Genomic DNA, 49,136 nt, shown 5'->3' with positions numbered 1-49,136 from the left:
ATTAAGTGGGCTGGGACTCTTTCTCATACAAACATGCGATCAACAGCATATACTTCTTCTGGTCTAGCATGGGAAATTTTCGGTACTCCAGTAAGTTTGAAGATCGTGTAAATCTTCGAGCAACCGATTTAGTTCATCGACCATAGCATCCTCCCATGATTAAGGCCTGCCAGCCAATTGATAAGCTGGTGCGGTACTTTTACGATACTTCCCCAACCAAAGCAGCATACCCCCAGCATAACGCGTGTATCGTTGCAAAAATGCGAAATAACTCGTTTGGATCGACCGGAACGGCGAGAATATTCAGCTTGGGATAATCCCAATTTGTCAAGCCAGTCCGGGAGCAAGCATCTCCCTCGGGAGTATGCCACTGAAACCCGGGTCTCCTTCCATCAATAATGAAGTTCGTGTTTTACCTTCCAGCCAACACTTCCTCGCTCCAATCGAAAACCATCGGCGGCCCCTTCTCTTTAGGATTCCATCCTTGTTCGATGGCTTGAGAAATCATCGTTGCCACTTCCTTCGGCGTAACAATCTTCAAGTTCAAGCTGTCCACGTATGGAAACTCCAACCAATAATCATTGATATCCGATTCGATATTTACTTGAAGCCTCCGCCCTTTTTCCTGCCCGTGTTCCGCAATTAAGGCAAGATGTCCTTTTGAAGCTGCGGAGATAACCCAGCGATATGGTTCGTTTCCTACAACGATTTTCCGGGACCCTTTGTTTCTTAACGTCACCTGTTCACCCCCGCTCATCTAACCCTAATTTATCAATAAGAAAATCACCTTGTTCAATTTTCATCGTTTGCTTCTCTTGGGCAAAGTCCCATCCCTGCTCAATGGCATATTTAATCAAGCTGGCGCACGTATGCGGCCGATGCAGGTTGATGTACCAGGTGCCCTTCCACGAAAAGCGAACTTCAAAAAAGGAAGTTTTCGAAGAATACACTCTAAAGCCGACATCTTCATTACGCGGAAATGGATTAATCACACAATGAAACAAACAACCGTTTACCGTAATCTTTTTCGTGTCTTTGCCAAACGATTTCACGAATCCCTCACCCCGATCACACAAAAAGGCCGCTCTCCCGGCAGCCTTTGTGCGTTTCAACCTCTAAATTAAAAACTGCATATCTTTCATCTATGCAAGGGTCATTCAGAAAACGGCTAAAAATCAGTCAATAATATGAATTCCCGGTATTACCATTAATAGCGAACGCACTTCACTCAAAGGCAAGCCGCTTTCCTTGGCCAGCACACTGGCATCACCAAACGTAGCGACACATTCCCGATCCTCATCCGTAAAAACATCCAAATTCAGGCCGATCTTTTTCGGCCATGATCGTGAGTTCACAAAATCCCGTGCTTCCGCCGGATTAGATAAGCAAAAGCATGGCCATTTGGGAATATGAATCCCCTTCATGTCACAATTTAACAAACGGCACCCGTGCATTCGCGCAGATGAAAAATCACACTCGGATACAGATGATCTGTTTATGTCATCCCAGTCGCCAAAATCGCAGCCCAGATAATTGCCCGTAAACCTGACACGCGAGAAATGTGCGCCATGAAAGTGAAAGTCCTTCAAAGCTCGCTTCTGATGGAAAATCCCTCCGTGCATCCTCAGTCCGACAAAAGTCAAGCCTTTCGTATCAGCCTCCGAAATTACGGTGCAATCGTGCATCTCCAGGTTCGGACCCAAAAAACTTACCTGATTTCGCTCAAGCTGAATCGTTTGGCTTGAAAGCACTTGATTCTTCATTTTCTCACCTTTGCCCCCAATACCTCTAAATTAATACAACCGCTTCGTGTAGCTCTCCTGCAGCATTTGATCTACCTCATCCGCCGTAATCTCCATTCTGCCCTTGACATGGGCGGCGAGGATCTGCGCAGGGGACGGCCGATCGCCCTCCGGCAGCCAGGAGTCCGGCTTCCACAGCCCGGACCGCTTGAACGCTTTGGCACAGTGCATGTAGCACTCCTCCACCTCGACGCCGATGCCGACCAGCGGCTCCCGTCCGTTGACGGCGGTCAGCTTGAGCAACTCCGGGTCGCGGGTGACACAGGCTTTCCCGTTTACCCGGAACGTTTCTTCCAAACCGGGGATGATGAAAATCAGACCGATATGCGGATTGGCGATAATGTTATGAATGGTGTCCATCCGGCGGTTGCCGGGGCGCTCCGGGATGAACAAATGCCGGTCGTCCAGCACATGCACGAACCCTGGCGCATCGCCGCGCGGCGAAACATCGCAATGTCCCTCGGCGTCAGCCGTCGCGACGGCGACAAACGGCGCTTTGGCAATAAACGCTTTGGCGTGAGGATCAAGCGCGTGGATGACTTTGTCCTTCACCAGCTTGCTCGGTGCTCCTCCCAAGACCGGAAGCAAGGCTTCCAGCTGCTCTTCCGTCGTGATCCGCTCCCGAAATACTTGCTCCATACCGATCACCCTCGTTTCCAGAAATGTAAGCTCATTGTAACACGTTCCGGCAAACGAGGGCGACCCTTCCGATGACACTCAGCCAGTCGTAAACCCGACCCTGGACGATTTTTGATCGGAATGCCACAACTGGGTGCGGCCTTTGCCAAGCTCCGCATTCATCTCGCGCACAAGCTGCTCCACATCGACGGTATGCTCGTAATGCTTGCGCAGCGCCGCCAACACATACAGCTCGCCGAGCTGCGCGAAGGTGAATCCTTCCGTCGCTCTCGCCGCCACCGCGACCGCTTCGTCGTCGAGAAGCTCGTGCAGCCGCTTCAACAGCAGATAGCTGCGGCGCTGCTCTTCATCTGGCAGCTTGATTTCGTAGGCCCGGTCGAAACGGCCCGCACGGTTCATCAGCGCCGGGTCGATTTTCTCCGGATAGTTCGTCGTCCCGATCAGGAAAATGCCTTCCTTCGAAGTCGCCCCATCAAGCGTGTTCAGAAAATAAGACCGCGCCGACTCCGGCATGGAATCGATATCTTCGATCACGAGCACCATCGGGGCCATGCGGACAGCCGCTTCGAACACCTCCTGGATCGAGTCGCTGGTTGTGTACTCGGTAATGTGCCAATAAGCGACCGGCGCGTCCACACTGCCCGCGATCGATTTGACCAAGGTCGTTTTACCGTTGCCCGGCTTGCCGTACAGCAGAATGCCCCGCTTGTAGGGGAGACCGTACGTTTGGAAAAAGTGCCGGTCCTGCGCGAAAAACTCGTCGATAGAACGGTAAATTTCCGTTTTCACACCTTCGTTCATCACCACTTCGTCACGCTTTACGCCCCGCGTCAACGATTCGCGCTCACGGTCCAGCCCGTCGCGGGTATCCTTGAATACGGTCACCTGCTCCCGGTCGTACTGCCGCTGCCGACGGGACATGTCCTTCAAGAATTCGGCCAGGCCCGCGTCGGATTCGGCCCATATGAAATCCTCGCAGGAAATGCCATGCTGCCGGAACATCGGTACCCGCGCCATGGCCACCCGGAATCGCGGGTAGACGAACACGTTGTTGCGCAGCGACGGGAACATGCGCGGGCCTTCCCCTTCCATCGCGTCTCCGAACGTGAACGTGCGAGCCTCCACCGTATCGAAGACGGCACAAAGCCGCTCGACCTCGGGATTGTCCGCCTGGATGTCGCGCTCCAATTGATCCCAAAGATCCTGCCCGTAATCTTCTTGGACATATAGCTGAAAACGGGCCCGGTACTGCCCCTCCAATCGGGCTTGGATCGACTGAATGACGAAGGCGTAATCGCCGTATTCGACGATATCGAGACCTGGTATGCCGTCGCCGGAAGCGGTAATGATCGGCTGCGGATGATTTGCTTTTTCATTTATTTTAATAACAGAACTCATAGTAGAACTATTTCCTCGTTTCCTATTTTTGGATTAATTCGATATTAAACACCCTTGATGCTCGCCAGCGGTTTGCATTTGGCGACGACGGATGCTAGCCCGGCTCCGACCACGCTCTCGATGATCTGATCGACGTCCTTGTACGCCTGCGGCGATTCGTCGATGATCGACTCCAGCATGCGCTGGTTGACGACGATTTCGTCCGCCGTTCCGACGCGCAGCGACGATTCGAATTGATCGACGGTCACCAGCCGTTTCGTCGCGCTGCGCGAGCGAATCCGGCCGGCGCCGTGGCAGATCGAGTAATAGTTGCACTCCCCGCCGGGCTGACCGACCATCAAATACGACGAGGTGCCCATGGACCCGGGGATCAAGGCCGGGTGGCCGGTCGCCAGATACGGCTCCGGATTGTCCGGATGCTGCGCCGGCAGCGCCCGCGTCGCCCCTTTGCGGTGCACGAATAAAGGCGTGCCGCCATGCGTTTCTTCCCATGCGTAGTTGTGCATCAGATCGTACAGCGTCGTCATTTCGAACTTCGAGCCGCAGACGTCCCGGAACGCTTCCCGGATGGCGTATGCGATCAGGTGCCGGTTCGTGACGGCATAATTCAGCGCGGAATACATCAGATGGACGTAAGCCTCGGCCGCCTCGCTGTCCAGCGGGGCAAAGATCAGCCGCGGATCGGCCGTTCCCGTCCCTGTGCGGCGCATCCATTTGCCGATCTCGGAGCCGCCGTACTGGCTGACCGCGCCGCCCCAAGCCCGCGAGCCGGAGTGGATCATGACGATAATCTGACCGTCGCGCAGCCCCCATTTTTCGGCAATGGCCCGGTTATCCTCGTGAATCTCAATTGCCTGGATTTCGGCAAAATGGTTCCCGCTCCCGAGTGTCCCAAGCTGCCGGTGGGACCGGTGCCAGTACATCTCGGGCAGGCGATCCAAGTGCGATTCGTCAAAAGCAAACTTGCTGTGCTCGACATGCGTGAGCGACGTCGCTTTCTTCGGCGTGTAGCCGTCTGGGATATACTTTTTGGGGAGACCGTGCAGCCCTTTGCGCAGCACGTGCTCCAGCCGGATGTCCGAGAAGTGCCCGCGGGCATGCTCTTCGGCCGGAAGCAGCTTCTCGATCGCCTTGACCAGCTTGCGCCGCAGCTTCACCTCCTGCAGATCGTCCCGGTGCAGATTCGTCAGGTGAACGCGCATCCCGCAGCCGATATCGCTGCCGACAATCGACGGGGAGACATAGCCGTTCGCGGCCTCCCACACCGCCGTTGTGCCGATGCACGTACCGACGCCTACGTGCACATCCGGCGTATAGCTCATGTAGAGCCGGTTCGGAATTTGCAGATTGTTGTTGGCCATGTCGAACACTTTGTAATCCAGCGCTTCGAACAGCTGGTTCCCGGCAAAAACGTGCAGATCGCCCGCCGGCAGTTGGACCTTGCGGTAATATTTTTCGTTTGGTTGATCGTTGTAAGTAAACATATATGATGACAAACTTCCTTCCTGTTTCTCGGATTCCGGTAAAAATGAATGCAAAAAGACCGTAAGCCATAAGCCTACGGTCGTCATGTCGCGCGTCTATGCGTACGATGGCATGGAGCAGCTCGCAGCTCACTGCGCCGCTCTTCATGCCGTTTATGTCGATGCAAACGAAGGACCCTGCCGGAACGTACATGAAACGAACGTGCCGGGGGTTGCTCTCGCTTACGTCGGGCCCGTAGAGGCCGATGGAACGAATTCCGGTATGCGATTGTCGCTCAAACAGTCGGACAACAAAACACCATGGCGGATCATGTGGATCGGCCTCCTTTCTCCATTCAAGATACGGTTATCATAAACGCGGGAGGGAAACTTTGTCAACCATAATATAAAAACTATTTATTAGTTATATTTGTTTTTTCTATTGCACTGCTAAATGAGACAGGAGAGTTTGCGGTTACATGAGGGAGCTTTTGCGGCTGTTTGCGACTGTTTGGGGATGTTTGGGGCTACTCGGAGCTGCTTGCTCCCGTTCCCGGCTCTTCAACCCATGGTGAAAGTAGGTTAAACCCCCGCCTCTCCCATGCGTCTCCGTAATAGAGGAACTCTGATGCGTTATGAAGGTTAGGAGAGCTGGCAGCAGGAATATAGAGGAACACACGTTCGTTATTCATGTCGAATTTTATCACCTTTGCCAGTTTCGGCGGACATAACGCATCGCAGTTCCTTTATCGTGTTGACTCCAGCCAATACAGCCAAATAAGGCATCCACGTTCCTCTATCGCGGCGAGCCGCTAGGGCAGCACGCATCTTGGGCCAACGCAGAAAAAAGCGCTCTCGCAACGGATAGCCGTTACAAAAGCGCGTCCCCAGCACGGATCGTATACGGGCGGCAACTGCTCCCACCGATCATCTATCGGATACAGGCAGCGCCTGAATTGACCTGCCGCCATGAATCCCGCTTCGCACGGGCCGCCGCATCAGATACGGGTACAGCAAAATCAAGCCGCCGACATACAGCAGAAAAGCGAAGTACGCAGGAAGCAGATGAACGAAATCGGTGTAGCCGATTTGAAAATGCACGCTTAGTCCCGCCAGAAAGCCGGGAAAGCCGCCCAGCAGCAGCGTCCACCAGACCCAGCGCTGGCCTTGCCCGATGCCCCACAAAGCGATGATCAGCACCGCGAGGGCGTTCGAGAACAGAGCGCCGCCGAAGCCTGCCCGGTCGTGCGCGATCAGCGGGACCAAGCGGTCGTTGATGTCCGCGAGCATCTCCGCCGAAGCGCATAAATAAGCAAGGTCCGTCGGGACGAAGACGAAGGTGATTCCGACGCCTGCAATCACGACGCCGCCGACGGCAAGCGCGAAGCCGAGCGTGACGAACAGAAGCTGGCCCCATTGGGCGCGCCGCCAGATCCGGTCGTTCGCCAGATTCGGCGGATCGTACGAAGGCCGGTCGGCCCGCGCCCGCATGGAGAGAATGAACATCGGCAGCAGCACCGCCGCCGCCAGCGCATGCAGCGGGTCAAAATACCCGTACCCGAGGTACAGGAAAAAGCTGCTGAAGCCGACCAGACCGGAGGTCATCAAGGCCGTTTTCGTCCAGTGCAGTCCTTTTCTCAGCCCGTGCCGGGCCAATTGGTAATACAGGATGCCGATGGAGATCATCGTTCCCGCCAGCGTCACCCGGTCGTGCGACATAAAGCCGAGCAGCCAGCGGTTCGCCTGTCCGAGCATCGTCTGATCCATGCCGAGAAACAGCACATCGTACGGCAGCACGACCGTCGTCGCCGCGATCATCCAGGCCAAAATGCCGCCGATAACCATGCCGATACCTAGCAGGCACATCCAGCCCCAGTCCCGCCAAAAGGACGCTTCCGGCGGACTTTCCGTCTCCCGCACCTTCTCGTAGATCAGCGCCTCGTTGATCCGCTTCGGCAGCCCCGGCCCGGAGTAGACCAGCCCGCTGTGAAGCTGCAAGCAATCCGCCCCCGCTTCCACCGCAAGAAGCGCGTCCCGGGGCTCGTGGATGCCCCCGGCCAAAACGATCGTCAGCTCCGGCCCGGTAAGCTGCCGAAGCTGCTTCACCCGTTCCACGCCCGGCGCAAGCGCCTCCCGCCCGATGACGAAGCCCTCGGGCGTCCGCACGGCATCGCCCACGACGATGCCCTCCCAATCCGCCGCGTCCACCCGGCTGAAGAGCGCTTGCAGCCGTTCCGCCGGATCGTCCGGCGCCACGTACAGCAGCAGCGGCTTCCCCGGTGCTGCCTCCCGGGACGCCTGCCGGACCGCGTTCAGATACGCTGCCGTCGCTTCCGGCGGCCAGCCCGTATCGACGCTGTCGATGTAGAACGCGGCGGCCCATGGGGCGAGCCGCTCCATCATCAGCCGCAGCTCCGCCTGCGCCTGTTCCGGCGATGCGCCGGGCATCGGCCGCAACCGGAACATCAGCGGCAGCCGGTGCCCCTGCTTGCGCCGCATGCGCCCGGCGAGCTTTTCCAGCCCTTCGTTCACGTCGACGTTCGGATAGAGCAGCGATTCGCCGGACACCTCTCTCCGAATCGGGCGGTCGTCCGTTACTTCCCGGACCGTCACCGGGCCGATCTCGATAAAGCCAAACCCGAATTGAGCCAGCGCCCGATGCGCCGTGCCATGAACGTCCAGTCCGCCGCTGAGACCGACGGGATATTTCAGGCGCAGCCCCCCGCACGCTTCGCTTTCCAGGATCGGATGCGACTCCATATGCCCAAGCGTCTTGATAACCAGCGTCCCCCCTGGCAGTCTGCTAAGCAGTCCCATAGCTCCCAGCGTGAAATCCCTCGCCGTCTCGGCGGGCAGTCCGAACAACAACGGGCGAAACAACGTCTGATACGACCAATCCGGCATCCTCTCACTCCCGTACTCCGTCATCCATATGCTGCCATTGTATCATGCGCCGGGGTTGTTTTGTCCATAGCGGCCAAGTGCTTTCATTGCTTCCTTACCATTTATATCGTAATATAAGATATAATCTATAAATGCGATATAAGGAGCGTTCATTCTGCAATGATCAATGAAATCGCCCAATTAAATCAATTATGGACGGATATCTATTACCATTTGCGCTATAACCATAAAGAAAAGATCACCCACCAAAGCATTCGCATTATGCAGGTCATTCAAAAAGAAATCGAGGCCGGCATCAAAGACATTGCCGAAGCGATGGAACTATCACATAACACGGCATCCGAACATATCAAACGCCTGTTGGAAAAACAATACGTATGTAAAGCGCGCAGTAAAGCCGACGAGCGCAAAGTCGTTCTTAAATTAACCGAGACGGGAAATGAAGTGCTGCACCGTCACTCCAGCCTCGATGAAGAAAAGCTCGAACTTCTGTTTGCGGAAATGACGGAGGCAGAGCGGCAATCCGTTATCGATGCATTTACTTTATTGAAGGAGAAAGCGGAGCATGTACGCTATCGTTAAAGTGCTCGTATCGGCGGTCATTATCGGGATCATTACGGAAGTGGCGCGCAGATTTCCCGCCTAAGGCGGAATCATAGCGGCATTGCCCATCGTTAGCCTTTTGAGCATCGTGTGGCTCTATATGCAGGGCGAACCGACGGAGACGTTAAGCAAATTTGTTTTTGGCGTCGTATCCGGACTTCCTGCAACCGTGGTTCTGCTGGTCATTGTGGGCATCTCTTTGCAGCATTCTCTTCATCTGTTTGTCTCGTTAGCTTTAGGGGCGGGAGGCTGGCTTCTCACTTTATATGCCCAAGACATGATCGTCAAACATTGGGCTTAAATGCTGTCAGCCGCGCCCCTCTCCCGCCACCAAGCGCTGCCGGAACTCGGTCGGCGTCTGCATGAATTTTTTGCGGAACACCTGCGTAAAATGCCGCATGTCCTGATAGCCGATCCGCTCGGCCACGTCGGCGAGCCTAAGCTGTGGGTCCTGCAGCAATTCTTTGGCCCGTTCCATCCGCAGGTGGATCACGTATTCCTTGTACCCCTGGCCGGTCTTTTGCTTGAAGAGCTGACTGAAATAGACCGGATTCAAATACACGACGGACGCCACCTTCTCCAAGGACAGGTCGCTGTGGAAATGCATGCGGATATACTGCAGCGCCACCTCGACGGGGCTATCTCCGCAGGGCTCGCGCCCGGCCGAAACCGCCGGCGCCGCCGTCCGGGAGCGCAGCTGTCTTACCTGCTCCGGCACCGACCGGATATCCGTCACCAGCCCGCTGTGAACGATCTGGAATTGCACCTTCACATAGCGCTTCAAGTGGGTATGAAGCTCCTCATGGAACGCTTCGACCGCCGTTCCCGGACGCAGCGCCACAAGCCCGAGCAAATGATGGCTGTCCAGACTGGCGGCGAATCCGTCGCCCCGCATCTCGATCAGCTCGGATAGCACGTTGTCGACGATAAAATGCTCCAGATGCGCTTTCCCCGGACTGCCCAGCGCGACCAAGACCAAATGAAATTCGGGGTAGCTTCGCTGAAGAGCCGACATGTCGAAGCGGCCGATGTCGAGTCCCGCCGCCCAACGCTGGAATACCGCCTCGCGCAAATATTTCAGACTTTGCTTCAAAAGCTGGCTTTCCGCCGAGACGGCATGCTCTAGGTGCAGCTCCTCTTGCAGCGTATGAATCAGCTCGATCAGCCGCTCTTTGCCGATCGGCTTCAGCAGGTAATCGCGGGCTCCGAGCCGGACCGCTTCCTGCGCATAAGCAAATTCGGAGTGCGCGGAGATGACGACCCATTTCACCTGCGGATGCCTGCGCCGGGTAAGCCGCATCAACTCCAGTCCGGTCATCCCCGGCATCAAAATATCCGTGAGCACGACGTCGATCCGGCAGGAAGCCAGCGTCTCCACCGCTTCCTCCGGCGAGGCGGCCAAATGAACTTCCGCGTCCGGAAACGCGCCCCGTATCGTGCGTTTGACCCCTTCCCGAATCACCTTTTCGTCATCCACAATGAGCAGCTTCATGCTTCCGTCCCCCCTTCCCCGGGCAGCGGCATCGAGATCGTCACCGTCGTTCCGATCCCCGGCGAGCTATCGATGTGCAGCCCGTAGGCTTCTCCGAACATCAGCCCCAGCCGGCGGTGCACGTTCTGCAGACCGATCCCGCCGCGCCGCGCTTCCACGGCCTTCTCCGCCGCAGCTTCTTCTCCCATCGGCACGACGTTCGTTCCGAGCGAACGCCGCAGCCGATCGAGCACATGCGGCTCCATGCCGCTTCCGTTATCTTCCACATACAGCCGGAGCTGACGGTCATCCGCCTTCGCGTAGACACGCAGCACGCCGGGACGGTCCAGCCGCTCAAGTCCGTGCTTGACCGCGTTCTCGATCACCGGCTGTAACGTCATCTTCGGCAGCCGGATGTGCTCCCACGCCGGAGCGACGTCCATTTCGACGGAGACCCTGCCTTCGAGCCGCGCTTCGATGATCGTCAGATAATCCCGGATCTGCTCCAGCTCGTCGCGCAGCCGAACCTCGGAGGACCCTTCCCAATGGCTGCTGTAGCGAAACATATGTGAAAGCGATAACACAACTTTGCCGAGTCGTTCGTTCCCTTTTTCGTCGAGCATCCAATAGATCATATCGAGCGTGTTATATAGAAAATGCGGGTTCACCTGCGATTGCAGCGCCAGCAGCTGGGCATTTTTTTCGCTGATGGACACCGCTTTGACTCTTTCGATCAATTCGTCCATCCGGTTGACCATCTGGTTGAAGGACGCTACCAGAATGTTGATTTCTTCATACGATTTGACGTGCAGCAGACCGCGGAAATTGCCCCGCTCCACCTGCCTCATCTGCTGAATGAGCCGCTTGAGCGGAGACGAGATCGTCCGCGACACGAACGTCGCCAGCGCCGTCGAGACGACGACGAGCACGGAGATGACCAGCAGCAAAAAGCGCTTCATCTGATCCTGCTCCACGTTCAGATCGGTATCCGGCGTCGAGCTGACGACCTGCCAATCCGCCGTGGACGGCTTGGAGGCGACGATCAGACGCCCCGCCTGCGGATCGACCCGGACCTCGCCTTCGCCAAGCGTATCGCTCCAATAGTCCGCGACGGAAAGCTCCTTCGGCGTCTGTGCGAACACGGCCATCACCTGCTTCGCCTTCGACAGGATATAGACCTCGCTCCGCGGGCTCAAGCTCAGATTGGCAAGCCCCGACAAAATCGGTTTCGGGTCCGTCTCGATAAGCACGATGCCGATCGGCCGGTGCTCATGCAGATCGTAGAGCGGCCGCCCGAAGGCGAACACGGACCTTTTCTCCGCTTGATCGATGATCGAGTGCTCCTTGACGCCGAACCACACCATTTCGCCGGACGATTCGCGTATGCTCCGGTACCACGAGGAATTCGCGAAGCCGGGGTCGATGACGCTCATCGAGTTGCCGTAGCTGTAGATCACGCCCGAATTCGCCACGACATGAATGCCGATCGTATCCTCCCGCGAGTAATAGATCGCCCCGATCAGATTCGTGATCGTCCGTTCGTTGATCATGCGCAGCGCGGAATCCTGCGTCGGCGGCGCCTGCAGCAGCCGCTGCAAATCCGGGTTGCCGTTCAGCGACTTGGTCAGGCTGTCGTACCCTTTGAGCAGCAGGTCGAACAAGTCCATCGTTTGCGAAAAATTTTTTTGCGCGATCTCCCCGATCTTCTGGTGCAGTTGATCTGTTGTCCGCTTGTAATACAGCGCGCTGACGATGAGCAGCAGCCCGAGCATGCAAAACAGGAACAGCAGAAACAGACGGGTATGAATGGAATGAAGACCTCGCTTCAACCGGAAACTCCCCTTTCCGTATCCTCACTGTTCCTATCATATCACGCGGGCTCGGAGGGCGAATATGGGGTTTATCCTCCGCCTGCTTCCGTACCCTACCCCTTCACCGCTCCGGACACCATGCCTTTCGTAATCCGTTCCGACAGCGCAAAATAAATGATGATCACCGGCAGCGCCCCAAGCACGAGAAGCGCCCCGATTGCGCCGTAATTGACCGAATATTGCCCGATGAAGCTGTTGACGCCGAAAGGCAGCGTCTTGAGCTTCTCCGACGAAATGAACGTCGCCGCCAAAATGTACTCGTTCCAGATCGAGATAAAGGTCAGGATGCACACCGTCATGATCGGCGGAACGGAGACCGGCATAATGATGCTGCGGAACGTCCGGTACACGCTGGCCCCGTCCATGATGGCGGACTCTTCGATTTCGTATGGGATCGATTTCATGAACCCGCTCAAGACGAACACCGCAATCGGAGTCGAGAACGTAATGTAGGGCAAGATCAAAGCCAAATGCGTATTGAGAATGCCGATGTTTTTGAAAATGATCATGAGCGGCAACAGCGTGGCCTGAAGCGGAATCATGATGCCGATCAGAAACACCGTCATGACCAGCGTGCCGTAGCGCCAGCGAAATCGCGTGATCGCATAAGCGACCATCGCGCTTAGGACAATAACCGATGCCACCGTTACCGAAGTAACGAGCAGGCTGTTGAACAAATATTGCAGGTAATGCCCTCCCTCGTAGGCATCCTTGTAGTTCTGCCACCGCAGCTCGCGGGGCAAGGAAAAGAAGCTGCCGTCCAATATTTCTTCGTTCGTTTTGAACGAATACAGCACCAGCCAGACGAGCGGATACAATTGCGTGACGAACAGGACGGACAGGAACGGCAGCACCGCCGCCTTTTTCCACTTGATCGTCTTGCTCCGCAGGCGTACGGAAGTTCGCTGTACGGCTGCATTCGGGGATGAATTTATCGACATCGGAACGTCCCTCCTGCCCTTAAGATAGCTTGCTCTCGATCCGCCGGAATACGACATTCAGCAGCAGCGTAGCAGCCAGACATTCGATAACCAGAAATACCGCCATTGCGCTGCCGTAGCCGTACCGCATCGACAGGAACGACATGTTGTACATGTGGGTGGACGTCACGTCCGTCGCATGGGCCGGACCGCCCCCGGTCATGACCATGATCATATCGAACGCTTGCAGCGAGCCGATGATCGCGAGCACCAGCGAAATTTTAAAAATCGGGATGACCATTGGGAACGTAATGTAGCGGTCCGCCGTAAAGCCCTCCGCCCCGTCGATCCGCGCCGCTTCGTAGATTTCGGACGGAATGTTCTGGATACCCGTGAACTGGATCAGTACATGGTAACCGAGATACTGCCACAGCGCGACGAAATACAGCGCGATCATCGCCGTATTCGGATCGGTCAGCCACGGCTTGGCCCACGAATCCAAGCCGACCATCATCAGCAGTTGGTTCAGCATGCCTCCGAGCGAAGCGGGATTGTAAACCGTTTTCCATAATTGCCCTACGACGACAACGGATAAAATGACCGGCAGAAAGTAGCTGGAGACGAGAAAATTAGGCTTGCGCACATAACGGCTGATCAGGATAGCGACGAACAGCGCGATCGGAATCTCCGCCATGGAAAATAAAGCGAACATCAGCGTGCGGCCTACGGACGGCCAAAACACCGCATCCTTCGTAAACAGCTCCTTGAAATTGTCCAGCCCGATAAACCGTGCTTCGCCGATGCCGTTCCAATCCAGCATGGCGCTGTAGAACGACACAAGGATCGGCACGAACACCAGACCGATATAGAGCAGCAAGCAGGGAAGAACGAAGACGGCGATCGTCCGCGGGGAAACCTTCATGGCATGCACGGCTCAAGGGCACCTCCTTTGGGAAAATGTGACGGGTAGTGTGGAGCATGAGATAGTTGAAGCGAAACCTATTGGTTTCGTTTTCTTGTCCGGCAAGGGAACGCGCGCCTCTCCGGCGCGCGCTGCGGCAATATCCTTGCTTTCGAATCTGGTGGTCGTATCGTCGTTATTTGTTGTTCGTTTCGAAGGCGGTCTGATGCTCCTTGGCGACATCCTTCGGATCTTTTTTCTGGACGAACAAATTCTGGATGCTGGTCAAATGCGCCTGCGCCGTTCCCGGATTCATCGTATTATCAAAGGCGAGATCGCCGCCCTGTATGTTCTTGAACATCTCAAGGACATCCATCGCAAGCTGCGAATAGCCGGCCCCCTTGAAGTCGCCTTCCACCTTTTGCCCGAGCCCTACGGCGTTCTTCATCTCGAAGGAAACCTTCGGGAAGTTGACCATGAAGTAATTGAGGAATTCCTTCGTCTCCTTCAGATGCTTGCTCGTTGCCGATACGGCGAAGGCGCTGCCGGGAGCGATCATGTACTGATCCGGGTTACCCTTGCCCCCCACGGTCGGGAACTTGAAGACGCCGACTTTGCCCTTGACCGACGAATCGTCGATCGCGCCGGTGACCCAGCTTCCCATAAAATACATCGCGCTTTTGCCCGTCTTGAACAGGTTCTCTCCCGCATTGTAGTCGAACGAGGTCGCCCCTTCCTGGAAGGCGCCTGCCTGCACCAGGTCCTGGAACTTGCTTACCGCCTCGGTAAACGCCGGATCGCCGAACGTCTTCTTTTTGTCCAGCACGTCCTTTAGGAAGCCGGGACCGTTATTCGTGCGAAGCAGCATGTTCATGAACAGGAACGACCCGGTCCAGCTGTCCTTTTCCCCGATGGCGATCGGCGTAATGCCTTTGGCTTTCAGCTTCTTGACGACTTCGATCATCTCTTCGAACGTCTTCGGCACTTCTACGCCCGCCTGGCTGAACAGTTCTTTGTTGTAGAAGACGAGCGAAATATTGTTGCCGTCCGGAAGCGCATACACATTATTGTTAAACGAATAGTAGTCGAGGATGCCTTTTTGGAACGTGTCCTTCAGCCCGTTCTGGTCAAGCATATCGTTCAGCGGCGCGAGCAGGCCCGCATCGACGAACGGTTTCATCTGGGCGGCGGGGTTCACAATCGTGATGTCTGGCACTTCTTTGGCTGCGGCTTGTGTTTTGAGCTTCAGCTTTTGCTGGTCGGTATTGAGGGAATCCAGCTCGATCTTAATATTCGGATGCGCTGCGGTGTAATCCGCGACGATCTTTTTCATGATTTTATGATTCGGTGCGGTCGGGTCCGGATAAATGTTCTGGAAGGTAATCGTCACCGCGCCCGACTTGTCCTTCTCCTTCGCCGCCTCTCCACTTGACCCTGCGCCGCCGCTGCCTGCCGCCGGTTTATTTGCATCCGTTCCGCACGCGGCGAGACTTACGGCCAGCGACCCTGCCAAGGCGACCTGCGCCCACTTCATCGCTTTTGCCATCATTCGTTTCCCCCTCTAGTTTAATAAGCTCATTATGGCGGATACGGTCCGATCGAACAATGCATGAACTTCAGGAATGAGGTTTGATTTTTTCAGGTGGTCGGGGGGGGGGGGGCGGGGACGAGGCGGGAGAGGCGAGGGTATGGCGGGACTTGGGGAAGGATGTGGGAGATGGATAGACGAGTACTTCAGGTGGGCGGAGACGGGTGAAAGTAGCCGGGATGCGGGCGGGATATGAGTGAGGCGTAAGTGAGATGCAGACGGGCTGGATACAAGTGAACCGTAGGCATGGCATAAACAAGCGGGATGCGGCTGGTAACAAAAACGGGTAGGCGGGCATGACGGGACTTCAGATGGTATATAGGCGAAATATGTCTCCATCACGCGATGCAGCGCTGCAAGGCGGAGGGTTAGACCCCACGCGGGGACGCAAGCGAGACGAAACGCCATTCCCCAAATAGAGGAACGTTCGTTCCTCTAAGCTATTCAATTTAGCCGGTCTGCGAAAATTAGCGGAACTGTAGTGTTGCTATCGGGCCGAAATTCGCAGCAACGAAAGTTTTTCGACAAGGATAAAGCATCCTGCTTCCTCTATGGGCCGGTGGCGTGCCAAATCCTCGAATTAGCGCATCAGAGTTCCTCTATGTTGTACCGCCGCCGTCGAAAACGAACGTTGTTACCTAGCCCTTTGGCTCCGCCTTTCCGCGGAATGCCAAACTTCGCTGCTGCAACTGCAAGAATCCCCCCGGCGAAAAATAAAAAAGCGGCCGGGCGAAAACATCCTCTGCCCGACCACTACCTTCAACCGTCGTATAACCTACTTCTTCGCATCCTTCCCCGCCCTCGCGGCGAGCTCCTGCAAATTCCGTCCCTGCAGCGCGCCTTCGATCAGCTCGGGGAGCAGATCCGGCGTGCAGCCGAAGCAAGGGATGCCAAGCTGCGCAAGCGACTTGGCGACTTGCTCGTCATACGACGGAACGCCGCCGTCCGATAGAGCCAGCAAGCAAAGCGCCTGCACACCTGCCGCCCGCATTTCCCCCATCCGGCGGATCAGCGCGGAGCGATTTCCGCCCTCGTACAGGTCGGAGATCAAAATAAACAGCGTCTTCTTCGGCTCGGTGATGAACTGCTCGCAGTAGGCGACCGACTTGTTGATGTCCGTCCCGCCTCCGAGCTGAATGCCGAACAGCATATCGACGGGATCGTCCGCACACTGCTCCGTCAAATCGACGACCTCCGTATCGAACACGACGACACGGGTGTCAAGCGCCGGCAAGCTGGCGAAGATCGAGCCGACCACGGAGGCGTAAATGACGGAGTCAGCCATCGATCCGCTCTGGTCGATATCCAAAATGACCGTCCATTCTTTGCTTCGGCGCGCACGATCGAAGAAGTAGAACCGCTCCGGGATCAGCCGCTTCGTTTCCGTATCGTAATGCTTCAGGTTGGCGCGGATGGTCTTTTTCCAATCCATTCCGGATAAGGATGGGAGCGGCGAATGCTTCCGGCGGTTCAAAGCGCCGGTGACGGCCTGACGGATGTCATGCTCCAGCTTCTTGGAAATTTCCTCCACCACGGCTTTGACGAGCTGCCGCGCCGTGTCCTTCGTCTTCTCGGGAATTTTGCCGCGCAGCGCCATGAGCGTCGCGACCATGCGGATATCCGGCTTTACCTGCGCCAGCGTTTCCGGTTCGAACAGCAGCTGCGTCAGCCCTTTGCGCTCGATGGCGTCGGCTTGAATAACCGAGACGATGTCCGAAGGGAAAAAGCTGCGGATATCCGCGAGCCATTTCGCCACTTTGGGCGAAGAGGGACCCCGCCCCGCAGAGCGCGGTCCTGAGGAGGCGTCGGCTTCCAGCCCCGTACCCCCGGTGCCGTCGTAGATGGCCGCCAGCGCTTCGTCCAAAATTTTCGCCTCGCCGTCCAGCAACCCGTCACCTTGCGCGTATTCTGCGAGCTTTTCTTCGGACGCATCTCCCAGAATCAGTCTCCATCGTTGCAACGCTTTATTTTGATCCGTCATCGTCTACAAATCTCCGAAATCAAAATCGTTAAGTTCATCCAGCTTCCCTCTTTCGTCTTCGCTTAGCGGCTCCTGCAGCTGCTCCGCGGCCCCCTGTCCGTCGAGGCCCCATAGTACGCCCAACGTCTCCGCAATCGACGCTTTCTCCCTCGGCTCGAACGAGCCGAACGCCCTGCGCAAAAAGACCAGCGAGCGCAGGAACGCTTCGTCCTCCAAGGACGCGATATATTCGTCGAGCTGCTGCCACAGCCCCGAGCGCGACAGCAGCGCATACCGGTTGCGCATCGACACGCCTTCGAACCAGCCCGCCCCAAGCTCCGCCGGAATTCCCGGCGACAGCCGCCGCGATACTTCCTGCGAGCACTGGTCGGGGGAGATCAAATTCCGCTCCAGCAATATGGCAAAAGCAAACCCAGACAGCTTCGCGTTCCGGTCGTCCCGGGAAGCCAGCGCCCACAGCTCGGCAAGCCACCGCTCGTCATCCACCTCTTCCGGGTGCTCCTGCGAGATGCGATGCATCTCGTTCATGCCGGTGATCATGGCGCCTGCCGCCTCATCGCTGCATACGGCTGCGTCCACGAGGAGCAGCGTCCCCCGCAAAAACAACTGCTGAAGCAGCGGCACAAAGGACGAAGTATCCACCTTGCGAATATCTCCGTAGCGGATCAATACCGATAATTCGTTGGCCGCGGCGGCAATCTGCGCGAAGTCTCCGGCATCGACGGCCAGCCGCTGCAAGGTGAGCCTCGCTTCTTCCATCGCCTCGGGAAGTCCGCACTGGCAGGCCAAGCGGATGATCCGGGAAGCTTCTGAGAGATCCGCACACCCTTCAAGCCGCTCGTGCAGCACAAACGCGGCGGCAAGCTCCACCGTCTCCCCTTTGAGCGTCGATTCCACCGCTTGTATCTCCGCCTCGGGGGTCCACTGAAGCACCCAGTGCTCCGCCCAGGTCGCTGTGTCCTGCCGAACCTGCTGCTGCCGCGCGAAATCGATGCCGAGCAGCGCAAGCCGGTGCAGAAAGACGGACCGGTGCAGATCGAGAAACGCCGCCTCTTCGCTCTTGACCCGCCGGTTCTCACGCAAGTCCAGCTCCAGATCGGCAGCGACGGCGGATTTATACTTCTCCAGCTTCAGACGCTTCAGGTGCCGGTTCAGATCGTCTTGAATCGGCGTCTGGCTGACCCCTTCGGGCAGCCCGCCGATCGCCGTGCCGATGTCCGCCCGAGCCAGTGCCTCGGCCACGGAAGCCAAGTCCCCGAACCCGAGACAGACGACGGCCGCATCCCGCAAGTCCCCCCAGGTCGGCATGCTTCCCCCGCGCAGCGAGGCGAGCGATTCGGCCAGCCGTACCCCCTCGATGACGGAAGCGGTGGAACGATGCGTCCCGCTCTCCCTCAAGGACGAGGCCACTTGTGACAGGTAAAGCGACGGCAGCCTCGCAGCATCCTGCCGGTTCAAGCAATCCCACAGCCGCTCGAAATACGCCGGGGCCTGATTGCCCGCGCCGTAGCCGGACTGAACGGACAGCTTGTAGTACGAATACGGCATCAGCGTCAGCTTGGTGGACGAACGAGGCAGCTTGCGCAGCTCCTCGTCCGACATCGCTGGCAGCGCCAAGTCCATTCCCGAGACGTGATGCGCCCCGGTCACGACCACGATGCGGTCCGATGGCCCAACGGTATCGAGCGCCTGCCGAATCTGCCGCCGCATGTAAGCTTCACGTACCGCGTTGTAAGACGCTTCCCGCGGGTCATGCGCCCGCTCTTCCTGCTCCAGCAGCTCGCGCATTTCCGCGGAGAACCGTTCGATGGCGTGACGATACGCTTCCTTGCTCGGGCTATGCTCGAAATACCGCTCCCAGTAGCTATCGTAATCCGTCTCCCCGGCCAGCTCGGCAACCCGCTCGTACAGCTCGTTCTGCCGCCGGTAAAAGGCTCTCCGTTCGGCCAGCGCATCCTGTCGGCCCGTTTGACCGCCCTCGCCATCGAAGTGATCCGCGCGCGCATCCTCCGGGTCCGCTTCCTCCAGACCCGCGCTTGCGCGTCTTGCCGCTTGCAGCGTCACCGCCGCATCGGAAGGGAGATCGATGAACTCGGCGCGGACCCCGTTTTCCGCCGCCCATAGAAACGCCTGGTATTCGGGAGAATACGAAGCCAAAGGGAATACCAGCGTACGGACCGGAAGCTGATCGGTATAAGCAAGAATCGCAACGGGCGGAACGACGCCGCGGGAAGCGATCTGCCCGATCAAGTCCCCCGCGTCCGAAGGCCCTTCCACCAGCACGACCTGCGGGCGGATTTCGTCCAGAAACGCCCGCAGATGATAAGCGCCCGCCGGCGACAAATGGCGGATGCCGAACACATGGACTCTCCCGTCACCACTGCTCAATCGTTCATCTCCCGGCATGCGTTGTACAAACTCCGCCATTCCGATCCCCGCTTTTTCATCACATTTTCCAAATATTCTTTCCAGGCAATACGGTCCTTCTCCTCATCTTTCACAATCGCGCCTTGCAGGGCGGCAGCCAAATCCTCGTCTTGGATTTGTCCGCTTCCGAAGCTGGCGGCCAGCGCCATGCTGTTCGTCAAAAGCGAGATCGCTTCCGCCGTCGAGATGACGCCGCTCGGCGATTTCAGCTTCTCCTTGCTGTCCAGCGTTGCCCCGGCGCGCAGCTCCCGGAAAATGGTAACGATCTTGCGCACCGCCTCTTCCTCCGGCAATGCCGCCTGCAGCTCGTAGTTGGCGGCAATTTCGCCGACGCGTTTGCGCACGATCTCGACTTCCGTTTCCAGACCGGATGGCGACGGCAGTACGAGAATGTTGAACCGGCGCTTGAGCGCGGCGGACATTTCGTTGACGCCCCGGTCCCGCGTGTTCGCCGTTGCGATGATCGAGAAGCCTCTGGCCGCCGATACTTCGCGTCCCAGCTCGGGGATGGAGATTGTTTTTTCCGACAAAATGGAAATCAGCGCATCCTGCACCTCGGAGGCGCAGCGGGAAATTTCCTCGAAACGGGCAATGCCGCCGCCCTCCATCGCCCGGTAAATCGGGCTCTTGATCAGCGCTTCGTCCGACGGGCCGTGCGCCAGCAGCATTGCATAGTTCCACGAATACCGGACATGCTCCTCGCTCGTTCCGGCCGTTCCCTGAATGACCTTGGACGAGTCGCCGTGAATCGCGGCCGTCAAATTCTCGGACAGCCACGATTTCGCCGTTCCCGGCTCGCCGATCAGCAGCAGCGCCCGGTCCGTCAGCAGCGTCGCGACGGCAATCTCTACCAGCCGCGTGTTGCCGATATATTTGGGCGTGATGTCCATGCCTCCCGCCTGGCCCCCGGTAATAAACGTAAGCACGGACCGCGGCGACAGCTGCCAGCCCGCCGGTTTCGGGTCTTGATCCGCTTCCTTCAACGCTTCCAATTCTTTGGCGTACAGCCGCTCCGCAGGCAACCTCAATACATTTTGCTTTTGATCCATTCGATCCATCCCGCTCCTTTGCCCATTTCCGCTTCATCGCTCGTTTTCGTTTTAAGCCGCTCCGCCACTTCAAGCACCTGCTGCTTTACGCTCTCGTAGGACAGCAGGTCCGCGAACTTCTCCAGCCTTTCGGCATAACTACCGGGAAGCAGCGACATCAGCGTCAACTTGTCCCGGTCCAAATAATAAAACTGTCTGCCTCCCGAGGCTTCGAGCGCCTGCATCAGCAGCTCCGGGGTTTCTTCATGCCCAATCTTGAACAAGGCGAAGAACAGCGAAATCGTTCTCGGCTTCATCTGCTGCGGCGCCACCTGCACCTTTTTCAGCAAGTAGTCGGCGACTTTCGTGTCCCGCTCCTGAACGAACCGGCACACCAGCTCTTCTTCGTTGATGTCCACGAACAAATGCATCCAGCGGGGGTCCCACGAAATCGCGGACGACTCCTCCGCCTCGCGATACACGGTCAGAGCCAGACGCTCGGTCAACTCGTACAGCGTGCGCAGCAGCTCTTTGGCCTGGGCCTGCTGCTTGTTCCGAACCAGAGGGGCGAACTGGTCGTAAACCTCCTCCGGAGACAAGCAGCGAAGCGCCGCTTGAAAGCTGTACGAAATGTGCTTTCCGCCCCACTGCCTATATAGCGACTCCACAAACCGGTAGCCTTCCGGCCGCTGCATGTCGAGCAGAAGCTCTGCCGCAACTTCTTGAACAGCCGTCGTTTCTTTGACCATAAAAGCAGGCGAGGACAGCAGCTTTTCCAAAAAGACGCGCACCGCCTCGTCGTTCTTTCCTTTTAGGCATTGCACCGCCGCCGACAGCTGTTCCACCGCTTCCGTCTTCGCGGAGCTGCCGTCAAAAGCATTCAACCACGCTTCCGCCTGGTCCAGTATCCGCTGGGTCAACGCAGGATGAGAATAAGCTTGAATCGGTTCCACCGCAAGCTCGCGGTCCTTGCCCGTCAGCGCTTCGAACAACCGGTCGGCCGCCCGCCCGGTCCCCAGCCGGGATAAAGCCGACAAGGCGGCCCGCCGTACTTCTTTTCTCCTCTCATACGACTGCTCCAGCACAACGTCCTCCTGCTCGGGGTAGTCCCCGAGAATGTCCACGGCCGCGATGCGGACTTCGGCCCCGCCTTCGCCAGCCGCCTGGAGAATCAGCTCGGCATTCACCGGACCCTGCAGATGATGAATCAAATACAGCTTTCGGGCGTCCCCTTTGCCGCCCTGAAGGTTCAACTGCCGATGTAGTATCGGTACGACCGCCGGGCCGATCGACGGAATAACTTTATCGTATATAAACTCGGCGATTTCCGCATATCCGTCTTCCAAAGCGGCGACCGCAGGCATATGCGTCCGAAAATCTTGAAACAACGAGTCTTCGTATCCTTCGCGGATCACTTCCAAGCGGCCGGGTCCGCGTTCCGTCAAAGCATCGATGAGAGCTCTCATTTTCCGGTACGGGATGGCTGTTACGCCGCGCGTATCCGTCACTTGAACCTCCTTCAGCGTCCCCTGCGCCTCGGTCCGTCCTTGGGTATACAGAATGGAGTGCAGCAGGGTGCCAAGCTCCAGCAGTTTGGCGGAGGCTTGCTCGGGCTTTGCTTCCGTGACGAGCTGTACGCCATCGGCCAGCCGGTTGAACACCGGCGCGTTCTCTCCGAGCTTGCGCAGCTGAGGCAGCAGCCGGGTTAGCCGCAGGTCGCCCGCGGCGACGGAACTGCCGGCGATAAACAACCGGCGCACTTCTTCATGCAGATCGGTAAGCACCTGTAAGCTCATGGATTCTCTCCTTGTTTTAGTAAATAAATCTGACGATTTCGCTTGATGTCACGAGAGCAAGCGGTTGAGCCAGCAGCCTTCCATCGGCAAAATCATGCTCGAACATGACCAGCATGGCTTGGTCCTTCGTGTCACCGTGCTTGAGCAGCGGCAGCAGCTGCGTGCTCGACTGGCCCAACGCCGGTATATCACCGAGGACGATCCGTTTGCCCTGCTCGTCCTCCAGGATGTAATCCTCCCCAATCCGGCCAAGTTTGGCGTAGTGAAGCAGCATCACCGGATGTTTATCGGACAGCGGGTTTTTCAATTGATTTTTGACCGTCTTGACCGCCTCGACATACGAACGCCGGGCATGGCTCCGGATCGTCCCGTAGTCCTCCGGCTTCATCTCGCGGACCGTCATGTCCTCCCATCGCGCCCGCGGATTCAAGTCTCCCGGGTAGACGAGCAGTTCCTTCGCGGCAATCACGGAGAAGAACGAATCCTCTTCCTTCAGATGTTTCGCCGCCCGGAACGGTCTGTAGCTGCGGACCGCAAAAATGTCGCCGCTCTGCAGCTCCATCCAAAAGCCCTCATCGACGTACTCGCCTCTTGGCTCATCGGAATACGAACGGAAAGTGAGCTGTGCCAATTCCGCCTCATGCCGGGCTAATCCGTGCTCACGCAGCTCGGCCAACTGCCAGGCATGCCCAAGCCGCTCTTCCAAGCTGCTTTCCGTATCCGGCGGAAGCTCGGGATTTTGCTGTCTTTCCGTTAAATAGTCCCGGCTTTTCTTAACCAAAGACTGCAATACGGTTAAGCGGTCCATCGCTTCCGTGTACACGCGCTCACGGTCTTCGGACGTACGCAGGTTAAAAAGCAACTCGCGAAACGCCGCCTGAATGCCGGGAATATAGTAGTTACCAAGCTGCTTCGCTTGGTCTTCCATCATCTTGGCTGTTTTCGCATCGAGCCCTGCCAATCCGTTCTGCACGATCTGGTGAACCAGCTTTTCCAATAAGGCGATGCCTTCGAGCTGGGCCGCCCGTTTCTTAGCCAAGGCCGATTTGTTCGGCTTTCGCTTGACGGTCGTTTCTTCTCCGGCAGCCGCCGCTTCCTTCTTCTTCTCTTCCCGTTTCTCCGCCTTGTCCCGCTTGTCCGCGATGTCCTGAGGAACCGCATCGACCTGGAATTCTTTACCGAGAACGTAGGCGTACATCAAGCCTAAAATATGCTTGCACGGAAATTGCCGGCTCGGGCAGCTGCAGCGAAACACAGGGCTGTCCGGCTTGACGAAATCGACGGAACACCGGTACGGCTCTTTGCCGCTTCCTTTGCATTCCCCGAAAATAAGCGTTTCGTCCTCTGACCGGCACAGCTTCGGGAAGCTGTTTTTCTTGACGAGATCCCTGCCGTTCTTGCTCGCAGCGGCATTCAATGCAACGGAATCCACATAAGCTTCTGTCATCGTAGCTATCATCGCATGCTCCTTGGTAAAAATAAGGTGATCTTAGCCTTTTTCCACGCGCAGGAGCCTTTTTCCTTTTTTAAATGGTAAAAAAATAGCATTCCACCTCCGATGACGATAGCCTGCAGGCAAAAAAAGACCAAGCCCGCTCCAAACGGACTTGGTCGATCTTCAGTTGCTAGATAAACGAGATGGCTTTCAACAGCCGGTATAGCATGGTTGCCGCCTCAGCTCGTGAGGCCGAATCGGCCGGCCGGAAGCGGCCTTGATCGTCACCCTCGATAATCCCGGCTTTGACCGCCTGATGCACCGCGTCGCCGGCCCATCCGGAAATGTTGGCGGAATCGTGGAACGATTCGCTGTCGCTGCGGATGTCCGCGGGCTTGACCCCGACGTACTTGATCGCACGCGCCGTCATGGCCGCCAGCTCTTCCCGGGTGACGGTTTGGTTCGGACGGAAGGTGCCGTCTTCGTACCCGTCGATCAACTTCGCTCTATGTGCGGCGCCGACCGCTGCGGCGAACCAATCGCCATCTTTTACATCGCCGAACGGCGCCTTCTCTTGCGAGACGTTGAGCCCCAGCGAGCGAACCAGCAGAGCGGCCCATTCCGCCCGGGTAACGTGCCCTTCCGGCTCGTACGCGTCGGCCTTGCGCCCTTGCACGATCAGCTTGGAGGCCAGCGATTCGATTGTCGCTTTCGCCCAATGTCCCTGTAGATCGCCGAACGAAACGAAGCGGTCGAGCACCGTATACACGCTGAAGCCTTGTCGTTTCAGCTTCGCAACGGGCTTGCCGTCCCGGGTTTCAAACACGGTCGGGACAAACCGGTATTCGTGCGCCACAGGGTCCCACCATACGCCGGTGGCCGTTGCCGCCTTCGCTTGCCCGTTTAACGGCAGCGTGCGGACGGTATAGCTGGTGAAGACGTTTTGCTTCACTTCGTTGCCCTTGCCATCCGTGATGCGAACGTAGAAATCAGCCGGCGCCGCAAGCTCCTTGCCGCCTATTCGACGGATCGCTTCGCCGAGCTGCTCGCGCTCTTGGGCATCGGGCATACGGATTCCGACGTTAACTTGGATATCGCCGGCCGGCAAACCGAGCAGCTTCGCCAGCGTCTGCGGGTCGATCTGCGCCAGCGGCAGCTCCATCAGCCCGCCGGCCGTCTGGAACAAGATCGACAGCTCCGGATTCATCGCCAGCAGCTTCGCAATGGTAGCCGATGGCAGCTCCACGTAAGCAGAGGAATCGGAAGCCGTAACCCGGATCACACCGCTTCGGATGTCGTCCTGAGATACGTTAATGGTTTCTTTCGAGCCGTTGCCTAGTTCGAGATTTACCGTAATCCCCCCGGGGGTCGGCGTTGGAGCCGGACCGGTTCCGGTGGACGGAGACGGAGACGAACCGCTGTCACTATCACCGCCACTTCCGCCGTCGCTCCAAGCGCTCACGCGGATAACCGCGGTCGCCGAGCGTCCGCCGTAAGTCGCGGTCACAACCGTCGTCCCCGGCTGCAGTGCGGTTACAAGGCCTTCCTCGCTAATCCTGGCAATCCCCTCGGTTTGGAATGTGTGGACCGCCCCGCGGCCGATTGGCGTCGTGCTCTTATCCGAGAAATCCGCTATGAGTACAGTCGGAACGGATTGGCCCGTTTTCAGCTCGTACGTATCCGGCGTAAAGCGGATGCCGGTAAGGGTAACATCAAGGTTGACGACAATCGTCGCCTGAACCGTATCCTCGCCGTACGTTGCGCTCACCACGGTTGTTCCTGCCTTTTTGCCAATAACTACTCCGTGCAGATCCACTTCCGCGATAGCGGCGTCCTTGACGGAGTAAATCACTCCGTTCGTCAGGACGATTCGTCCGCCTCCGTACGTTGCGCTGACGACCGTATTGGCCTGCTCTCCGACCTTCAGGCTGTAAGAAGGACGGTCGAAGGCGAGGCCCGTGATGCTTTTATTGACGAGGACGGACGTTTCCGCCTTGATACCGCCATACGTGGCCGCCAGTACGGTGCTTCCGCTTTTTATCCCGGTGAGCTGACCGGATGAGTTGACCACAGCCACAGACGTATCCTTGATCGTATACACAACGCCGGCAGTTAATCTGACAACCTTGCTGTCCGAGTAAGTGGCCTTCACAACGGTTTCCCGGGTTTCCCCTGTCAAAACCGCATACTCCGATGCCTCAAAAGCGATTCCCAGCAAAACCGGAGGATGGATTTTCAGCGTCAGAACCTTGGATACGGCTATGCCGTTGCCATCCTTCACTTGAATCGTCACCGTGTAGACACCGGATTCCTTCGGCGTTCCGTCTATCGTTCCCCGGGAAGCATTCAGTGTCAGACCGTCCGGCAGACGGCCGTCTTCGACGCTCCAGCGGTAGGTGCCGCTGCCGCCCGCCGCACTTAAGCTTCTGCCTGCGTAGGTCAGGCCTACGGTGCCTTCCGGCAGAGGGACCGCCGTAAAGATCAGCTCCGGATTCACTTGGATGCTAAGATTCTTAACGACCGTGACTCCGTTGCTGTCCTTCACTTGAATCTCAAACTCATAATTCCCTGCCGCCGTCGGCTTCCCTTGAACGAAAGCTTTCTTCGGATCGAGCGAGTCAACGGCAAACGTCAGTCCCGCAGGAAGCGTACCGCTTACTGACCACGTGTAGGTCCCGCTGCCGCCGGCTGCGGAAAACTCTTGATTGGCGTAAGCCACGCCCACCGTACCTGCAGGCAGCTCCGGCGTTTGGACCGTTAATGCCGCGCGAACCAGCAGTGTGACAGCTTTTGACGCCTTCACACCATTGCCATCCGCAACCTGGACCGTGAAACTATATGTGCCGTCCGCCATTGGCGTCCCGCTTATCGCGGCAGCCGCCGGATCAAACGTCATGCCTGCCGGAAGCGAGCCGCTTACGACCGACCATGTGTACGTCCCGTTCCCGCCGGTTGCACTGAAGCTTAGCTGCGGATAGGCTACTCCCACGGTGCCTTCCGGCAGAGCCGGCGCTTGAATGACAAGCTGCGGGTGAATCTGAAGCGTCATCGCTCTGGACGCCGTCATCGCGTTGCCGTCCTTCACCAGAACCGTGAAAGAGAACGCGCCTTCGCCGGTCGGCGTGCCGCTCAAGGTGCCGTCCGCCGCAAGCGTCAGCCCGCTTGGCAGCGTACCGGCAGCCATGCTCCATGTATAGACGCCGTTGCCGCCGTTGGCCTCAAGCGAAGCCGTATAGGCTGCGCCGACAGCGCCATGCGGAATGCCGGTTGTAGACACCTCAAGCATCGGATTCACCTGAATCGTGAGCTCTTTTGTCGCTGTTACGCCGTTGCCGTCCGTAGCCTGTACGGTAAAGCTGTAGCTGCTCTCCGTTGTCGGCGTGCCGCTAAGCTTCGCCGCCGCGGGATCGAACGTCACGCCTGCGGGCAGAGCGCCGTCTGCGACAGCCCACACGTACGTCCCATCGCCGCCCGTCGCTGTCAGCGTTTGCGAATAGGCGACGCCAACCGTACCTTGCGGTAAGCTCGAAGTGGCGATTTGCGGCTTCGGATGGATCGCAGTCACGTCACCGGCCGAATTATTGCCCGTCTGGAGCTCGCCGCCGCCAGAAACGACCGCCGTGTTCGTAACGGTTGCAGGCGCATCTTGATTTACCGATACCGTTACGGTGATCGGAGGATAGGCGGCGCCCCCAGCCAGCGCATCAGATCGGGTGCAGCTTAACGTCCCGGTATCGCAGCTCCAGCCGTTGCCAACAACTCCCTTCAACGTCATCCCGGCAGGCAGCGTGTCCGTCACCGTTACAACGTCGTCCGTTGCGCCTTGTCCGCTATTGGTCACGGTCAACGTATACGCGGCCGAGGCTTGCCCCTGCGTAAAGCTGCCCGTATGCGACTTTACCAACGTCAAATCGGCTACGGGAATGATCGTCGTCGGATCGCTAGCCGTATTATTGGCGTTATTGACATCGCCGCCGCCTGAGACTGTGGCCGTATTCGTGAGCTGCGCAGCCGCATTGGCCGCTACGTTCACCGTCATCGTGATCGGCGGATAGTTCCCCCCGGAAGCGAGCGCATCTGATCTGCTGCAGGTGAGCGTTCCCGGATCACAAGTCCAGCCCGTGCCCGCGAATCCCGTAGCGGTCATCCCCGCAGGCAGTGTGTCCGCCACCGCTACCGCACCGCTTGTCGTGCCCGTTCCGGCATTGCGGACGATGATCGTATACACGGCCCCCGTTTGCCCTTGCTTGAAGTTCCCCGCATGGGATTTTTCAATCGTCAGATCGGGTAATTGAATGATATTCGTCGGATCGCTGGCGGTGTTATTCGACGTACTGGCATCTCCGCCGCCCGAAACTTTGACCGTGTTCGTTACGCTTGCAGGCGCATTCGCCGCCACGGTTACCTTCAGCGTAATGTCAGGATAGCTCGCCCCTGTCTGGAGCACGTCCGTTCGCGTGCAGGTGAGCGTACCCAAGGTACAAGTCCATCCCGTTCCCACGAGCCCGGTAGCCGTCAATCCGGCAGGTAGCGTATCCTTTACCGTTACCGTACCGCTTGTAGCACTGTCTCCGAGGTTTTTAACCGTCATTGTATATGTAGCGCCGGTTTGCCCTTGCGTAAAATCGCCGGTGTGCGTCTTGGCGATGGAAAGGTCCGGTGGGCCCGTAACCGTCATCTTGAACGAAGTGCTTAAACTGCGAGACATTCCCGAAACCGAGCTGTTGGCGGTCACCTGAATGTCGGCTGTACCGCCGGCCGTCGGCGAAACGGTCAAGGTGCGTGTGGCCCCGCTGCCTGTGATGACGACGTTTCCGTTCGGAACCACCGTTTGATCGGAGGAGGTGGCCGTCAACCCGGAAAGCTTCGTTTCGTCCCACGGAAGGGTCACGGCATAGGTATTATTCGCACCGATCGCAGCATCCGGCAGTCCTTCATAAGCGCCGATATCGACGGCGACGTTCTTTTTCCGCGGAAAGCCCCGCTGGTCGAACGTCGCTGCCAAAGCATTGCTTCCTTTGCCGATCGCGGGACTGCTTCCCTTCAAAGCATTCGTTTCGCCCAAACCGCCATTGGCGCCCAAAGGAAGCACACCCGGGTCGGCAACATCCACCAGATTCCCGCTCCCTCCCGGCACAAGTCCGTTGCCTCCTAGCCCGACCAGATTATAGCTGCTCGTGGCGTCGATTCCCGCAACGACGTTTTGACCGGTCCTTGCTTCAAGATCGCTGGCAGCGTTCCCTGCCTTGCTATTCCCGGCGGCAAGCGTGTTTTGCAGCATCGGGTTGCCATCCTGCACATACAGCCCGCCGCCCCCTTGATCGGCCTTATTGCCGAACAAAGTGACATGCGTCAGCGTAATGTTTCCTTTCGAAGCGACATACAACCCGCCGCCTTGCCCCTTGGCCGTATTGCCGCTGATCGTCGTATTCGTTATCGTGGCCGGTACGCTGAGGTAAAGCCCGCCGCCGCCTGCCTGAGGATCGATCGTTCCGTTGGCTTGGTTGCGGGAGATCGTTGTCCCGTCAATTCGGATCTGCCCCCCTGCCGAAGCGGGAAAAACAGTCATCCCGCCCCCCAAACCGTTCGAAGCGATATTACCATCGATAACGGAGCTTAATACATCGATGTTCATATCGCCCTCAAAATGCACGCCGCCTCCCCGTTCCATAGCGGTGTTTCCTTGAACGACCGTGTTTCGAAGAACGACCTTGCCTCCGGGCAGTCCGGCGATATTCATGCCGCCGCCCCAATGGCCGGGGGCTGATACGGAATTCCCGGTGACGACGCAGTTCTCGATCGTTACCGTGCCTTGGCTGCCTGTGTAACCCAGAATTCCGCCGCCTCCGTACAGCTCGCCGGCCCAAAGCTGTCCACCGCTGACCGTCAGCGTCTTCAACGAGATGTTATAGCCGGTATCCGAATCCGGATTCAGATTGAATACCCTCTTGCCTGTCACCCCCGTCTGCTTGATCACCGTTCCTGCAGGATTCCCGTTAGGGTCTCCTCCCGCTCCGATGATCTCCACGTTGCTGTGAATTGCCAATTCTCCCGAATCCAACACGTAAGTCCCCGCTGGAATTTGGATCGTATTCGATCCGCCCGAGCCGTTGCTTTGATTCACCGCCGCCCGCAGCGTGCATTGACCCGCTATCGAGCAGTTTCCCGGTGTATCATCTGTCGTGTCCACGGTTATCGTAGCTGCAAAAGCGGAGGAGGCCGCAAACAAGGACAAAAGCAACAATAAAACCGCCGCACCGCCGAAAACGGCAAGCACTCGTACAAAGCTTGCGGTTGGCCTTGCTTGCGCATGATCAACCATGGCGCTCATTCCCATTTCATATCCTTCCTTCGTCTCACCGATTCTCCCTTTTAAACGGCCAATAGCGTACCGGATACCGGCGCATCAGCCTCTGGGAGGAAAAATACCAGTAATACAAATAATAAAATGAACGGCAAGATAGGGTTGCATATTGTTATGAGGCTGGGAGCCCCCTGCCGATTGGACCGCCCCCGGATCCAGCCGAACGGGATTCGTAAAGCCGCCGTAAGCGGCTCCCCCGACACGCCCCGGTGTTTTCGCCCATACCGTTCCTTCGACCGTCGTTCCGGAACCTAAAGCAGCGGAGTTGACCGGATGCGTGTGTACGGGAAGCTCCGCCGCCATTAGCGTTACCGTTTTGCTGCCGCCGGACTGCCCAATTATACGCTCTGTTAAGCCCGGGCCTTCCCCCTTATGCATCGGAGCCGCTCCCTGCAAATTTGGCAGGGCAAACGTCGTTTTCCCGTCTCCTCCATACTTCGTCCCAATGATCGAAAACAACACCGTATTTTGCGCAATCGGCATAAGTTGTCCGTTGCAGAAAGCCCAGCCTTTAGGAGCAAAACTACCTGCAAACATCGTGATCTCCCCATAAAAACTATCCATGAGCCTGCTCCCCCCTCCTACTCCCTGCCTGGATAAGCACCTTGAATCGCAATGCAAAAGTTCAAAACCGTATAGGGCTGCATGTTCGTATGACCTTGATTTTGTCCCACATTGGCCACAGCGCCCGCACTCAGCTGTTTGTCGGCTTGCGTATGGTAGGAGCTTACTGCCGTTTTGGCCCAGACGTTATTTACGGGGCTTTTGGACGAGGCTATGTCATTGCTCCCCCACGCCTGATGGGTATGTGCGGGGATTTCGTTTAAGGTCAGCGTATGCGCTTCCTCGCCCCCGGCTTGTCCTAAGGTGGTTCCATTCCCCGGATGAATCGGCACCCGCCCGCGCAAATCCGGGAGCGCAAAGGTAGTTACTCCATTCCCGCCATAGGTCGTTCCCAGAAGGGAAAACAAGGGCTGATTCTGATTAATCGGCAAAATTTGTCCGTTGCATTGAGCCCATCCGCGCGGCGCAAAGCCAAAAGCAAATAATTTAATTTGTCCGAAATAAGGTTCCGACACCCCGACTCCTCCTCCTACAATCTATCTAAATTAGTTTTGGCTAGGGTAAGTCCCATTCAAGGAAATAATGAACGAAATGGTTGTGAAAGGCATCATATTGTCATGCGGCTGGCCGCCTCCGGATTGCGCTAAGGCGCCGGGGTTCATCGTTCCGCTCGGCGCCCCGCCGCCGAACTGCGTTAGCGTCGAGTTCGCCCAGTATCCGTCTTTCGGCGAATCCGTCGTTCCCTGCTGCGACTGAGCCATCGTCTTATGCGTATGCGCAGGCAGTTGGTTCGTGTTCAGCATTACGGATTCGACGCCATCCTTTTGTCCCAATACATAAGAACTACTCCCTGCCCGCTGCCCTGTATGGATCGGCACCCGTCCCCTCAAATCCGGCAAAGCAAAGGTCACCTGCCCGTCCCCGCCGTAGGTCGTGCCAATCAGGTTGAAGAGAGTATCATTCTCTGCAATGGACAACAGCTGTCCGTCGCAAAACGCCCAGCCTGCAGGCGCATACTCACCGGCAAACATCCGGATTTCCCCCAGATACGACTCTGACATCAACAATCAACTCCTTTTTCGATTCGGTATAGCGAACGCTATTGTGCTGCCAGCGGGCGGCTAAATATAACTTCATACAGAAAACCTTCGGGATTTTTGCCTACGGGTACCGTAAAAAGGTGGAGTTCGCCCAACTGTGGATGCTTGAACAGATAGATCTGCTGTGGGAGAAATGGTTCCGGGGGGCCTGCAAAGAGTAATGAGAACTGCTCGTAATCGGGTGAGGTGCCTGTGTCCTTGGCCTCGATCAAAATCAATTCGGCTTCGCTTTCATCCAGCAGCACTTTAAAGCTGGTATGCAGCGCACCATGAAAAGATGAAAAAGAATCCGCGCGCAAAATATCACCTACATTAGGATAGAGTATTGGCATGCCAGATCATCTCGCAGTACAATTCGGTTTCTTGCTCCGTACGGAACCCGAGCCGTTCGTATAAACGCCGGGCCGGATTATGTACCTGCACGCTCAGGCAAAGTGGCTTAGCGGCTTTTTGCGCTTCGTGCTGAAGCGTTTGCAGCAGCGATGTACCGATCCCCTGCCGTTGATACACAGGAAGCAAGGCCAGATCGACCAGCACGATCCGGTCTTCCAGCCGGGCCGTCATCCAACGGCCGACCCGTTCCTGCCCGCGCCAAACGATCTCCCATCCGTTTTCCGGATACTGTGCGGCGTACGTCTTTTGCTGAAACCCGTACTGCATCCGGAGAAACTGGTCGATCTGTCCGGGTCCCCAGCCCCATGCCCCGACTTCCTCGATCCGGCTGCTTGCATACACTTCATAAAGAAAGGACTCGTCCTCCGCTTGGGCGCGGGAAAAACGTAACACCGCCTGCACCTGCCTTCGGGCCTGATTGCCGTCAAAAAAATTGTCCGCTGCGTCTGCCGCCATATTCCGCAAACCAACATTTTATGCTATCTTAAAATTTAGGTATAAAATACTAGATTGTTCAATTAAATTATACATAGTTTCCTACCTTTCGGCTACAACGAATTGATGCTCTAATAGAGGAGATTTCGAATGAAAAATAAACCGCTTTCCCGACGCACGTTTCTGGCGTACCTTGGCACCGGAGCCGTTACGATTGCCGCTGCATCGACAGGCTTGGGCGCTTTTACCGGCAGTGCCGCTGCAAGTGATCTCCTGTTCGACCGGAAAACCGGCAAAGTAACCGATGCTTTCGCACCGATCGAACCTGGAGCGGGCGACGAGCTCGTCCTCCCCAAAGGCTTCAGGTACGACGTTCTGGCCAGCTTCGGAGACCCGATTAACGGTAAGGGCGATACGTTCGGCTACAATAACGAGTTTACCCGTTTCTTTCCGTTCGACGACAAGCAGGTGAACGGGCTTCTCTGGGTCAATCACGCCTCTGTCCACCCGCTGCTCGCGCTGGGTCAGCGGCAGCCCGGCCCCCTCGGCGCAGATCAGGTCAAATCGCTATTGTACAACCAAGGAGCCTCAATCGTTGAAGCGTACCGCGATCGGGAAGGCAAGTGGAAAATCAAACCCGACTCCGCGTACGGACGGCGGATTACGGGCTATGACCGGGTCGAGCTTTCCGGCCCGGCCCGGGGAACGCACGCCGTGAAGGGAGCCGCGCTGGTGCAGGGCACCTTCGGGAACGGTGCGGGGAGCGTCACGCCTTGGGGCACCGTGCTTTCCTGCGAAGGAGACTTCGAGAGCACCTGCGGCAGCGCGGGGCTTGAGCTCTCGCATTACGGCTGGGTGATCGAAGCCGATCCGTTCGACGGCAATTTCAAGCTGCGGAAGCACACCGCCCTTGGCCGGTTCCATCACGGCCAACTGGCCGTAACGCTAAGCAAGGACGGCCGCGTGGTCGTCTACATGGGGGATACGACCCCGGATTCGTGTCTTTACAAATTTGTCAGCTCCGGGAAGTTCCAGACTGCGTCTGGAAAAGCAAACGCCGACCTGCTGACCGAAGGCACGCTTTACGCGGCCGACCTCGTCAACGGGCGATGGGTTCCGCTGACGATCGAAGCCGTCAAGAAAGCGTTGAACCGCGACGACTTCCAAGTGCCGTTCGGCGTCAATCAAATAAAGGAAGTGCTCGTCGAGCGGTACAAGGAGCAAGCCGATGTGCTCGTCTACGCTCAGGACGCCGCCTTGATCTTGGGTGCGACGCCAACCGACAGGCCGGCCGGTTTGGCTGTTCATGCCAAAAGCGGCGCCCTGATCGCCGCCTATCCGAATAATGTACGCCACGGGAATATCCACGGGCATCTGGCGCAGCTTGCGGAACAGAACGGGGATGCAGGCGCCGCCGCATTCGACTACGAGATCGTATCGAACGGCGGACGCAGCAGCGGCTACAGCTCGCCGGGAACGCTCCTCTTCGACGACCGGAGCAACCTGTGGGTCGCCTCCGATATCCCGGCGGACAAGCTGAATCAAGGCGCGTACGCTCCGTTCCGCAACAACGGGCTGTACGTGGTCCGCACAGCCGGCCAGGACGCCGCGGCGGCGCAGCTTTTTGCATCCGCGCCCGCGGAAGCGGCTTTGACGGGCCCCTGCTTCACGGCGGACGAGCGGACCTTGTTCCTGTCCGTCTCGCACCCCGGTCAAACCACAGCGCAAGCTGGCAAACCGACGAGCCTATGGCCCCACCGCTCCGGGGATTCCGGTCCTCGCCCGTCCGTCGTCGCCATCAGCGGTTTCGCTTGATACGGAAAACAAGCCTTCCCCTGCGGAGGCTTTTTCCTCGTAAAAAGCACCGGATTTACCTCTTAATGTTGTCGAATCGTGTCGAAGCCTTGGAATTTTTCCTTTCAAAGGCTATAATGTCATCAGAGTGAATTTGGCAGAAGAAATGGAAGTGGAATGAACTTGCGAAAAATTGGAAGAAATGAGCCGTGTCCCTGCGGCAGCGGCAAGAAGTACAAGCACTGCTGCCTTCTGACCGGTGAAGCGCCTCAACTCCAAGCGGCAGCGCCGAATACCGGCTCGCCGTCCAACATCCGGCCTTCAACGGATCAAGGTCCGTCTCTCAATGCGGAAACCGTGCAGACACTTATTGAGGTGCTGGACTGGCCTCAAGAAATATATCAATCGGTCGCCGAACAATTAGCCGGACAAATGGTGGGAACCTTCGATTGGCAGCGCATTACGGAAGCCGTTGCCTTATGGCATGCTTACGCGTCCCACGAACGCCCGCAGATCCGCAAAGCGGACGTGATGCTCGCCGCTATGGAATACGCCATCGGCTCCATGCACGGCGTTGCCGAAGTGACGCAATCGGCGCTTTCGGCCAAATACAACGTATCCTCCGGTTCGATCGCCCAGCGGGCGCAAAAAATTACGGAGTTCGCCGAGCAGATGAAAAACGGCAAATAGACCGTGCGTAAGATATGCTGAACAAAACAAAAACCGTTCTCCCGACTCATCGGGAAAACGGTTTTTGTTGTCGTTGCTACTATGCCAACGTGTCAAGGGTCGACTATAATGCGGTCTCTTGGCAAGTCTGCCCGTCTTTCCATATGACTTGTTCCCCGTAATTTTTCCCCCAGTTGTACATCATTTTCAAGACAGGTACGAGGCTTTCACCGTGCTCCGTCAAAGAATATTCGACCCGGGGCGGAACTTCGGGATATACTTTACGGAAAACCAACTGATCCTCTTCCAATTCGCGCAGCTGATTGGTCAACATTTTTTGCGTAATGTGGGGAATCAATTTTTTCAGTTCGCTAAACCGTTTCGTTCCTTTCAACCCGAGATGCCACAAAATGATTAATTTCCATTTGCCTCCGATCACGGCCAGCGTCAATTCCTTCTCGCAGTTAATCGTCATCAAATCGATTCGATCTCTTACCTCGTTCGCCATCGTCATCCCCTCCTCCCGATAGTATACCATAAGTAACTACAATAGATAAAAGGATATACCATCTATTCGGAAACTAAAGGAGTCGATGAGTTTGTACATGGTTCGAATGCATCAACTGCTTTTTTCTACAGTATGTCCGCTGAATCCATAGGTTCCAGCCTCCCGTGGCTTCATGTATGAATGAAAGTCCTCACCAAGAGCGGCGAGGACTTTCAAGTAACTTGCGATCGACTTACTCCAGGTTGGCATGTCTGCCGTACATCCGGTCAGAGTCCAGTCCCGTTTTGTCCATCATCCGAAGAATGACAGCGTCGTAAAATACCAATAATGTTTGTTCGAACAAAGAAGCCATCGGCTGGATCGTCGTATGACCGCCGCTTGCTTGATCTTTAGGCGATCCTGGCAGCTTCACCAGAGCATCTGCCAAACTTCCGATCGCCGACTCGGGAGCAATCGTGACCGCAACAACGGATGCACCCAGACCTTTTGCTTTTTGGGCCATTGGGATCAAGCTCCTTGTTTCCCCCGAGCCCGTGCCGATGATCAGGACATCGTCCTTGCCGATGCCGGGAGTTATCGTTTCCCCGACCACATAGGCATTTATGCCGGTATGCATCAGGCGCATGGCAAAAGCTCGTCCCATTAAACCCGACCTTCCGGCGCCAGCCACAAATACCTTGTTGGATTGCAAAATGATATCGGCCAATGTTTCCGCTTCTTCTTCGACAATCCGTTCTACCGAGCGATGAAGTTCCTTCACGATTTCGGATGCATATTTTATCGTTTGCATGGCGATTAGGCCTGACGAACCAATCGTTTCATTTCAGCCGCAGTTGCCTTCTTATCCTCTTGACCGGTAATGCCGCCGCCAACAATAACCAGGTCCGGGCTGGCCTTGATGACTTCCGGCAGCGTATTCAGCTTAATACCGCCTGCAATCGCCGTTTTCGCATGCTTGACGACACGCTTGATCGCCATAAGCTCTTCAAAAGAGTTTTTGCCTGCCGCCTGATGGTCATAACCGGAATGAACACAGATGTAATCCACGCCAAGCTCGTCGATTTCTTTGGCCCTGCCTTCAATGTCCTTCACGTTGATCATGTCGACCATAATTTTTTTGTTTTGTTTTCTGGCTTCTTCGACGGCCCCTCGAATTGTCGAATCGTCCGAGACACCCAGAACAGTAATAATATCCGCCCCCGCTTCGGATGCTTTCATGACCTCGTACCCGCCTGCATCCATAATTTTCAGGTCAGCCAAAACGCGCAAAGCCGGAAATGCCTCTTTGATTTCCTTTACCGCCCTCAATCCTTCGTTAATGACAACCGGCGTGCCGATTTCGACGATATCTATATGCTCCGCCACTTCCGCAACCACTTGTTTTGCTCCGGGAATGTCTACAAGATCCAGTGCCAATTGAAGCTCCATAGGATGATCTCTCCTTCAAAATGATTGTTGTTGTTCGACACAGCCCATTGTAGAGCCTTCATTTCATTTTAGGAAGTAGGCACTTTGCCGTGGGGTAGTTACTTGGAGGATACTAATAAATGGAGAAGCTGTGACTGGACTCGACCTTTGTTTCCTTCCGGTGAACAATCATGGGAAGGAACTGCCAACAGATCTGATTGTGAAATTTTCGAAAAGATATTACGCTGTCCTGTCGAACAAGCCGATTGCTTGGAATGAAATGATTGCAAATCTGGAGCGGAAAGATACGGTTGCACCCATGCCGATTTAACCCGTTGCGTTGAAGGGACGGCTCCAGAAAAAAAACAAGCGAATCCGGTATGCCGGTTCGCCTGTTTACAAATTGGATTGCAGCGCAACAAATGCCGCCGATCCGGCTCCGGTTTGGTTGCCGGTTGCCGGTTGCTGCGGCCGAAAGACGCTCCGTTACAATTACAACCCGAAAACATGTCTGGCTGCTTGCGTCGTCGCTTTGGCCACTTCCTCCGTGCTTTTGCCCACACATACGGATACAGCCTGCAAGATGTGCGGCAGAAACGCAGGCTCGTTGCGTCCTTCCGCCGGCTTGACGGGCAGATCCCGCGGGGTCAGGAACGGGGCGTCCGTCTCGATCATCAGCCGGTCGAGCGGAATGCGCCGCACTAGCTCCCGCAGATGCTTGCCCCGCCGCTCGTCGCAAATCCAGCCCGTAATCCCGATATACAGTCCCATATCGAGATACGTCTTCAGCTCGCTTGCGCTGCCGGTGAAGCAGTGGACGACCGCCCTGTCAATCCGGTGCAGATGCGTCTTCAAGATGCGGACGAAATCCGCATGCGCCTCCCGCTCGTGCAGGAACAACGGCATCCGCAGCTCGCACGCCAGCATGACCTGCGCTTCGAACCACTTTCGCTGCACATCGCGCGGCGAGAAATCGCGGTTGTAGTCCAAGCCGCATTCCCCGATCGCTACGACGGAAGGCAGCGCGGCCAGCTTCCGCAGCTGTGCCAGCGTGTCCGGGCCGCAGTTGCGGGCGTCGTGCGGATGGATGCCTGCGGTGGAGTACAGCTTGCCCGGGAACCGGGCCGCATATCGCGCGGCTTCTTCGCTGTTTCGCATATGCGTCCCCGTCAAAATAAGCGGAGAGACGCCCTCCGCTTCCGCCCGGGCGACGACCTGGTCACGGTCCGGGTGAAACGAGCGGTGCATCAAGTTGACTCCGATATCGATCAGCGACGGCTTCTTCATCGTCTGCTCGCTCCTCTCCCCTCGTCTACGGCGCAGCAGGACGCCGGCACTTCGTCGGCCAGCCACACTTCATTTCCCGCAAAATAAAACGATACGCCCATACTGCGGGCTTTAGCCGTGTCCACGCGCAGGATGACAAGCTCCCCTCTGCGACTGCCTGCCAATGTGGCGAACTGCAGCCCTTCGGACAAATGCACGTACTGACGGCCCATCGGGCGGATGCCTTCCCGCAGAATTGCCGGCGCGGCATGACGGTTCGTGCCATGATACAGCGTCTCTGGCGGGTCGCCGGGCTCGTAGCGAATCTTCTCGAAGCTGTGCCCGTATCGGGCGCGGATGCGGCCATTCGCGATTTCGAAGCGCTGCTTATCCGAATTGCGCACGACCTGCTCTACATCCTGCAGCGTAATCGACGCCCATCTGGACTGCGACCGGATGGCGCGCATCATGTCTTTCAGTTCGCACGACCCGTCCGTTGGATCCAGGATAAGCCCGAACGCTTTGGGATCGTGCCTTAACAGTTTGGTCATAAATTTACTTAAGCGAATTTCCGTTTTTTCATTTAACATGTCGATCTCTTCCTTATTTAAAAATTTAAAAAGTTCACATAACCAGGCTGGCTGGGCGTTTCGTATGCCGGTTGGCATAGGCGGAGGCGGCGTACGAGTCAGGCTTTACCCGAGCGGCGTATCTTCCCATCGCTTCGACCCGGTCCACCATCTCCTGAACGTATAGCGACGTCTTATTGACGACCGGCTCCGTGCCCGCATCAATATCGATGAACGCTTCGAGCGAAGCGCCTTGATACACATAGGGCAGCAGCAGCTCTTCCATCCGGTTCACCGCATCCCCCTCAAAATAACAGGCTATCTCCTGCGAGAGCGACGTTTCGATCGTCAGCTTCTCTTTGACGGAGGTCAGCTCCCGGGGAAGCACCACCTGCCGGTAACAGGCCCAAGCGCCTTTGCCCGGACGGCGGATAATAATACCGGTCACAAATTTGGTATGACCGCGGTGAACCTGACTGTCGGTACCGATCATCAATTGATACGGCGATGCCGGATCTTGAGAGATGAACCGCAGCATCCGCTCGATCACATCGTCGAGGGAGAGGCGGCGTTCTGTCACATTGTGAAATATGAGGTCATCGTGCATGGAAAAAAGATTTGTTCGCTTCATGGTTGTTTGTCACCTGTACAACGTACACGGCATCCTTTCGTTATGTATTTGGTTGGAGCCGGCGGGACTTGAACCCGCGGCCTCCGGTCTGACGAACCGGCGAGAACTCCCGCTTCTCCACAGCTCCATGTGGGTATAGGGGAAGATGGATTCGAACCACCGCTCGCGGCTTCAAAAGCCGCTGCCTTACCACTTGGCGATTCCCCTGAGTTGGACGGATAGGTGCGGGGACGGCCCGCAGGTCTGCCAGTCGCCGAATAGAGCAGCAACCTCTATGACTACATCCTATCCATGATGAAATGGTGACGCATGGGGGATTCGAACCCGCCGAGTGCACGAGTGAAAGTCGTGTGGCTTAACCGCTTGCCTAATGCGCCGCGTTAACAATGAAAAAGACTGCTAGCTCACGCGCTCTTCTTTTGCCCCGATTCGCTCCAAGGCATAAGAAAAGCCGCCGTGATCCGGCAGCCTTGTATCTCCGTATTTTGCATACGCCAAAACGTATGTCAGAATCGCCCGACCTTCAGGGAAGGAGGGGTTCGGAGCAAATCAAGACTACTGGATTTTGTTTGTAATTCAAATTGGACCTCGTGAACATGGACAATCTTATCATGATTCGTCATCGCTACTCTCTCCTTCCACGCGAATTTAAGCAAACAAAAAAGCTGCGCTTCGTCCCTTTTTCCCGCCACGAAGGCAAAAGAAAAAGGCTACGACGATTCGCAGCCTCACCTACCGAATTCCAATTACGACGGGTCTAAAAGCCCCAAACATCGTACAGGTACGCGAAAGCTACGTAAAAAGCGTTGGTTATGAAAGGAATCATGAGCGGATCCTTGCTCGGTCTGTAACAGTTGTTCGAATGCGTTATGCGTTCTCATGTTCCTAACCTCCCTTCGCTTTTGTGTTCATCAAGTTGGTGAAATCTTATCATGCGTTCCGCAAACGTGTCAACCATTATTTTTGTAAAATTGTATTTCTTTAACTTTCACGCTTTACCGCCGTAAGGATGCAGTACGGCAAAAATTGGTGATCCAGAGCTCCCAAATAGATCCCGGGCAAAAGAAACATGACGAGCGCCGGATCATTGCGAGACGCAAATCAGACTGCCAAATGGCAACGAGCTATGTTGAGAAGGTGGTCAATTGAGGTAATAGAGCTGTACGAGGAGGTGGGGTATCCACTTCCGGTCACTGTTGTCTGCAGGAAATCTTAATTGGAAGCCGCTTGGCAGCGGGTATTTCCCGCAGACAAAGGTGAACGCTATCGCTCCTCCAGTGGATACCCCACACCGTATGTATCTCTATTTGGTTTATGAACCACTTTTTCAACACTCTGGACCGCCAAATGGCAGCCTGAGTTTGCTGAAATCCTATTTGCAGTCAGGATCACTGCACCGTCGCAGTTCACATCTTACTAATCGTCGCATCATCCCATTCGCATTTTATCTGCGTGATGACCGCATCAGCCATAGAAAATAAGGTGCTCCGAGGAGCGAGACGATTAGGCCCGATGGAATTTCTTTGGGCGGCAGCAGGTTGCGGCCGACGATGTCGGCCAATACGAGCAGGACAGCCCCGAGCAGCGCAGCAAGCGGCATGAGCCGGCGGTGATTGTGCCCGATCAGAAGGCGTGCCGCATGAGGGGCGATCAGCCCGACGAAGCCGATCGTGCCTACGATCGATACAGCCGCGGCCGCCAGCGCCACGCCGATCGCCGCCGCTCTCAGCCGCGTCTGCTCGACGTTGACCCCAAGGCCCACCGCACCCTCCTGACCGAAGGCCAAAATGTCCACTCTCCGCCCGATCAGCCATGCGAGCGGCAGCAGCAGCACGGGCCACACCACGAGCTGCGCCAGCTCCTCCCAGCCGCGCGCGTATGTGCTGCCGGAAATCCAGGCTAACGCCACGGCCACGTTCATTTTGGTCTGGACCACGATGAGCTGAATGACGGCTGAGCCGCACGCGGATACCGCGATCCCGACGAGCGCCAGCACGGCCGGCTGCAGGCCCGTTTTGCGGGCGATAAGATAGACGATCAGCGCCGCGGCGATCGCTCCGGCGAAGGAAGCAAACGGCAGCAGCGCGATCGGCAGCTCCGGCCAGACGAGCAGCAGAAGCAACGCGCCGACTCCGGCCCCGGCCGAGACGCCGACGATGGATGGGTCGGCCATCGGATTGCGCACGACCCCCTGCAGCAGCAGGCCGCTGACCGCAAGCGCCGCGCCGGCGCAGGCCGCGACGAGCATCCGGGGCAGCCGCTGGTCGAGCACGATCGAGCGGGCCAGCTCGGGGCCTTGGCCTTGAACCGCCGCCAGCACGTCCTGCAGCGGGACTTTTACATCGCCGAAGATCATGCCCAGAATCGTGACCGCAACGAGCAGCACCGCGAATAGACCAAGGAGCGCCCGGTACGGAAGAAAGCGGGTCGTCGTGCCAAGCGACGAGGCGGACGGCTTCGGCACCTCGCGATGCTTTTGCGCCGCCCGGTAGGACAAATAGGCGAGGCACGGCCCTCCGATGAGCGCCGTCACGGCGCCTACCGGAAGCTCGCCGTACGAGCTGTTGTTGGCCAGCCTGCTGCCGACGTCGGCAGCCACCAGAATGACGGCCCCCCATAAGAAGGAGGCCGGCAGAAGCAGCTTGTGGCTGCGCACCCCGATCAAGCGAACCAGATGCGGCGCGAGCAGCCCGACAAAGCCGACCGGACCGACGATACTGACGATCACCGCGGCAAGCAGCAGCGCCAGAACCAGACTGATCAGCCGGATTCGCCCCACATGCTGACCGAGCGATTGCGCCGTCTCCTCGCTGAGTAGCAGCAGGTCGAGCGAGCGGGAGAGAAACAGGGCTGCCGCGGCGGCAGCCCCAACCCAAGGCCAGGCGGCGCTGACGCCGCTCCAGTCGTTCTGCACAAGCGTGCCGCTGCCCCACAGAAACAAACCGCTCGTTTCCTCTTCGAACAGCAGCTGCAGCGCGCCAGTCATCGCGGACACGGCCATCGATACGATCATCCCGGCCAGCGTCATGCGCAGCGGCGTCGCGCGCAGTCCCCCGGCCAGCGAATAGGCCAGCAGCGCAGCAAAAACGGCACCGCCGAACGCCACCAGCATCGGCGAGACGCCCATCAGCGACGGGGCGAACACGGTGGCCGCCACGACCGCGAAATAGGCGCCCGCGTTGATGCCGAGCGTACCGGCCGATGCCAGCGGGTTGCGGGTAATCGTCTGCAGCAGCACGCCCGCGACCGCAAGCGCCCCGCCGGCCAGCATACCGGCTACGACCCGCGGCAGCCGCAGCGTCCGTACGATCTGGTGCTCGGCCGTATCCTGCGGAGCGAAGACCGCTTCAAGCACCATGCGGGGAGTCAGATCGGCGGCCCCCTGCATCACATGGACGACCATGAGCAGGAGCAGCAGCGCCGCCCCCCCGCCGAACACGAGAACGGGCGGGGCCCACCCGCGCATAAAGAAAGCAGCGTTTACGCCGCTTCTTTCCGTTCTCATTTGGTCATCGCCGCCGCCGCTTTTTCAGCGATCAGCTGTGCCGACAGCGGTCCGCCGAACAGCCATGTATCGCCGCCCATCGCGTACATCCGGTTTTCCTTGACGAAATCGAGGTTTTTCCATACCGGATTTTCCTTCAGCTGGTTGGTGAAAATGTTATCGTCATCCTGCACGATGTAGAAGAAATTCGCTTTCTTCATGGCAAGCAGCGGCTCGACGCCCCCTTCTTCGAAGGTCGGGACGTAACCCTTCGGCTTGAACGCGTTTTTCATCCCCAGCTTGATCAGCACCTTGGCGGACATCGCGTTATCCGACATAATGCGCATCGTCGGCGCCTTTTTCAGCGAGAAAGCTTGCACCAAGATGAATTCGGAGTCCGCTTTGCCCGCTTTCTTCACTTTTTCGGCCAAACCAGCAATCGCCGCATCGACTTCCTTCAGCACTTTTTCCCCTTCGTCCTTCTTGTTCAGCGCGTCTGCAACAATCCGGAAATTTTTCTCCATCATCGCGTAAGCATCCGGCTCCTTTTCCGTGTTCGGATAGAACACGATGGTCGGAGCGATCGCTTTTAATTTGTCGTAGAAGGCTTCGACACGGTTGGTCGCGATGATCAAATCGGGTTTCAGCGCGGAAATTTGCTCCAGACTCGGCTCGACCCGGCTGCCGACATCCTTCACGTCCGGGGACAGCTCGTGCTTCACCTTCACCCATTTTTTGTAGCCTTCGATATCGGCAATGCCGACCGGCTGGACGCCCAGCGCCAGCACGTCCTCGACCACGGACCATTCGATGGCGACGATGCGCTGCGGCGTGCCTTTGATCTCTGTGGTGCCGAGCAGATGGTTGATAGTTCGAACCGCCGGATCTTGCGATTTGCCCTGCTCTTGCGTCGATGCTTGCTCCGGCTTCTTGGCGTCGGTGCCGGAAGCGGCTTTCGGAGCGGAAGCTGTATTGGTATTCGCCGTTCCGCAACCGGCGATGAATAGCATGACGCAGCAAAAGACCAGTAGAAAATGATGCATAGATCGTGACATGATACAGCCCCCTAAGTATGTACATTAATTGATAATAATTATCATTATCAATTGACAGTTTAAAATGGTTTCCTGCATCTGTCAATCCCCAGTTGTTCGGAATGAATTTGGAGACCAAAGATTTTCCCGGGAAATACTTTATGAGATAATGATGCCAACAAAGCAGGCGCCATGGAAAAGGGGGAACCTTCGTGAACCGCAGTATGACGCTGAATTCGGACGATGAGCGAATAAGTCATCTTTGCCTCAACGATGCCAAGATGGCCACTCTGATCGCCCTCATCGGCGAAGTGACGTTCAACGTGCGCAGCAGCCATTTTGAGTCGCTGGTACTGTCGATTGTCGGGCAGCAGCTCTCCGTGAAAGCGGCAGCCACCATCAACAGCCGGGTAAGATCGCTCGTCTCCTCCATCACTCCCGAGGAGATCGACCGGGTCGATCCTGAAGCGCTCCGAACCGCCGGACTATCGTCCGCCAAAATCAACTACATCAAAGACTTGAGCGCAAAGCTGCTTCATAAGGAAATCGACCTGACCCTGCTGCCCCAACTGGAAGACCGCGAAGTCGTTGAGATGCTAACCAAGGTAAAAGGGATCGGCCAATGGACAGCGGAAATGTTTCTGATCTTTTCTTTAGGGCGAATGAACGTGCTGTCTCTGGGTGATGTGGGTCTGGTGCGAGGGGCCCGATGGCTATATTCGGCGGAACATAAAAAAGACGGCAACCCTTTGGCGCAGCATGCGCAGAAATGGTCGCCGTATTGCAGCGTCGCCTCCCTCTACTTATGGGAAGCCGTCAACCGCGGATATGTCGATTCAGGCAAAACGGTCGAGGAACTCGTTTCAGGCTGAGCTACTTTTCACCGTCGAACCGTCGGTTAGAGCAAACCGTCGAATAGGCTTGTCTCGGTTTTGGAAGGCCAGCGCTGCCCCCGTTCCCAGTTCAAGACAAAAGACTCGTAGCGCCGGTTCTCCGGGAAAACGTCCAAATTCCCGAAATACCTCTCGATCGCGAGAAGCTGGGACGTATGGGCGCGCAGCGCTTCCGCCTTGACGCTCCATGCTTGTTCCGTATCGATAACGAGCGTCGGTTCATAGCCTTGCTCGGTCAGCGTCTTCGACCGAATGTAGTACAGCTTCTGGACCGAAGGGCACCGCCCGCTCAGGACGGCCGCTGTCGCAAACCGTGAAATCGCCATATGATCGGGATGAAAATTTCCGCCGTCCTCCGGAAACGTTACCACGATTCTCAAGCGGTGTTTGTTGATGAAGCCGATGACCGCATCCAAGAATAGCGTCTCGTCGACTGTGTCCAGCTTTCCGTCGGGAAAGCCGAGATGCTCCACTTCCGCAATGCCCAGCACCGCGGCGGCTTTCTCCATCTCCTTGACCCGGATCACGGCAAGCTCCTCCTTCGTCGCTTGCGCCGCATAGCCGTTCTTTTGTCCCGCTTCGCCCTTGGTCGCCAGCAGCAGCACGGGCGCATGCCCTTCATCCGCCAGCTGCCGGATCAGGCACGCGCTCAAAAAGGTTTCATCGTCCGGGTGCGCGTATAAAAATCCGACCGGTTCTCCCATCGTCAGCCACCTCCTTTTTTAGACCCATTATAGCCTACTTTCGGGAGATCAAAACGAAGCGACATCCCTTTTTTCCGTATCGGTCATCTGCCCCTTTTCGTAATGGAAGGGGGCTGGCGAATGACTGCCACGCTCGATTCCCGCACAATGAGCCGAGGCTCGAACTGCACCCGTTCATATTCCCCGGTACCGTGGTCGCGAATCCGCTTCAGCAAAAGCTCGGTAGCCAGGCGGGCCACTTCATCCCCCATGATCGAGACCGAGCTGATTTGCGGGCTTGTCACCGTCGACCACAAGTTGTTGTCGATGCCCACGACCGCCACATCCTCCGGAACGCGGATGCCCAACTCCTTGAAGCGGTTCACAATCCCGATGGCCACCATGTCGTTGACCGCATAGATGGCATCCGGCATATGTTTGAGGCTGTAAAAGTAATCGGCTGCGCGCAAGCCCGTTTCAAACGAGAAATCCTCGCCGAAAAAAACGAGGGAAGGATCTACCTGCGGCAGCGACTGCTCGTAGGCAAAATACCGTTCCTCAATTTTGTTCTTCGGGGCACCCGCGTATGCGATTCGCGTCCGGCCGATTTTGATCAGATGTTCCATCACGAGGCGGCCTTCCTGGCTGGCCAAGCCGACGACGTCCGCTTTTACATGGTCGTCGAGCTTTTTTCCATAGTTGATGATCGAGACGGGTACGCTTGCTTTATTGATCAGTTCCACCAATGTTTTGGGATATGCAAGCGGCATAATAATCAGCCCGTCCACATGCAGCTTCTTTACCTCGCGCACCGTTTCAAGCTCAGTCCGGGCGTTGCCGGTCGTGTTGATCTGCACGACGCGGTAGCCATGCTGTTTCGCCGTCTGTTCCACGGACCAGGCGATTTCGGGAATGATCGCATTGCGGATATCCGGCACGGCCAAGGCAATCTGGTACGTTTGCCGCACCTTCAAGCTTTGCGCCGAAGTATTCGGCGTGAAGCCCATTTCCTCAATCACCTGCAGGATCTGCGCCTTCGTTTTGGGACTGATCCCGCCGCTATCGTTAATGGCGCGCGATACGGTGGCGATCCCCACCCTCGCTTTCTTCGCCACATCTTCAATCGTTACTTTTTGCTTTCTGGTCAAGAGCGATGTCCTTTCTTGATTGGAATCGTTTTCTATGATACGAACCGTTGTCGCTTGTCTCTCTTTATTATAGCATACGATGCCGCCATTTGTGACGAGCCATTGGCAAGCACGTTAAGCCGTCACCTCTGCTTAAACCATCTTCATTCGTAAATCAATTTGACAAATGTATCAAACTTGTGACATTATTTATTGACGGAAACGTTTCCTATTTTATTGCTAAATTCATTTATTACTCAACCCAGTAAGGAGATGTAATGCAAGCATGAAGGCGTTACGATGGCATGGTGTGAAGGATCTGCGCTTGGAAACGATTACGGAACCACAAGCGCCCCAAGGAAAAGTAAAAATTCGCGTGGAATGGTGCGGCATTTGCGGAAGCGACCTGCACGAATATGTGGCCGGCCCGATTTTTATTCCGGAAAGCACGGCCCACCCGCTAACAAAAGAAAAAGCCCCTATCGTGATGGGGCATGAATTTTCCGGACAAGTTGTCGAGATCGGGGAAGGTGTCGCCTCGGTGAAGGTGGGCGACCGGGTCGTCGTCGAGCCCGTCTTCGCGTGCGGGACATGCCCTTCGTGCAAGCAGAGCAAATATAACCTCTGCGAAAAAATGGGCTTTCTCGGCCTCGCCGGCGGTGGCGGCGGCTTCTCTGAATATGTAGCCGTGGATGAACACATGGTCCATAAAATTCCCGACAGCGTCTCTTACGAGCAAGGCGCCTTAGTCGAACCATCCGCCGTTGCGCTGTACGCCGTTCGTTCAAGCCAGCTGAAGGTTGGGGACAAAGCCGTCGTGTTCGGTACCGGCCCGATCGGCCTGCTGGTCATCGAGGCACTGAAGGCTTCCGGGGCCTCGGAAATTTACGCCGTCGAGCTTTCGCCGGAACGCAAGCGCAAAGCGGAAGAGCTGGGCGCGATCGTCATCGATCCGAAAGAATACGATGTGGTTCAAGAGATTCACAAACGAACAGGCGGTGGCGCCGACATCGCTTTCGAGGTGACCGGAGTACCTCCCGTTCTCACCCAAGCGATCGAGTCGACCAAAGTCGCCGGACAGATCATGATTGTCAGCATCTTCGAAAGAGAAGCGCCGATCCGGCCGAACCACCTTGTCATGAAGGAGCGGAGCATGACAGGCATCATCGGGTACCGCAATGTATTCCCGGCGGTCATCCGTTTGATGGAACAAGGCTTTTTCCCTGCCGAGAAGCTGGTTACGAAGCGAATCAAGCTGGACGAAGCGGTGGAGCATGGCTTTGAGGCGCTGTTGAAAGAAAAAAATCAGGTGAAAATCCTCGTAACTCCCAAACTGTAAACAGCGGATTTTTAGCGAAAAGCATCTCGGCACGGATGTCCGGGACTGCTTTTCTTTATACGACGGCAACGTGGCGTATTGTTGTTTGGTCGTTCCCCATTTTGCCTTTTGATACCGAAAAATATCGTTCTCAGTTGCCCCCACCTAGCGGCAGAAGCAGATGGACGGTGGAACTCAATTATATCACATCATCAAAATGACGTGCAGCTAGTTATTCTCAATGTCCATTGTAAAGTCTAGCATCATCCTTTAACCAATTGGTGTATGCATTAAATCCGTTGCCATTAGACAACGACACCCACCATTCCCCATTGAAGTAAACAATCGCATCTGCTTTACCATCCCCGTTCACGTCTCCTACCATTTGCACCTGCGAACCGACTCCATGGCCTTCAACCCATTTTTTATAAGCATTAAATCCATTACCGTTGGACAGGGATACCCACCATTCCCCATTGAAATAAACAATCGCATCTGCTTTGCCGTCCCCGTTCACATCTCCTACCATTTGCGTCTGCGAACCGACTCCATGGCCTTCGACCCATTTTTTATAGGCGTTAAATCCATTACCGTTAGACAACGATACCCACCATTCCCCATTGAAATAGACAATCGCATCTGCTTTGCCGTCCCCGTTCACATCTCCTAC

At 56.7% G+C, this 49,136-nt stretch carries 40 protein-coding genes, 3 tRNA genes and 1 pseudogene; 7 read left to right on the top strand and 37 right to left on the bottom strand.

Translation table 11 applies throughout. The features are described from left to right. Window positions 1-412 precede the first annotated feature (412 nt). From QMG93_RS32880 to QMG93_RS32855, 6 genes are all read right to left on the bottom strand, one after another. Complete coding sequence (locus tag QMG93_RS32880) at window positions 413-739, bottom strand: hypothetical protein (RefSeq protein WP_281944089.1); 327 nt, start codon at window positions 737-739, stop codon at window positions 413-415. 4 nt (window positions 740-743) lie between these two features. After that, on the bottom strand, window positions 744-1,052 hold the full coding sequence (locus QMG93_RS32875) for a hypothetical protein (RefSeq protein WP_281944088.1): 309 nt from the start codon (window positions 1,050-1,052) through the stop codon (window positions 744-746). A 123-nt stretch (window positions 1,053-1,175) separates the two neighbouring features. Then, window positions 1,176-1,763, bottom strand: coding sequence for a hypothetical protein (locus QMG93_RS32870; RefSeq protein ID WP_281944086.1), 588 nt, complete (start codon window positions 1,761-1,763; stop codon window positions 1,176-1,178). Window positions 1,764-1,793: 30 nt separating this feature from the next. After that, window positions 1,794-2,441: a pyridoxamine 5'-phosphate oxidase family protein gene (locus QMG93_RS32865; RefSeq protein ID WP_281944084.1), complete on the bottom strand. Its 648-nt coding sequence runs from the start codon at window positions 2,439-2,441 to the stop codon at window positions 1,794-1,796. Window positions 2,442-2,519: 78 nt separating this feature from the next. Further along, window positions 2,520-3,839, bottom strand: coding sequence for an AAA family ATPase (locus tag QMG93_RS32860; RefSeq protein ID WP_281944082.1), 1,320 nt, complete (start codon window positions 3,837-3,839; stop codon window positions 2,520-2,522). A 44-nt stretch (window positions 3,840-3,883) separates the two neighbouring features. Next, the gene (locus tag QMG93_RS32855; RefSeq protein ID WP_281944080.1) at window positions 3,884-5,323 is read right to left on the bottom strand and encodes an RtcB family protein; all 1,440 of its coding nucleotides are present in this window, start codon (window positions 5,321-5,323) and stop codon (window positions 3,884-3,886) included. Between the two features lie 85 nt (window positions 5,324-5,408). On the opposite strand from QMG93_RS32855, the gene QMG93_RS32850 reads away from it, so the two are divergent. Then, the gene (locus QMG93_RS32850) at window positions 5,409-5,678 is read left to right on the top strand and encodes a hypothetical protein (protein ID WP_281944078.1); all 270 of its coding nucleotides are present in this window, start codon (window positions 5,409-5,411) and stop codon (window positions 5,676-5,678) included. 551 nt (window positions 5,679-6,229) lie between these two features. Here the strand turns inward: QMG93_RS32850 and QMG93_RS32845 are convergent. Next, window positions 6,230-8,206 carry a hypothetical protein gene (locus QMG93_RS32845; protein WP_281944076.1) on the bottom strand — a complete coding sequence of 659 codons (1,977 nt, stop codon included), beginning with the start codon at window positions 8,204-8,206 and terminating at the stop codon, window positions 6,230-6,232. 159 nt (window positions 8,207-8,365) lie between these two features. On the opposite strand from QMG93_RS32845, the gene QMG93_RS32840 reads away from it, so the two are divergent. After that, window positions 8,366-8,788, top strand: coding sequence for a MarR family winged helix-turn-helix transcriptional regulator (locus QMG93_RS32840; protein ID WP_281944075.1), 423 nt, complete (start codon window positions 8,366-8,368; stop codon window positions 8,786-8,788). Continuing rightward, window positions 8,772-9,110, top strand: a pseudogene (locus QMG93_RS32835) (DUF3147 family protein). The gene QMG93_RS32840 and the pseudogene QMG93_RS32835 overlap by 17 nt, the downstream one beginning before the upstream one ends. A gap of 6 nt (window positions 9,111-9,116) precedes the next feature. On the opposite strand, the gene QMG93_RS32830 reads toward QMG93_RS32835, so the two are convergent. From QMG93_RS32830 to QMG93_RS32755, 16 genes are all read right to left on the bottom strand, one after another. Beyond that, the gene (locus QMG93_RS32830) at window positions 9,117-10,301 is read right to left on the bottom strand and encodes a response regulator (RefSeq protein ID WP_281944073.1); all 1,185 of its coding nucleotides are present in this window, start codon (window positions 10,299-10,301) and stop codon (window positions 9,117-9,119) included. After that, window positions 10,298-12,109, bottom strand: coding sequence for a sensor histidine kinase (locus tag QMG93_RS32825; RefSeq protein ID WP_281944071.1), 1,812 nt, complete (start codon window positions 12,107-12,109; stop codon window positions 10,298-10,300). Before QMG93_RS32825 ends, QMG93_RS32830 begins: the two co-directional genes overlap by 4 nt. Window positions 12,110-12,204: 95 nt before the next feature. Beyond that, window positions 12,205-13,092: a carbohydrate ABC transporter permease gene (locus tag QMG93_RS32820; RefSeq protein WP_281944069.1), complete on the bottom strand. Its 888-nt coding sequence runs from the start codon at window positions 13,090-13,092 to the stop codon at window positions 12,205-12,207. Between the two features lie 19 nt (window positions 13,093-13,111). Continuing rightward, window positions 13,112-13,993: a carbohydrate ABC transporter permease gene (locus QMG93_RS32815; RefSeq protein WP_413789366.1), complete on the bottom strand. Its 882-nt coding sequence runs from the start codon at window positions 13,991-13,993 to the stop codon at window positions 13,112-13,114. Window positions 13,994-14,168: 175 nt separating this feature from the next. After that, a complete protein-coding gene (locus QMG93_RS32810) occupies window positions 14,169-15,518 on the bottom strand; it encodes an extracellular solute-binding protein (protein ID WP_281944096.1) in 1,350 nt (449 codons plus the stop codon). 817 nt (window positions 15,519-16,335) lie between these two features. Next, on the bottom strand, window positions 16,336-17,541 hold the full coding sequence (locus QMG93_RS32805; protein WP_281944065.1) for a VWA domain-containing protein: 1,206 nt from the start codon (window positions 17,539-17,541) through the stop codon (window positions 16,336-16,338). Between the two features lie 3 nt (window positions 17,542-17,544). Beyond that, window positions 17,545-19,947 carry a DUF5682 family protein gene (locus QMG93_RS32800; protein ID WP_281944094.1) on the bottom strand — a complete coding sequence of 801 codons (2,403 nt, stop codon included), beginning with the start codon at window positions 19,945-19,947 and terminating at the stop codon, window positions 17,545-17,547. Further along, window positions 19,926-21,017: an ATP-binding protein gene (locus QMG93_RS32795; protein WP_281944063.1), complete on the bottom strand. Its 1,092-nt coding sequence runs from the start codon at window positions 21,015-21,017 to the stop codon at window positions 19,926-19,928. The genes QMG93_RS32800 and QMG93_RS32795 overlap by 22 nt, the downstream gene beginning before the upstream one ends. Then, window positions 20,993-22,792 carry a HEAT repeat domain-containing protein gene (locus QMG93_RS32790; RefSeq protein ID WP_281944061.1) on the bottom strand — a complete coding sequence of 600 codons (1,800 nt, stop codon included), beginning with the start codon at window positions 22,790-22,792 and terminating at the stop codon, window positions 20,993-20,995. Before QMG93_RS32790 ends, QMG93_RS32795 begins: the two co-directional genes overlap by 25 nt. A gap of 16 nt (window positions 22,793-22,808) precedes the next feature. After that, a complete protein-coding gene (locus QMG93_RS32785; protein ID WP_281944092.1) occupies window positions 22,809-24,248 on the bottom strand; it encodes an SWIM zinc finger family protein in 1,440 nt (479 codons plus the stop codon). A 169-nt stretch (window positions 24,249-24,417) separates the two neighbouring features. Further along, window positions 24,418-30,558 carry a putative Ig domain-containing protein gene (locus tag QMG93_RS32780; protein ID WP_281944059.1) on the bottom strand — a complete coding sequence of 2,047 codons (6,141 nt, stop codon included), beginning with the start codon at window positions 30,556-30,558 and terminating at the stop codon, window positions 24,418-24,420. A gap of 75 nt (window positions 30,559-30,633) precedes the next feature. Further along, window positions 30,634-31,155, bottom strand: a complete 522-nt coding sequence (locus QMG93_RS32775; protein WP_281944057.1) for a phage tail protein — start codon at window positions 31,153-31,155, stop codon at window positions 30,634-30,636. A gap of 17 nt (window positions 31,156-31,172) precedes the next feature. Further along, window positions 31,173-31,670: a phage tail protein gene (locus QMG93_RS32770; RefSeq protein ID WP_281944056.1), complete on the bottom strand. Its 498-nt coding sequence runs from the start codon at window positions 31,668-31,670 to the stop codon at window positions 31,173-31,175. A 30-nt stretch (window positions 31,671-31,700) separates the two neighbouring features. Further along, complete coding sequence (locus tag QMG93_RS32765; protein ID WP_281944055.1) at window positions 31,701-32,216, bottom strand: phage tail protein; 516 nt, start codon at window positions 32,214-32,216, stop codon at window positions 31,701-31,703. A gap of 38 nt (window positions 32,217-32,254) precedes the next feature. Further along, entirely contained in the window at window positions 32,255-32,587 is a 333-nt protein-coding gene (locus tag QMG93_RS32760) for a DUF6916 family protein (RefSeq protein WP_281944054.1), read from the bottom strand. Then, entirely contained in the window at window positions 32,568-33,104 is a 537-nt protein-coding gene (locus tag QMG93_RS32755; protein ID WP_281944053.1) for a GNAT family N-acetyltransferase, read from the bottom strand. The genes QMG93_RS32760 and QMG93_RS32755 overlap by 20 nt, the downstream gene beginning before the upstream one ends. Before the next feature lie 129 nt (window positions 33,105-33,233). Here QMG93_RS32755 and QMG93_RS32750 point away from each other — a divergent pair, with 129 nt between their 5' ends. Both QMG93_RS32750 and QMG93_RS32745 read left to right on the top strand, forming a co-directional pair. After that, window positions 33,234-34,898, top strand: coding sequence for a PhoX family protein (locus tag QMG93_RS32750; protein WP_281944052.1), 1,665 nt, complete (start codon window positions 33,234-33,236; stop codon window positions 34,896-34,898). Window positions 34,899-35,054: 156 nt separating this feature from the next. Continuing rightward, window positions 35,055-35,567 (top strand): SEC-C metal-binding domain-containing protein, encoded by a 513-nt coding sequence (locus QMG93_RS32745; RefSeq protein ID WP_216790802.1) that lies wholly within the window; start codon window positions 35,055-35,057, stop codon window positions 35,565-35,567. A gap of 103 nt (window positions 35,568-35,670) precedes the next feature. Here QMG93_RS32745 and QMG93_RS32740 read toward each other — a convergent pair whose 3' ends face one another. The 11 genes from QMG93_RS32740 to QMG93_RS32690 form a co-directional block, all read right to left on the bottom strand. Then, a complete protein-coding gene (locus QMG93_RS32740; protein ID WP_281944048.1) occupies window positions 35,671-36,054 on the bottom strand; it encodes a winged helix-turn-helix transcriptional regulator in 384 nt (127 codons plus the stop codon). Between the two features lie 232 nt (window positions 36,055-36,286). Then, window positions 36,287-36,844 (bottom strand): 6-phospho-3-hexuloisomerase, encoded by a 558-nt coding sequence (gene hxlB / locus QMG93_RS32735; RefSeq protein WP_216790800.1) that lies wholly within the window; start codon window positions 36,842-36,844, stop codon window positions 36,287-36,289. Window positions 36,845-36,849: 5 nt separating this feature from the next. Further along, a complete protein-coding gene (hxlA, locus tag QMG93_RS32730) occupies window positions 36,850-37,482 on the bottom strand; it encodes a 3-hexulose-6-phosphate synthase (protein WP_216790798.1) in 633 nt (210 codons plus the stop codon). A gap of 471 nt (window positions 37,483-37,953) precedes the next feature. After that, window positions 37,954-38,748 carry a TatD family hydrolase gene (locus QMG93_RS32725; RefSeq protein WP_281944045.1) on the bottom strand — a complete coding sequence of 265 codons (795 nt, stop codon included), beginning with the start codon at window positions 38,746-38,748 and terminating at the stop codon, window positions 37,954-37,956. Continuing rightward, window positions 38,745-39,317 (bottom strand): RNA 2'-phosphotransferase, encoded by a 573-nt coding sequence (locus QMG93_RS32720; RefSeq protein ID WP_281944043.1) that lies wholly within the window; start codon window positions 39,315-39,317, stop codon window positions 38,745-38,747. Before QMG93_RS32720 ends, QMG93_RS32725 begins: the two co-directional genes overlap by 4 nt. Window positions 39,318-39,351: 34 nt before the next feature. Beyond that, the gene (locus QMG93_RS32715; protein ID WP_281944042.1) at window positions 39,352-39,927 is read right to left on the bottom strand and encodes a ribonuclease H-like YkuK family protein; all 576 of its coding nucleotides are present in this window, start codon (window positions 39,925-39,927) and stop codon (window positions 39,352-39,354) included. A 53-nt stretch (window positions 39,928-39,980) separates the two neighbouring features. Continuing rightward, window positions 39,981-40,054 (bottom strand) — tRNA-Asp (locus tag QMG93_RS32710). A 9-nt stretch (window positions 40,055-40,063) separates the two neighbouring features. Then, a tRNA-Gln gene (locus QMG93_RS32705) sits at window positions 40,064-40,134 on the bottom strand. 93 nt (window positions 40,135-40,227) lie between these two features. Next, window positions 40,228-40,304 (bottom strand) — tRNA-Glu (locus tag QMG93_RS32700). Window positions 40,305-41,371: 1,067 nt separating this feature from the next. Next, window positions 41,372-43,432, bottom strand: a complete 2,061-nt coding sequence (locus QMG93_RS32695) for an iron ABC transporter permease (protein WP_281944040.1) — start codon at window positions 43,430-43,432, stop codon at window positions 41,372-41,374. Beyond that, window positions 43,429-44,466 (bottom strand): ABC transporter substrate-binding protein, encoded by a 1,038-nt coding sequence (locus tag QMG93_RS32690; protein ID WP_281944038.1) that lies wholly within the window; start codon window positions 44,464-44,466, stop codon window positions 43,429-43,431. Before QMG93_RS32690 ends, QMG93_RS32695 begins: the two co-directional genes overlap by 4 nt. 191 nt (window positions 44,467-44,657) lie before the next feature. Here QMG93_RS32690 and QMG93_RS32685 point away from each other — a divergent pair, with 191 nt between their 5' ends. After that, window positions 44,658-45,317, top strand: a complete 660-nt coding sequence (locus QMG93_RS32685) for a DNA-3-methyladenine glycosylase family protein (protein ID WP_281944036.1) — start codon at window positions 44,658-44,660, stop codon at window positions 45,315-45,317. Between the two features lie 26 nt (window positions 45,318-45,343). Here the strand turns inward: QMG93_RS32685 and QMG93_RS32680 are convergent, their stop codons facing one another. Both QMG93_RS32680 and QMG93_RS32675 read right to left on the bottom strand, forming a co-directional pair. Next, the gene (locus tag QMG93_RS32680; protein WP_281944034.1) at window positions 45,344-46,042 is read right to left on the bottom strand and encodes a PIG-L deacetylase family protein; all 699 of its coding nucleotides are present in this window, start codon (window positions 46,040-46,042) and stop codon (window positions 45,344-45,346) included. A gap of 83 nt (window positions 46,043-46,125) precedes the next feature. Then, window positions 46,126-47,169 (bottom strand): LacI family DNA-binding transcriptional regulator, encoded by a 1,044-nt coding sequence (locus QMG93_RS32675; protein WP_281944032.1) that lies wholly within the window; start codon window positions 47,167-47,169, stop codon window positions 46,126-46,128. 265 nt (window positions 47,170-47,434) lie between these two features. Here QMG93_RS32675 and QMG93_RS32670 point away from each other — a divergent pair, with 265 nt between their 5' ends. Further along, window positions 47,435-48,487, top strand: coding sequence for a 2,3-butanediol dehydrogenase (locus QMG93_RS32670; protein WP_281944030.1), 1,053 nt, complete (start codon window positions 47,435-47,437; stop codon window positions 48,485-48,487). 217 nt (window positions 48,488-48,704) lie between these two features. Here the strand turns inward: QMG93_RS32670 and QMG93_RS32665 are convergent. Continuing rightward, on the bottom strand, window positions 48,705-49,136 hold a 432-nt coding region (locus tag QMG93_RS32665), incomplete at its 5' end, for an FG-GAP repeat domain-containing protein (protein WP_281944028.1).

This window comes from Paenibacillus tyrphae, assembly GCF_027925525.1.
GTDB lineage: Bacteria > Bacillota > Bacilli > Paenibacillales > NBRC-103111 > Paenibacillus_G > Paenibacillus_G tyrfis_B.
This window is presented reverse-complemented; position numbering and strand designations above follow the sequence as displayed.

Bases quoted from the DNA above. Each gene is read 5' to 3' on its own strand.
- QMG93_RS32840 (WP_281944075.1), top strand. From the start codon at position 8,366: ATGATCAATGAAATCGCCCAATTAAATCAATTATGGACGGATATCTAT.
- QMG93_RS32830 (WP_281944073.1), bottom strand. From the start codon at position 10,301: ATGAAGCTGCTCATTGTGGATGACGAAAAGGTGATTCGGGAAGGGGTC.
- QMG93_RS32780 (WP_281944059.1), bottom strand. From the start codon at position 30,558: ATGAGCGCCATGGTTGATCATGCGCAAGCAAGGCCAACCGCAAGCTTT.
- hxlB (WP_216790800.1), bottom strand. From the start codon at position 36,844: ATGCAAACGATAAAATATGCATCCGAAATCGTGAAGGAACTTCATCGC.
- QMG93_RS32680 (WP_281944034.1), bottom strand. From the start codon at position 46,042: ATGGGAGAACCGGTCGGATTTTTATACGCGCACCCGGACGATGAAACC.
- QMG93_RS32670 (WP_281944030.1), top strand. From the start codon at position 47,435: ATGAAGGCGTTACGATGGCATGGTGTGAAGGATCTGCGCTTGGAAACG.
- QMG93_RS32740 (WP_281944048.1), bottom strand. From the start codon at position 36,054: ATGGCGAACGAGGTAAGAGATCGAATCGATTTGATGACGATTAACTGC.
- QMG93_RS32850 (WP_281944078.1), top strand. From the start codon at position 5,409: ATGTCGCGCGTCTATGCGTACGATGGCATGGAGCAGCTCGCAGCTCAC.
- QMG93_RS32805 (WP_281944065.1), bottom strand. From the start codon at position 17,541: ATGACGGATCAAAATAAAGCGTTGCAACGATGGAGACTGATTCTGGGA.
- QMG93_RS32690 (WP_281944038.1), bottom strand. From the start codon at position 44,466: ATGTCACGATCTATGCATCATTTTCTACTGGTCTTTTGCTGCGTCATG.
- QMG93_RS32810 (WP_281944096.1), bottom strand. From the start codon at position 15,518: ATGGCAAAAGCGATGAAGTGGGCGCAGGTCGCCTTGGCAGGGTCGCTG.
- QMG93_RS32745 (WP_216790802.1), top strand. From the start codon at position 35,055: ATGAACTTGCGAAAAATTGGAAGAAATGAGCCGTGTCCCTGCGGCAGC.
- QMG93_RS32795 (WP_281944063.1), bottom strand. From the start codon at position 21,017: ATGGATCAAAAGCAAAATGTATTGAGGTTGCCTGCGGAGCGGCTGTAC.
- QMG93_RS32815 (WP_413789366.1), bottom strand. From the start codon at position 13,993: ATGAAGGTTTCCCCGCGGACGATCGCCGTCTTCGTTCTTCCCTGCTTG.
- QMG93_RS32720 (WP_281944043.1), bottom strand. From the start codon at position 39,317: ATGTTAAATGAAAAAACGGAAATTCGCTTAAGTAAATTTATGACCAAA.
- QMG93_RS32765 (WP_281944055.1), bottom strand. From the start codon at position 32,216: ATGTCAGAGTCGTATCTGGGGGAAATCCGGATGTTTGCCGGTGAGTAT.
- QMG93_RS32695 (WP_281944040.1), bottom strand. From the start codon at position 43,432: ATGAGAACGGAAAGAAGCGGCGTAAACGCTGCTTTCTTTATGCGCGGG.
- QMG93_RS32855 (WP_281944080.1), bottom strand. From the start codon at position 5,323: ATGTTTACTTACAACGATCAACCAAACGAAAAATATTACCGCAAGGTC.
- QMG93_RS32755 (WP_281944053.1), bottom strand. From the start codon at position 33,104: ATGGCGGCAGACGCAGCGGACAATTTTTTTGACGGCAATCAGGCCCGA.
- QMG93_RS32820 (WP_281944069.1), bottom strand. From the start codon at position 13,092: ATGTCGATAAATTCATCCCCGAATGCAGCCGTACAGCGAACTTCCGTA.
- QMG93_RS32870 (WP_281944086.1), bottom strand. From the start codon at position 1,763: ATGAAGAATCAAGTGCTTTCAAGCCAAACGATTCAGCTTGAGCGAAAT.
- QMG93_RS32725 (WP_281944045.1), bottom strand. From the start codon at position 38,748: ATGAAGAAGCCGTCGCTGATCGATATCGGAGTCAACTTGATGCACCGC.
- QMG93_RS32750 (WP_281944052.1), top strand. From the start codon at position 33,234: ATGAAAAATAAACCGCTTTCCCGACGCACGTTTCTGGCGTACCTTGGC.
- QMG93_RS32800 (WP_281944094.1), bottom strand. From the start codon at position 19,947: ATGCCGGGAGATGAACGATTGAGCAGTGGTGACGGGAGAGTCCATGTG.
- hxlA (WP_216790798.1), bottom strand. From the start codon at position 37,482: ATGGAGCTTCAATTGGCACTGGATCTTGTAGACATTCCCGGAGCAAAA.
- QMG93_RS32775 (WP_281944057.1), bottom strand. From the start codon at position 31,155: ATGGATAGTTTTTATGGGGAGATCACGATGTTTGCAGGTAGTTTTGCT.
- QMG93_RS32760 (WP_281944054.1), bottom strand. From the start codon at position 32,587: ATGCCAATACTCTATCCTAATGTAGGTGATATTTTGCGCGCGGATTCT.
- QMG93_RS32715 (WP_281944042.1), bottom strand. From the start codon at position 39,927: ATGAAGCGAACAAATCTTTTTTCCATGCACGATGACCTCATATTTCAC.
- QMG93_RS32845 (WP_281944076.1), bottom strand. From the start codon at position 8,206: ATGCCGGATTGGTCGTATCAGACGTTGTTTCGCCCGTTGTTGTTCGGA.
- QMG93_RS32860 (WP_281944082.1), bottom strand. From the start codon at position 3,839: ATGAGTTCTGTTATTAAAATAAATGAAAAAGCAAATCATCCGCAGCCG.
- QMG93_RS32790 (WP_281944061.1), bottom strand. From the start codon at position 22,792: ATGAGCTTACAGGTGCTTACCGATCTGCATGAAGAAGTGCGCCGGTTG.
- QMG93_RS32865 (WP_281944084.1), bottom strand. From the start codon at position 2,441: ATGGAGCAAGTATTTCGGGAGCGGATCACGACGGAAGAGCAGCTGGAA.